The sequence below is a fragment of the Phenylobacterium sp. genome, from assembly GCF_035539035.1.
In the GTDB taxonomy this organism is placed as follows: Bacteria; Pseudomonadota; Alphaproteobacteria; order Caulobacterales; family Caulobacteraceae; genus Phenylobacterium.
In genome coordinates this window covers 1-56,440 of record NZ_DATLJI010000014.1, presented here as the reverse complement: position 1 = coordinate 56,440, position 56,440 = coordinate 1, and the positions used below count along the sequence as shown (strand labels likewise).

Sequence of the window (56,440 nt, the reverse complement as noted above, 5' to 3'; positions counted from 1 at the left end):
GTCCACCGTGCGGACCTCCACATAGACGTCCGAGCCCCACACCGCGTCCAGCAGCTGCTCGCGGGAGAACACCCGGCCCGGGTGCTGCATGAAGTGGTCGAGCAGCCGGAACTCGGTGGGGCCCAGGTGGACCTCCTTGCCGCTGCGCTTCACCCGGTGGGCCACCCGGTCCATGACGATGTCGCCGCAGCGCACCCGGTCCTCGGCCAGGCCCGGCCGCAGCCGGCGCAGCACCGCGCGGATCCGCGCCGCCAGCTCGGTCATCGAGAACGGCTTGACCACATAGTCGTCGGCCCCGGTGTCGAGGCCGCGGATGCGGTCGGTCTCCTCGCCTCTCGCGGTCAGCATGATGATCGGCACGTTGCGCGCCTCGGGCCGCTGGCGGATACGCCGGCAGACCTCGATCCCGGAGACCTTCGGCAGCATCCAGTCGAGCACGATCAGGTCCGGCAGCCGCTCGTCGACGAGCAGCAGGGCCTCCTCGCCGTCGCCGGCGACGGCCACGTCGTAGCCCTCCTTCTCGAGGTTGTACTGCAGGAGGGTGGAGAGGCTGTCCTCGTCCTCCACCACCAGGATATGCGGCTGCAACGGCGTCTCTCCGTCAGGCTTGCGAGTCTAGGCTTTCAGGGCGTCGGTCTTGGGCCTCGCCTGGCCCATCTCCTCGCCGGTGATCTCGTAGGAGACCATCTCGGCGATGTTGGTGGCGTGGTCGCCGATCCGCTCGAGGTTCTTGGCCACGAACAGCATGTGGGCGCAGGCGGTGATCGTGCGGGGGTCGCCCATCATGTAGGTGAGCAGCTCCCGGAACAGGCTGTTGTAGTGCTCGTCCACCTCGTCGTCCTGCGACCAGACGGCGAGCGCGCGCTCCAGGTCCGAGCGGGTGTAGGCGTCCAGCACCGCCTTCAGCCGGGTGAGCACCAGCTTGCCCAGCCGCTCCAGCGACCGGGTCAGCGGCGTCATCGGCTCGGACTCGACGATCACCAGCGTCCGCTTGGCGATGTTCTTGGCCAGGTCGCCGGTGCGCTCCAGCTCGCCCGCGATCTTCATCGCCGCCACCGTGCGGCGCAGGTCGTTGGCCATGGGTTGGCGCAGGGCGATCAGCCGGATCGCCTTGCGCTCGATGTCCTGCTGCAGCTGGTCGAGCTGCTCGTCGCGCTCCACCAGCGACGAGGCCAGCCCCTGGTCGCGCTTGACCACCGCCTGGATAGAATCGGCCACCTGCGCCTCGGCCAGCCCGCCCATCCGGGCGCACTCGGCGGTCAGGGTGTTCAGCTCGTCCTCGAAGGACTTGACGATGTGCTCGTGCATGGGCGTGTCCTCAGCCGAACCGGCCGGTGATGTAGTCCTGGGTGCGGCTGTCCCGCGGGTTGGTGAAGATCTCGTCCGTCGGCCCGGTCTCCACCAGCTTGCCCAGGTGGAAGAAGGCGGTCTTCTGCGACACCCGCGCGGCCTGGGCCATGGAGTGGGTGACGATGACGATGCAGTACTCCTGCTTCAGCTCGTCCATCAGCTCCTCGACCTTGGCCGTGGCGATGGGGTCCAGGGCCGAGCAGGGCTCGTCCATCAGGATCACCTCGGGGTTCACGGCGATGGCGCGGGCGATCACCAGCCGCTGCTGCTGGCCGCCGGAGAGGCCGGTGCCGGGCTGGTGCAGCCGGTCGGCCACCTCGTTCCACAGGCCGGCCCGCTTCAGCGAGGTCTCGACGATGCCCTCGATCTCCGACTTCGAGGACGCCAGGCCGTGGATGCGCGGCCCATAGGCGACGTTCTCGAAGATGCTCTTCGGGAAGGGGTTGGGCTTCTGGAACACCATGCCCACCCGGGCGCGCAGCAGGACGGGGTCCAGGCTGCGGTCGTTCACGTCCTCGCCGTCGAGCTCGATCCGGCCGCTGACGCGGGCCCCCGGGATGGTGTCGTTCATCCGGTTGATGCAGCGCAGGAAGGTGGACTTGCCGCAGCCCGAGGGGCCGATGAGCGCGGTCACCGCCCGCTCGGGCACGTCGAGCGAGACGTCGAACAGCGCCTGCTTGTCGCCGTAGAAGACGTTCACGTCGCGGGCGCGCAGCTTCACCGGGCCGCCCGCGGGCGAGGCCTTCGGCGCGTCGAGGGTGATGTGGGGATTGACGTTCATGGCGCTCACCAGCGGCGTTCGAATTTGCGGCGCAGCAGGATGGCCGCGAGGTTCATGACGATCATGAAGACGAGGAGGACGATGATCGCCGCGGCGGTGCGCTCGTGGAACGCCCGCTCCGAGGCGTTCTCCCAGATGAACACCTGCACCGGCAGCACCGTGGCCGATTCCGTGAAGCCGCCGGGCACGCCGGGCACGAAGGAGACCATGCCGATCATCAGCAGCGGCGCGGTCTCGCCGAGCGCATGCGCCAGGCTGAGGATGGCGCCGGTCATCACGCCCGGCATGGCCAGCGGCAGGACGTGGTGGAAGACCGTCTGGGTCTTCGACGCGCCGACGCCCAGCGCGGCCTCGCGGATCGACGGCGGGACGGCCTTCAGCGCCGAGCGGGTGGCGATGATCACCGTCGGCAGGGCCATCAGCGCCAGCACCAGTCCGCCCACCAGGGGCGAGGAGCGCGGCACGGCCAGCCAGTTGATGAACACCGCCAGGCCCAGGAGGCCGTAGACGATGGAGGGCACGGCCGCGAGGTTGTTGATGTTCACCTCGATCAGGTCGGTCCAGCGGTTCTTCGGCGCGAACTCCTCGAGGTAGACCGCCGCCAGCATGCCGATCGGCACCGCCAGGGTCGCGGTGACCAGCAGCATCAGGGCCGAACCCACCACCGCGCCCAGCACGCCCGCCTGCTCCGGCTCCGTGGAGTCCGACTTGGTCAGGAAGCCGATGTTGAAGCCGGACGAGACCATGCCCTGCGCCCGCAGCTTGTCCAGCCAGGCGAGCTGCTGGTCGTCCAGCTTGCGGTCGGCCTCGACCGTGCCCCGCTCGATCTCGCCCTTGTAGTAGAGCGCCGCGTCCGCCCGCACCGGGCCGGTCACCGTGATGGTCTTGCCGATCAGGCCGGGGTCGGCGCGGACCTTGTCCAGCACCTGGAAGCCGAGGTCGTTGGACACCAGCGCCATGACCTTGCCCGAGGTGCGGCCGAACTCGTCGTCCTGCTCGCCCAGCTTCGCCAGCACCGCCTGGGCCACCATCAGGTCGTAGTTGGCCCCGGTGATGTCGCCGGCGTTCACCCGCGCCGGGTCGACGTAGACCGGCACGGACATCCGGTAGTCCACGAAGGTGGAGTAGCCCTGCAGGCCGATCCGGCCGAGCAGTATGGCCAGGAACGAGAGCGCCACCAGGATGGCCGCGCGGCCATACCAGCGGAACCGCATCTCCTGGGCGCGCCGGGTCTTCAGCCGCGCCTCGAGCGCGCTGCGCCGGACGGCGGGGTCGACCCCCGCCTTGGGGAGGGCCGCGTCAGTCATACTGTTCCCGGTATTTCTGCACGATGCGCAGGGCGATGACGTTGAGGACCAGGGTCACGCCGAACAGCGCCAGGCCCAGCCCGAAGGCGGAAAGTGTCTTCGGGCTGTCGAACTCCTGGTCCCCGGTCAGCAAGGTGACGATCTGCACGGTCACCGTGGTCACGGTGTCCAGCGGGTTGAGCGTGGTCTTGGCCTGCAGGCCGGCGGCCATGGTGACGATCATCGTCTCGCCCACGGCGCGGGAGACGGCCAGCAGCAGCGCCCCCATGATCCCCGGCAGGGCGGCCGGCAGGACCACCTTCTTCACCGTCTCGGAGCGGGTCGCGCCCATGGCCAGGCTGCCGTCGCGCAGGCTCTGCGGCACGGCGTTGAGGATGTCGTCCGACAGCGAGGAGACGAACGGGATCAGCATGATCCCCATCACCGCCCCAGCCACCAGCGCCATCTGGTTCTGCACCTGGGCCAGGTAGAGGCCGAGGCCGTTCAGCGGCCCGCCGATCATCTGCTCGCCGATCCCGTTGAAGAAGCCGCGGAACAGCGGCCCCACGGTGAGCGCGGCGAAGAAGCCGTAGACCACGGTGGGCACGCCCGCGAGGATCTCCAGCAGCGGCTTGACCACCGCCCGCGTCCAGCCGCCGGCGTACTCCGAGAGGTAGATGGCCGAGAACAGGCCCACCGGCGCGGCCACCGCCATGGCGATCAGCATGATCAGGAAGGTGCCGGCGAACAGCGGCACGGCGCCGAACGCCCCCTTGGCCGCCACCTGGTCGGCGCGCATGGCGATCTGCGGGTCCCAGGTGGTTCCGAACAGGAAGTCGAGCGGCGAAATGGACTGGAAGAAGCGGGCGCTCTCGAAGACCAGGGAGGCCACGATGCCGACGGTGGTCAGCACGGCCACCACGGAGCAGGCGACCAGCAGGCCGGCGATCCAGCCCTCAACGCGGTTGCGGGCCCGGAACTCCGGCGTCAGGCGGCGGTAGGCGAACACGAAACCACCGGCCGCCAGCAGGGCGGCGAGCGCCAGCGTTCCCAGCCGCATCGACTGGGCGATGCCCTGCGCCTCCGAGGCCTTGCCGGCGAGCGCCGCCTGGGCGGCCGGGTCGTAGAGGGTCTCGCTGCGCTGCGCCCCGCGGGCGACGGCGCGGGCGTCGTCGAAGAACACGTCCTGCTGGGCCGGCGTCATCTGCGCCACGGCGGCCGGGGTGTCGGCCCGCAGCAGCGCCTGTTCGGCCCGGCCCGCGAAGCCGCCGTGGAGCGCCAGCAGGAGGAGCGCCGGGACGGCGGTCCAGAGCGCCACATAGGCGCCGTGGTAGCCCGGCCGCGAGTGCGGGCGCGACCCGGCCTGCGCCGTCAGCCGACGCCGGCCGAGCACGTAGGTCACCGCCGAGAAGAGGACGAGCGCCGCCAGTGCGGCCCAGGTGATCATGCGGGTCTGGCCTCCCCCAGGGCCACTGTGGCCGGGGAACGCCGCCGCTATGCTACAATCTCATGACACTTTCGCGACAGCGGCCGGGGCGGCCGCCGCCGTCGCCGCCGCCTGCGGAAAATAGGCGGTGAAGGTGGTCCCCTGTCCCTCGGCGCTCTCCACCGCCAGCCCGCCCCGGTGGCGATTGGCGATGTGCTTGACGATGGCCAGGCCCAGGCCGGTGCCGGACCGCTCACCGCTCTTCTGGCCCTCCACCCGGTAGAACCGCTCGGTGAGCCTGGGCAGGTTCGCCCGGGCGATCCCCGGCCCCTGGTCGCTGACCCGCAGCGCCGTGTAGGGCCCCTGCGGGTGGTCGGGGGTGAGCAGCGCCAGCCGCGCCGCGTCCAGTCGCTGGCCGGCGGCCGCCGATTCGGCGGTGAGGCCCGGCTCCACGAGGATCCGCACCGTCGCGCCCTCGCCGGAATACTTCAGCGCGTTGTCCACCAGGTTCTGGACCACCTGCACCAGCTGGTCGCGGTCACCGGTCACCGGCGCGCCCATGGCCGGCAGCCGGGGCTCGAGCGTCACGCCACGCTCGCGGGCGATGGGGGTCAGCGCGTCCACCACGTCCATGACCGCCGCCGCCAGGTCCACGCGGTCGGCCGGCGCGATGTGCTCGTTGAGTTCGATGCGCGACAGCGAGAGCAGGTCGTCGATCAGCCTGCGCATGCGCTCGGCCTGGGCCTGCATGATGCCCAGGAACCGCTCGCGGGCTCCCGGGTCCTCCTTGGCGTGACCGCGAAGGGTCTCGATGAAGCCGGAGAGCGAGGCGAGCGGGGTTCGCAGCTCATGGCTGGCGTTGGCCAGGAAGTCGACGCGGGTGCGCTCCACCCGGTGGAACTCGGTCTCGTCGCGGAACATCAGGATCGCCAGGCGCCGGCCGTCCAGCGCCAGTCCCAGCGGCCGGGCGTAGGCGCGCAGGAAGCGGTCCTGCACCCCGCCCGTCTCGTACACCGCCTCGGCGTCGAGGCCGGCGAAGAGCGCCTCGTCCACCGCTTCCAGCACGAGCGGATCGCGGATCGCGCTCACCAGCAGGCCCTCGCCGCGGTCGATCCGCAGCAGGTCGCGGGCCGCGGAGTTGGCGAAGATGTAGCGGCGGCTGGTCAGGTCGTCGCGCTCGGCCGCGGAGACCACCAGGATCGGGTCCGGCAGGGCGTTGATCAGGGCCGGATAGGGCGGCGCTTCCGGGGCGCGTTCCACGGAACTGCGCATCAGCGCGTCGAACCGCGCCTGGGCGCTGCGGTCGGCCGCCAGCAGGGCCAGGCCGGTCACCCCGCCCACGAAGAGGCTTGCGGAGAGCGCTTCCACGAGGTCGAGCCGCCGCGACAGCGCCAGCACGACGACCAGCGCCAGGCCCGCCGCGCCCGCCGCGAGCGCCGGCCAGCGCCACCCCTGGGGCGCGCGCATCGCGATCGGCGTCAGCGAAGACGGGAACGGCAAGGCGAATCCTCCGCGGGGGATTCTCCAGCATCGTCAGGCGTGTGTCACCGGCATGACAGGCTCGGCCGCCTTCAGCGGGAACAAACCTTTGCCATTCCCGTTCCCTTGCTCCCGGAAAGAGGCGCCGGCCCCCAGCCATGAACGATATCGGAGATGCGCAGCGCGCGGGCGAGGCCCTCGACGCCACCCACGCGACGGAGGATCCCTTCGCCGCCGCGATCCGCGGCACGCGTATGCCGATCCTGATCACCGACGCCCGCCAGGCGGACAATCCGATCATCTTCGCCAACGACGCCTTTCTCGCGCTGACCGGCTATCCGCGCGGGGAGGTGATCGGCCGCAACTGCCGATTCCTGCAGGGCCCCGAGACTGACCCGGCCACTGTCGCCGAGATGCGCGAGGCGGTCCGGTCGGGGCGCGACGTCAGCGTGGAGGTCGTGAACTACCGCAAGAACGGCTCGCGCTTCTGGAACAACGTCTTCCTGAGCCCCGTGCGCAACGACCGCGGCGAGATCATCTACTTCTTCGGCTCGGCCATCGACATCAGCGAACGCAAGGCCGAGCGCGAGAACCTGAAGAGCGACATCCATGTCCGCGCCGGCGAGCTGGAGCTCGCCCTGGAGCAGAAGACCAGCCTGCTCCACGAGGTGGACCACCGGGTGAAGAACAACCTGCAGCTCATCTCGTCCCTGCTCCTGCTGCAGACCCGCCGCACGCGCGACGAGGGCACGCGGCAGGCGCTGCGCAGCATGCTCGAGCGGGTGGGCGCCATCGCCACCGTGCATCGCCGCCTGTTCCAGGGCGGCGATGTCCAGCGGTTCGACGTCTCGGACTTCCTGCGCGACCTCGCCAACGACCTGGCCGCCTCCGCCCGCCGTGACGATCTGGAGTTGCGCCTGGACCTCGAGCCGGTGGCGATTCCGGCCAGCCAGGCGGCGCCGCTGGCGCTGGTCGCCAACGAGCTGCTCTCCAACGCCCTCCGCCACGCCTACCCGGAGGGTCAGGCCGGGCAGATCACCATCCGCTGCCAGCGGCGGGACGGGGAATTCGACCTCGAGGTGGTCGACTCCGGCGTCGGTCTTCCGCCGTCGGGGGACCGCGGCGGCTTTGGCCTGACCATCGTCCAGCTCCTGTCCCAGCAGCTCAAGGCGCGCCTTTCGCTCGAGGACGCGCAACCCGGGGTGCGGGCGGTCGTTACGCTCCCGACAACCGCCTGAGCCCCATGACCCACGAAGGCCCCCTCAACATCCTGATCGTCGAAGACGAGGTCCTGCTGGCGGTCGAGCTGCAGTTCATCGTCCGCGAGGTCGGCTGCCGCGACGTGGGGCTCGCCATGAGCTCCAACGAGGCGGTGGAGCTGGCGGAGCGCCTGACGCCCGATCTCGCGCTGGTGGACGTGCACCTGCAGGACGGGCCCACCGGCGTGGAGGCCGCCCGCCACATCGCCAAGGACTGCGGCGGCGTGGTGCTGTTCATGACCGCCAACGTGCGCCGCCTGCCCGACGACTTCGCGGGCGCCTGCGGCGTGATCGGCAAGCCCTATTCCGAGCACGGGGTCAGGACCGCGCTCGGCTTTCTGGAAGTCTGCCTGCGCACCGGCCGCGCGCCCGGCCCGCCGCCGCTCGGCCTGCACCTCTCCCCCGAATACCGCGACCTGTGGGGCGCGGACGTCGCGCCGGCGGCCTGACGGTCTTGGACGGGATCGCGGACATCGTCGGCACGGGCGCCGCCCTCTGCTCCATGCTCAGCTTCACGCCGCAGATCGTGAAGATCTGGCGCGAGCGGGACGCCTCGTCGATCTCGCTGCGCATGTTCATGCTGACGGTGACCGGCTTCGTGCTCTGGACGATCTATGGCGTGCTGATCGACAGCTGGCCGGTGATCGGCGCCAACGCCGTCTGCCTGGTGCTCTCGGCCACCATCCTGACGCTGAAGTGGCGGTTCAGCCGCAAGGCGTGAGCCCCGCCCCGCCCCCCGCCCCGCCCCTAGCCATCGGGCCCGCTGCGGCTTATGCCTCCTGGCGTTCCGGCCCGCCCCGCGGGCGAGCGCAGAAGGTCCGGCATGAGCGACAGGTTGGCGGCGGCCGAGGCGGCCCTGAAGGCGGGGCGCGGCTCCGAGGCGATCGACCATCTCGTCGCCGCCATCGACGAGGATCCGGCCCGCAGCGTCCAGGTCTATCGCGTGCTCGCCCTGCAGCTCTATCGCGCCGGCCGCTTCGCCGAGGGCGAGGCCTGGTCGGCGAAGGCGGCCCAACGCTTCCCCCGGGATTTCGATGTCTGGAACGTGCGCGGCGTCATCCTGCGCCAGCTCAAGCGCTACCCCGACGCGGTGGCCGCGCTGGAGCAGGCGATCAAGCTCAATCCGAAGAACGTCGCCCCCTACAGCAACCTCGGCAATGTGCTGATGGACATGGGCGAGTACGCCCGCGCCGAGCAGGTGTTCACCCGCCTGGTCCGCCAGTCGCCCCGGGACGCCGAGATGCAGCGCCAGCTGGGCCGGGCGCTGCTGCGCCAGGGCCGCCGCGACCAGGCCATCGTCCGCTTCCGCCAGGCGGTCACCCTCGACAAGACGGCGATCGAGGCCTGGATGGACTGGATCGGCACCCTCAACGAGGAGCACCGCGCCCGCGAGGCCGAGGAGGTCATGGACCGGGCCATCGCCGCCAACCCCGACAACGTGCGGCTGCTGGAGGCCCGCGCTGTGGTGATCCGGCGGGGCGGCGAGCTCCGTCGCGCCGAGGCCTATCTGCTCGACCTCCTGCCCCGCTTCGAGAACGCGGCCTGGCTGCACTATCAGCTGGGCGGCGTGGTCAGTGACTTCGACCGGCCGCGCGCCAACGTTCACCTGCGCCGGGCCGTGGAGCTGGATCCGGGCAAGCTCGACTACCGCATGGCCCTGATCGAGAGCCTGGAGCGCACGCGCGTCGGCGACGAGGGCGCCAACATCGAGGAGTCCTACCAGCTCGTCCGCGACGCCCTGAAGCAGAGCGCCGAGTTCGGCCCCTCCGCGACCAAGATCGCCAACGAGGTGCTGATCCGCGTCTGCGCCTTCGACGACATGGAGCGGCTGGGCGACTTCAGGACGCTCGGCCGGAGCTGGGCCGAGAGCGGCCGCCACACCGCGCTCCTCAAGCAGCTCGCCCGGGTGAAGACCCACGAGGACCGGCTGGAGCTCGTCGAGCAGCACCGGATCTGGGGCCGCAACGTCGAGGCCCTGACCAAGAGCCAGCCGATCAAGCGGCCGCCGCCGCGCCCGAAAGACGGCAAGATCCGGCTGGGCTTCATGTCCTCGGACCTGCGCCAGCACCCCGTCGGCTACTTCGCCCTGCCGCTGTTCGACCACGTCGATCGGGAGCGGTTCGAGGTCTACTGCTACTCCTACTACCAGGGTAAGGAAGACCCGCTGCAGCGCTACATCGCCCAGCAGGTGACCGCCTACCGCTGGTGGCCGGACATCTCGTTCCGCGACGCCGCCCAGGCCATCGCCGAGGACCAGCTCGACATGCTGATCGAGCTCGGCGGCTCGACCTATATGAACAAGCTCGAGGTGATGGCCTACAAGCCGGCCGTGCGCCAGGCGAGCTGGCTGGGCTACCCGCACTCGGCGGGCCTCTCCACCATCGACTACCTGGTCTGCGATCCCTACTGCCGCCCGGAGATGCCGGACCTCCTCGTCGAGGAGCCGCTGATGATGCCGCACACCTGGCTGGCGCTCGGCCGGGCGGTGTTCTCCGACGTCCATCCGGTGGCCGAGACCATCCCGCAGGACCGCAACGGCTTCGTCACCTTCGGCACGGCCAACAACCCGCACAAGTACAGCCGCGAGGTGCTGCGCGCCTGGGCCCGGGTGACCGCCGCCGTCCCCGACGCCCGCTTCGCCTTCGTCCGCCCCGAGGGCGGCTCGGCGAGCTTCCGCCGCAACATCTTGGCCGAGTTCGCCGCCGAGGGCGTGCCGGAGGAGCGCGTGCTCTTCCACACCACCCGCGGCAAGCACATGCCGTTCTACAACGAGATCGACATCACCCTGGACCCGTTCCCGCTCACCGGCGGCACCACGACCACGGAATCGCTGTGGATGGGGGTCCCGCTGGTCAGTCTGGTGGGCGAGGCCTTCTTCGAGCGGCTGAGCTACTCGATCCTCTCCAACGTCGGCCTCGCCGACCTCTGCGCCCGCTCGCCGGAGGAGTTCCATGCCACCGCGCTGAAGCTCGCCGGCGACCCCGAGCGCCGGCGAGCGCTGAAGCAGGGCCTGCGCGAGACCATCCGCCAGAGCCCCCTCGGCCGCACCGAGGACTGGGCCCGCGACTTCTACGACATGGTGGCCAAGGCGGTGGCGGCCTAGAGCCGGAAGTATTCCTGCAGCAGGTCGTCGGGCCTCGGGCTGAACGCCAGGCCGTCGGCCGCCCGGAAGGCCATCTGCCCGGCCGGGACCCGCTTGTTGATCACGCTGGTGCCCTGGCTGATCACGCAGTCGCTCTCGACCACCGAGCGACCGATGACCGCCGTATTGGGATAGAGCACCACCCGGTCGCCGATCACCGGGATCTGGTCCTTGTGCCGCCCCACCGTCGAGTTCTGGTAGAGCACCAGGTAGTTGCCGTAGGTCGCCTTGGCGAGCACGATGCCCACGCTGTGGCCGATGTAGAACACCTCCGGCATGGCGATCTCGTAGAACAGGTCGATGCCGTTGAAGGCCTTGTTCATCAGGAACAGCCGCGTCGCCGCGGCGGTGTCCCCCGACCGCTTCCAGATCGTATTGCTGAGCAAATACAAATAGATACAGTGCTGCGAGGACTGCAGCACATTGAACTGCCCGGCCCGCCACGGGGCGCAGGCGTCGATGCACCGCCCAAGCCGCTCCAGCGCCTCATCCATGTGGACGTCGATCGCCCCCCGGAACGCATCCTCCCGCCCGTCGGGGACCACGGCCATGCTCTGGCGCACCGTGTACTCGATCAGGCTCTCGCGGCTGTGGTCGACCAGCTTCACGCCTTCAGCCCCTCCAGATAGCCCCGCACCACATCCTTCACCGGCCGCGGCTCCACGCCAAGCGCCCTCAGCCTGTCGGCCCGCGCGTTAGGCGGCGGCGGCGGATCCGCATCCCCGGTGAACGCCACCTCCCACCCCGCCTGGCCGAAGACCTCCGCGATCTCGCCGTTCGAGACCAGCTCGCCGCTCGCCACGTTGACGATCCCCGCCGGCTCTCCGCCGCCCATGGCCGCCAGCGCCGCCACGACGTCGTCGAGGTGGATGTAGTCCCGCCGCACGTGCGGGCTGGACTGCAGCTGCAGCGCCCGTTCCGACGCCGCCCGTATGAGCCATTCCGACAGGAACCCCGGAGCCCCCGGCTCCCAGTCGTAGACGTTGGCCAGCCGCGCCACCGCGCCACGGCCGCCGGTGCGGCACAGGGTGATGTTCTCCCCCAGCGCCTTGGAGAGGTCGTAGACGCGGCGCGGGTCGCTCGGGTCGAACACCAGCGGCTCGTCCTCGCCCACCTCCGCCTTCGCCTGGCCGTCGTAGAGCCTGGTCGAGGAGAGGTAGACCAGGCGCTCGAAGCGGCCGGCGCGGGCGATCTCGCTCACCAGGCTGGCGTGCGCTTCCACGGTGTCGAAGGGCCGCGCGTCGTAGTCGGCGGTCAGGCCGGCGCAGTAGAAGACCACGCCCAGGTCGCGCTCGAAGAGGCGCGGATCGCCCTTCGCCGGCGCGGAGACGTCCCACCCTTCGGCCTCCAGCCACGCCTGCAGCCGCCGGCCCACGAAGCCGCCGGCGCCGACGATGGTGGCGAGCCGGCCCAAGCCTCAGAGGCCCCCGACGGGATGGTGCAGCTTGGGGTCCTTGTGGCGCAGGTACTTCGGCGAGACGTCGCGGACGATCCGGTAGCCCGGATTGTCGAAGATCGACGCGTCCTTCACCGCCACCATGTTGAAGCCGTGCGGCGGCCCCTCGAGGTGGACCGCGTCCGCGGGGATCAGTTCCACCGGCTTGCCCGCCAGGTCGTAGTTCGAGTTGAAGTCGCGCAGCGCGAAGAGCGTGTAGCCGTGGCCGGTGAGCAGGCGCGCGATGTCGGTGTCCAGCAGGCCGTTCGTCCAGTCCACGTAGTGGCGGTGCACCTCGAAGAGGATGTTCGGCGCCTCGCCCGCGGGCTTGGCCAGGAACGGCTCGGCGCCCCGCAACGCGCCCAGCTCCGCGCCTTCGATGTCGAGCACGATCAGGTCCAGGCGGTCGACGCCCGCCGCCTTCAGGTAGTCGGCGATCGTGACGGTCCGGAAGCTGTCGTCGGCCCCCTCCTCGGCAGCTTCCGCGCTCGCGAAGCTGTCGTAGCCCACGAGCTTCAGGTTCGTGGAGCTGTCGTGCCACAGACCCTCCGGGCGGGGCGTGATGTTGGTGAGGCCGTTCAGCTCGGCGTTGCGGGCCAGCATGGCGCGCTGCTGGCTGTTCGGCTCGAAGGCGTGCACCACGCCGCCGCGCGGGGCGATCTCCCGGGCGATCAGCACCGCGTGGTCGCCGAAGTATGCGCCGCCGATCACCACCTGGCTGGCGCGCCTGGCCATGTCGACAAGGATCCGGCTCGTCATCGGCTCCCAGGCGTGGTCCGGCTTCTCCGGTGTCGACATGACGAAGTCGCGGGCGATCTTCGAGCGGTACAGGAACTCGAAGGTGACGCCGTTCGAGAGCGTCTTGCGCACCACCTGGTCGTCGTCGAACAGGGCGTCCACCAGCGGACCGGTGAGCTCCTCGCGCACGTCGACGCCGGGCGCCTCGATCTGCCCCTCGAAGGCGATCAGCTGGCGGATGAAGGCGTCGCGCCAGTCGTCCTGCTCCGCGATCCGGGAGAGCGCCTCGAGCGCCTTGTCCTGAGCCATAGAAACTTACCTGTCCTTGATTGGGGCGCTTCCTAGCAGATCGCGCCCCCGAGCTTTAGCCCTGGTAGTCGGGATAGTCGGCGTCGCGGGCGGAGATCACCTCCGGCGGCCGCGGCCAGCCGATGCCGAACGCCGGGTCGTCCCAGCGCACGCCGGCCTCGTGGCCGGGCTCGAACATCGGACTGATCTGGTAGAGCACGTCAGTGTCCGGCTCGAGCGTCAGGAAGCCGTGGGCCACGCCCTCCGGGATCAGCAGGGCCCGTCCGTTCTCCGCCGAGAGCTCCGCGGCCGTCCAGCGCCGGTGGGTCGGGCTGTCGGGCCGTAGGTCCACAGCCACGTCGAACATCCGGCCGCGAACGCAGCGCACCAGCTTGGTCTCGCCGTGCGGCGCGGGCTGGTAGTGCATGCCGCGCAGGGTGGCGGCGCGGGTGTTGTGCGACAGGCTGGTCTGAGCCGGCGTGAAGGGGTGGCCCGCCTCGGCGAACTCATCGGGGCAGTGCAGGCGCTGGAAGCTGCCGCGCTCGTCCCAGCGGGGCTCGCCCTCCACCAGGACCACGCCGGGGATCTCGGTCTCGGTGAAGCGCATCAGGGCAGGATCCGCGTCTCCGGCGAGGCGGTGACGAAGCGGCCGCCCCACTCCCGGATGTAGCCGAGCTGGCCCATGATCTCGTCCTTCAGGTTCCAGGGCAGGATCAGGACGTAGTCGGGCCGGACCTCGCGCACCGCGTCCGGCGCCAGCACCGGAATGTGGCTGCCGGGCATGAAGCGGTCCTGCTTGGCCGGATTGGCGTCGAAGGCCGCCACGATGTCGTCGGCGGTGGCCCCGCAGTAGTTCAGGAAGGTGTTGCCCTTGGCCGCGGCGCCGTAGGCGGCAATGCGCTTGCTCTCCGCCTTGGCCCTGGCGAGGAAGGCCCGGAAGCTGTCGCGGACCGCCTCCACCCGCGGGGTGAAGCCGCCGTAGGTCTCGATGCGGTCGAGGCCCGCCGACGCCTCCCGGGCGCGCAAGCCCTTCAGCGCCTCGGTCTCCTCGTGGCCCGACGCCAGGTGGCAGACGAACAGGCGGAGCGACCCGCCATGCGTCGGCAGGAGCTCCACGTCGAAGGGGCGCAGGCCGTTGGCCCGCAGCACCTGCTCCACCGCCAGCAGCGAGAGGTAGGAAAAGTGCTCGTGGTAGATGGTGTCGAACTGCACCTGCTCGATCAGGTTCAGGAGGTGCGGGAACTCGAAGGTGAGGACGCCCTCGTCCTTCAGCATGTGCCGGAAGCCGGCGGCGAACTCGCCGATCCGCGGCACGTGCGCGAGCACGTTGTTGGCCGCCATGAGGTCGGCGCGGCCATAGCGGGCCGCCAGCTCCGGCGCCGTCTGGGCGTTGAAGAACACCACCTCGGTGCGGACGCCGCGGGCGCGGGCGGCCTCGGCGGTGTTGGCGGTGGGCTCCACCCCCAGCACCGGGATGTCCATGGCCACGAAGTGCTGCAGCAGGTAGCCGTCGTTGCTGGCCACCTCGACCACGAGGGACTCAGGCCCCAGGTCGAAGCGCTCGGCCATGGCCTCGGCGTATCGCTTCGCGTGCGCCACCCAGCTCGCAGAGAAGGACGAGAAGTAGGCGTACTCGGCGTCGAAGATGGCCTCGGCCGGCACGGCGTCGTCCACCTGCACCAGGAAACAGCGGCCGCAGACCCGGGCGTGCAGCGGCCAGGCCTGCTCGGTCCCGGCGGCGAGCTGCTCGCGCGTCAGGTTGGAGTTGGCGAGCGGCTGGCGGCCGAGGTCGAGGAAGGTGTGGGTGAGCGGGGCGCCGCAGAAGCGGCAGGGCGGCGGCGAGGTCATGGGCGCGCTACGTACCCTTCGATCTGCTCGACGCAAAGCGACCGCGCGTCCTCGCCGTCCGCCTGACGGCGGTACCAGTCCATGGTGAGCGCCACCGCGTCAGGCGCGTCGAGCCGGCTCTCGAAGCCCAGCGCCTGACGCGCGAGGGTGGCGTCGATGGCCAGCGACCTGGCCTCCAGCGAGTTGGGATCCGGCTCGTGCCGCCAGGGCTGGGCGCCCAGCGCCTCGCAGCCGAGGGTGGCGAGCTCGCCCACCGTGACCTCTGGCCCGCCGGCGCGGGGGCCAAAATTGAGCTGCCGGGGCGCATCGGGCCGGGTCGCCAGCGCCTGGGCGTGGACGAGGTAGCCCGCCACGCAGTCCAGCACGTGCTGCCAGGGCCGGGTCGCCTCGGGGTGGCGCAGGACCACCTGCTCCTGGCCGCGGGCGGCGCGCACGATGTCGGCCACCAGGCGGTCGCGGGAGAAGTCGCCGCCGCCGATGACGTTGCCGCCGCGGGCGGTGGCCACCGGCACGCCGGCCTTGTCGAAGTAGCTGCGGGCGAAGCTCGCCGTGACGATCTCGGCGGCGGCCTTGGAAGCCGAATAGGGATCCTTGCCGCCCAGGGCGTCGCCCTCGGCGAAGGCGCGGCCGGTCTCGGCGTTGGCGTAGACCTTGTCGGAGGTGACCACGAGCACCGCCTGCAGCGCCGGCTGGGCGCGGAGCGCCTGCAGCAGGTGGGCGGTGCCCATGATGTTGGTGGCGAAGGTGCCGACCGGATCCTCGATCGCCGTGCGCACGATCGGCTGGGCCGCGAGGTGCAGCACCAGGTCGAAGCGGGTCTCGCCCAGCACGGCCTCCACCGCCGCGGGGTCACGCAGGTCGGCGATGCGGGAGTCCACGACGTCGCTCACGCCGGCCAGGTCGAACAGGCTGGGCTCCTGGTCCGGGTCCAGCGCCAGGCCGGTGACCTTGGCGCCCATCCGCGAGAGCCAGATGGCGGCCCAGGCGCCCTTAAAGCCGGTGTGGCCGGTCAGCAGGACGCGCTTGCCGGCCCAGAAGCCCGGATCTACCTGCGCCACGGCGCCTCGCCGGAGGCCCAGAGCCCTTCCAGGATGTTCTTGTCGCGAAGGGTGTCCATGGGGGCCCAGAACCCGGTGTGGCTGAAGGCCATCAGTTCCCCGTCGTGGGCCAGGCCCATCAGCGGCTCCTGCTCCCAGATGGTCTGGTCGCCGGCGATGCGGTCGATGACGTCCGGCTGCAGGACGAAGAAGCCGCCGTTGATCAGGCCGTTGTCCCCGGGCGGCTTCTCGATGAAGCGCTGCACCTGGCCGTCCTGGATCTCCAGCGCGCCGTAACGGCCGGGCGGGATCACCGCGGTGACCGTGGCGTCCTTGCCGTGGCTCCGGTGGAAGTCGGCCAGCGCGCGCAGGTCCAGGTCGGCCACCCCGTCGCCGTAGGTGAGGAAGAAGGGTTCGTCCTTCGGAAGGTACGGCGCCACGCGCTTCAGCCGGCCGCCGGTCATGGTCTCCTCGCCGGTGTCGACCAGGGTGACGCGCCAGGGCTCGTGGTTGGTGGCGTGGTATTCGATCGAGCCCTTCGCCAGGTCGACGGTTAGGTCGGCATTATGGAGCACGTAGTTGGCGAAGTACTCCTTCACCACGTAGCCCTTGTAGCCTAGGCAGACCACGAAGTCGTTGAAGCCGTAGTGCGAGTACAGCTTCATGATGTGCCAGAGGATCGGCCGGCCGCCGATCTCGATCATGGGCTTGGGCTTGAGGTGGCTTTCTTCGGAAATGCGCGTGCCGAGGCCGCCCGCCAGGATCACCGTCTTCATCTTGACCTAAGCCCTTGCAGGGCAGCGCCCCCGCGGAATCGAAGCCCCTCTTAGCGCGTCGGGCGCGGGGCGCGAAGGCCCCTGCGACGCCGGGACTTGCCTGAGGGGCCCCCACGCGCAATTGACGTCGCCATGGACCAGGAACCCCAGGTCGGCTTCATCATCGTCGGCGCGCAGAAGGGCGGCACGACGGCGCTGTTCGACTACCTGGCCGACGAGCCGGGCGTGGCCCTGTCGCGGGTCAAGGAAGTCCACTTCTTCGACGACGAGAGCCAGGACTGGAGCCGTCCCGACTACGCTGCCTACCACGGCCATTTCGATGCGCCCGACGGGCGGCCGTGCGGGGAGGCGACGCCGATCTACATGTACTGGCCGGGGAGCCTGGAGCGCATCGCCGCCTACAACCGCGCGGTCAGGGTGATCGTCCTGCTGCGCGACCCCGTGCAGCGGGCCTGGTCTCACTGGCGGATGGAGTATGCGCGCGGCGCGGAGACGGAGCCCTTCGCCTGGTGCGTCCGCGAGGGCCGCCGGCGGCTGTTCGACGCCGAGCCGTGGGGTCATCACCGGGAATTCTCCTACGTGGAGCGGGGGTTCTACGGCGAGCAGATGGAGCGGCTGTTCGGGCTCTTCCCGCGCGAGCAGGTTCTGGTGCTGAAGGCGGAGGACCTGCGGGCCGACCCGGGAGCCATACTGTCCCAGGTGCGGGCGTTCATCGGTGCGCCGGAGGGGCCGCCGCCGAGGCCGCGCGATGTCCACGTCGGGCGCGAGATGGCCTATCCCTCCACCCTCACCGCGGAGGACGTCGCCTTTCTGCGCCGGCTCTACGCGCGCGACATGGCCCGCCTGCGGGAGCTGACCGGCGTGGATTACGCCTAGCCACATTTTCGACGGGCCCGAGCGGAAGGATCGTCTGATGCGCCTTGCCCCCCTGCTCCTCTTCACCGCCCTCGCGGCCTGTTCCCGTCCGGCCGAAAGCCAGGGCGCCGCCGCGCCGGCCGCGGCGCAGCCTGCGCCCGCGCAGCCCCCCCTCGCCGCCGCAGCCGGGCCACGGCTGGTCTTCCCCCTCGCCTGTCCGGAGGGGATGGCCTGCCAGGTGCAGAACCATGTGGACCATGACCCCACGGCGGGCCTGAAGGACTACCGCTGCGGACGGCGGACCTACGACGGACACGACGGCGTGGACATCCGCATTCCCGACATGGCGGCCCAGGCCCGTGGGGTGGACGTGCTCGCCGCGGCGGCCGGGCGCGTGGCGCGGCTGAGGGACGGCACGCCCGACATCTCCATCCGCACCGCCGGGGCGCCGCCGGTGGCGGGCCGCGAGTGCGGCAACGGGGTGGCCATCGACCACGGCGACGGCTGGGAGACCCAGTACTGCCACCTGGCCAACGGCAGCATCCGCGTGAAGGCGGGCGACGTCGTGGCGGCGGGCCAGCCCATCGCCCGCGTGGGCCTCTCGGGCGCGACGGAGTTCGCCCACCTGCACCTGGGCGTGCGCCACGCGGGCCGGATGCTGGACCCGTTCGCGCCCGAGCCCACGTCGGGCGCCGCCTGCCAGCCGCAGTCGACCATGTGGACGCCCGAGGCCGCCCAGCGCCTGGCCTACCGCGCCGGGACCGTCCTCAACGCCGGCTTCGCCCCCGGGCCCGTGACCATGGAGGCGGTGGAGGCGGGGGGCGTGGCGCCGCCGACGGCGGACGCGCCCTGGCTCGTGCCCTATGTGCGGGCCATCAGCCTGGAGGGCGGCGATCAGATCGAGCTGACACTGCAGGCGCCGGACGGCCAGGTGCTCGCCAAGGACACCCAGGGACCGCTGGACCGCGACAAGGCGCAGTACCTGATGTTCATCGGCAAGAAGCGGCCGGCGCAGGGCTGGCCTGCCGGCGCCTATGCCGCCCGGGTGCGGATCCTGCGCGGGGGGCAGGTTGTCGCCGAGCAGACCTATTCGGTGCGGCTCTAGGCCTAGCGCTCCGGCTTGACGAACAGGCCCTGACCGGTGGGCAGCAGCAGGATCTCCAGGCCGCGCTTGGCGAACCAGGCGCGCTCGGCCTCGTACTGGGTGCGTGCCGCGGCCCAGCCATAGTCGTCGAAGACGATCACGCCGCCGGGGACGATGCGGTCGTAGAGCCGGTCGAGGGCGGCGATCTCCGCCTGGCTGTTGTTGAGGTCCATGTGCAGGAAGGCGATCCGCTCGGGGCAGACCTCGTCCAGGATCTCCGGCACGCGCCCCTTGGTCAGCACGATGTTGGGAAAGGGGCGGAAGCGCTCGGCCACCTCGTCGTAGGAGAAGGTGTCCTTGTAGGCGCGCTCGTTGCGCTCGCCCCACCCCTCGTCCAGCTGGTCGTCCGGCACACCCTCGAACGTGTCGTAGAGGAACCATTTCCGCGGCCATTCGGCGAAGCCGAGGTATTCGGCGACGAACAGCGTCGTGTGGCCACGGAACACACCGAGTTCCATGAGATCGCCGTCCAGCCGCTCCGCCCGCTTGACCGCCCAGAGCACGGTGGCGAGATTCCAGTGCAGTCCGGCGATGGGGATCAGCTTGGCGTGCTTGTCCGCCAGGGCCATGAAGCGGTCGTCGTCGAGGAAGGGCGTGGTCTTCAGCCAGGTGGCGATGCCGTCGCCGAGGAACACGTCGCGGGTGCTGCGCTCGAGCTGCTGGAGGGTCGCGAAGGCCGCCGCGGTGCGCGGCGTCGGCTGGCTCGCCAGGACGATGCGGTTGAGGATGGCCCGCCGCTGGTCGCCTCGGGCTTCCGGCAGGATCTTCCGGTAGAGCAGCAGCGCAGCGTGGAAGTGCTGGGTCAACATCAGGCCGTCGGCGAGCGCGAGGCCCTGCCCCACGGACACGTTCGTCAGTGTGATGTCGACCACGCGGCGCCTCCTACGATGGGCTCGTGTAGGGGCTGGCGGGCACGGCGGCAACCGGTTCGGCCCGGCTCGCTACGGCCAAGTTGACTGACACGTGATCAGGGATTTGCTTTCGTGCGGTAGCGCTTTGCGGTATAGTTCTCCGTCAGCCTAGCTCTCCATGGCTGTGTCGCTTTGGCCGGGCGGTGGATCGAAAGGTCCGCCGTCCGGCCGTTGCGTTTCTGGGGTGGCTCCGCGCCTCAAGCCCTGGTCTGGGCCGCCGGCGGCTTCAGCGTCAGCACGCCGTAGCGCGCCAGCCAGAGCAGACCGCGACCGATCAGCGAACGGCGGCCGGGATGCACCACCGCCTGCAGGAGCTCCGCGACGGTCGCCTTCGGCCGGTCGGCGAGCCAGGCGACGATGATTTCCGCCTCCTGGAGATTGGGCCGGTTGAAGCGGCTGTACGCGGCCAGCGGGCCCTCCAGCAGGGCGCGGGCCGTCGGCCAGTCCATGCCGGGCGCCAGCGCCACCTCGTAGGCCCGGGAGAGGTGGTTCGTGGGGTAGGACTTGAAGAGGGTGAAAGGATCCGGCCGGAAGGGGTTGTCCCGGACCTCCGGCTGCGGCGCGGCGGCGGCGCGACGTGCGTTCAGCTCCGCCCAGAGCGCCTGGTACTGCGGTATGATGGCCGACCAGTCGAAGACCTCGCGGGCCCGCAGCCGCGCCTGTTCCCCGAGCCGGCGGCGATAGTCGGCGTTCTGCACGAGGATCGAGATGGAGGCGGCCGCCTCTTCGTAGTCCATGGCCGTGAACTGCGCCGCGGCGCCGACGTAATTGTCGTAGCTGAGCCAGCTGTTCGAATACCAGTAGGCCAGGTCTCCGCCATCGCCGGCCGGCGGGGCGGTGGTGGCGATGCGGAAGCCGTCCTGGCCGTGACGGACGGTGTCCTTGTAGCCGTTCCAGTCGGTGACGACGCAGGGCAGGCCCGCGGCCATGGCCTCGATCGGCGTGAGGCCGAAGGTCTCCTGGATGTTGTCCGAGAAGCTGATGAAGAAGTCGGCCACCGACCAGATGGAGAAGCGCACGTCAGGCGGACGGCCATCGACGTTTCGATAGTGGACGGTGGGACAGAGGGCGCGTGTCTGCTCGTGGTAGTGGGCCTCGGCTTCAGGCGTCTCGCCCCAGCCGGAGTTGACCCAGTAGATCGGCTTGCCGGTGGCCTTCGCGGCCTTCTCCAGGGCGAGCGCCATCAGCGCGGGGTTCATCTTCCCGCGGACGTTGAAGCGGCCGACGTAGAGGGCCACCACGGCGTCTTCGGGGATGTCGAGCCGCTCGCGCCAGGCCTTGCGGTGTTCGGGTGCGATCCGGAAGTCGTCCGCGTTGACGCCCAGCGGGATGGTCACCCGCTGCGGCTCGCCTCGCTTGCGCGGGCCGCGCTCGGCGGCGAGGTACTCGCGCACCTGCTCGAGCTGCGTCTCGACGCTGTCGCGCACCGCCGCCGAGGTGCAGATCAGGGCGTCGTAGTCCTCGGTCGGCGCGATCAGCAGGTCCGGCAGGATCCGCATGACGTTGGCGGTGGCGGTGGTGTGGGTGATCCCGCAGAGCGAATAGCTGTGGGCGCCGAACGGCCGGCGGTGCCAGGCCTCCACGCCGAGGTCGGGCCCGGGGATGTTGAGCACCCCGGCGGCCCGCAGGCCCGGGCGGTCATGGGCTGCAATCCAGTTGACCGGCTTCTCCGGCCGGTGGATGCGCTCGACCAGGGCGTCGAGCTCGGCCTGTGGGCGGTAGGCCACGTTCCAGAGGTGGAAGCGGTCGACGTCGGCGTGGCGCAGGAAGCCGCGCAGGAAGCTCTCGCCGGCCGAGTGGCGGCCGAGGAGGGTCGCGCCCGTCGTATCGAAGCCGTTGGGGTGGAGGTAGATCGCCGCGTTGGACATGCGCCCGCGTTCTAAGCGGCGCGACAGGGCCAGCGCAAAAGAAAAGGGCCGCCCCGAAGGGCGGCCCTCAAGCTTTGGCCTAAGCCGTGGCTTAGATGATGTTCGAGCCGTCGTCGGCCAGGTCGGTCAGCGAGCGACCCACCAGAACCACCGCGTCGTCGGCCACGTTGGCCGTGCCGCCGTTGTCGGCGAACACCACCACATCACCACCGATCTGGATGGCCATGTAGTCGACCACGCCACCGGCCATCTGCGCGTTGGCGATGGACAGAGCCGCGTCGTACGTCGAAGCCGAGGCTTCGAGGTAGTTGGTGTTCGTGCCGGCGGTGGCGAAGTCGAGGACGTCGACCGACTGCCAGTCACGGATCTGGTCGAGCGACCCGGCGGTCGTGCCGGAGTCGAGCGGGTTGAAGGCGAAGGTGTCGTTGCCGTCGCCACCGAACAGGAAGTCGGTGTCCGCACCGCCGACGATGCTGTCGTTGCCAGCGCCGCCGTTGATGGTGTCGTCACCAGCCAGACCCGTCACGGTGTCGGCGCCGCCACCGGCTTCGGCGTTGTCGTCATCGGCGCCGAGGTCGATGGTGTCGTTGCCTTCACCACCTTGCACGGTGTCGAAGCCCGCGCCCGCCGTGACGCTGTCGTTGCCGTCGCCGCCGAAGATGGCGTCGTCGCCCGCGCCGGAGCTGAAGCTGTCGTTGCCAGCTTCACCGGTCAGGTTGTCGTTGCCGCCCGCGGTGGTCACGCGGTCGCCGCCGGCGCCGCCGTTGAGCGTCACGTTGCCGGTCGTCGCCGAGGTCAGGGTGTCCGAACCGTCGCCGAGCACGATGGTCTGGTTGCCCGTACCGCCGAGGTCGATGGTGTCGTTGCCCGCACCGCCGTCGATGTTGTTGACGCCGCCGGTGTCGCTGATGCTGTCGTCGCCATCTTCGCCGCGGATCGTGTCGTTGCCCGTGGTCGAGGTGATGGAGTCGTTGCCCAGGTTGCCGATCAGGAAGTCGGCGCCAGCGCCGGTCGAGGTGATCGAGTCGTCACCTTGGCCGCCGTAGAGGGAGTCAACGCCAGCGCTGGAAGAGGTCAGCGTGTCGTTGCCGGCGTTGCCTTGACCGTACTGGACGGTGCCCGCGCCGCCACCCGCGAAGGTGATCAGGTCGTTGCCGTCGCCGCCGGTCGCGGTGCTGGAGCCCGTGCCGCCCTGCACCGTGATGGTGTCGTTGCCGGCCGCGCCGTCGATCGAGTTCGAACCCGAGGCGTTCGACAGCGAGTCGTTGCCGGCTTCGCCCAGGATGGTGTCGTTGCCGCCACCGCCCGAGATCGTGTCGTCGGCGAGGTTGCCGTTCAGGAAGTCACGGCCAGCGCCGCCCACGATGCTGTCGGTGCCTTGACCGCCGTACATCGAGTTCGAGCCGGTGCCGCCCGTCGCGGTGATGGTGTCGTTGCCGAGGTTGCCCTGGGCGAAGTTCGTGGCCGAAGCGTCGGCGCCGACGTCGATGGTGTCGTTGCCTTGGCCGCCGTAGACCGTGTCGGAGCCAGCGTTGCCCGTCAGGGTGTCGTTGCCTTGGTTGCCTTGAACCAGGTCCGCACCGCCGCCGCCGACGAGGCTGTCGTTGCCGTCGCCGCCGTACAGGCCGTCCGTGGTGTTAGCCACGGCTTCGGTGATGCTGTCGTTGCCGGTGGTGCCGATGCCGAGCGTCGAGGCGTCCGGGAACACGGTGCCGGTTTCGCCCATGATGCCGGTGCCGAAGGTCACCGCGCGGCCCGTCAGGCCCGAAACAATCGTCACGGTCGCCGTCTGAGTCGGCGTCGCCGCGTTGAAGATCACGGCCGTGGTCCGCGCCGTTTCACCCGACGTCGTGAACACCAGGGTGTCCGTCGTGGTGAAGGTCGCGGCCTGATCCGCCGTGATCGTCTCAAAGAAATAAGTCGCCATAGATCTCTCCAGTCTGTGTCACACGGACCCCCGGCACGCCTGACCCCCATCCCCGATGGAGCAGTCCCAGCGGTCCATTACCCCAAGCGCCACAGCATGGCTGCGGCGAAGGTTAAACGAGCCCGAGGGAAGACGTATCGGAAGCGCGCCAAATGCGCAACACGAAAAAGGCCGGCCGGACCGAGGTGAACGGAGTGTCGCGCAGGCGCCACTACTCCTCGCGGAAGGCGTCCTGGAAAGTGTCCGTGATCGGCGAAATCAGGAAGCCCATAACCGTTCGTTCACCGGTCACGATGGACGCCTGCGCGGGCATGCCGGGCTGCAGTTCGGCGCCTTTCAGCTGGGCCAGGTCCTTCGGCTCGATTCGCAGGTCCACCCGGTAGAAGGACACGCCCGTCCGCTCGTTGTTGATGCGGTCGGCGGAAACCACCGCGACCTTGGCGGGCAGCGGATCGTGCCAGCGCTGGTTGAGGCCGGAGAGCCGCACGCGGGCGTCCATGCCGACGCGCACGTTGTCCACGTCCTCCGGCCGGATCATGGCGCTGACCATCATCGGGGCGTTGGCCGGAACCACGTCCATCAGCACCTCGCCGGGCGCGGTGACGCCGCCGACGGTGAACTGGGTCAGGTTGAATACGTAGCCGTCGACGGGCGAGCGCACCACGGTCGCTTCGAGGGCCTGCTTGGCGGCGGTCAGGCGCGGCAGCACGTCGGCGACCCGCGTCTGGGTCTCGCGCATGCCCTCGGCGGCCTGGCTGGCGCGCTCGTTGCGCAGGCTGACGAGCTGGATGCGGGTCTCGCCCATGGCCTGCCGCATGCGGGCGATGTCGGCGCCGAGCTGGCCACGCCGCCCGTTCAGCTCCGCGAGGCTCCGCTCGTAGCGCAGGATCAGGGTCTTCGGCGCGTAGCCCTTCTCGTTCAGGGTCCGGTAGCCGCGCAGCTCTTCCTCGGTGAGGCGCTTCTGCTCCTCGATGGAGGCGACCTGGGCCTGCAGCCCCTGGATCTGGCTCTCGAGCTGCTCGAGGCGCTGCTGCAGGATCGCCGACTGGCTCTGGAACGCCTGGAGGCGGGTGGTGAAGAGGAACTCCTGGTCCCGGATCAGGCTGGCCACCCGCGGGTCCGCGGTCCGCGCGGTGAGCTCGGCGGGAAACTGCATGGCCGAGCGGTTCGTCGCCTCGGCCGTGAAGCGGGCGTTCTGGGCCAGCAGGCTGTCGTACTGGTTCTGGTAGACGTCGTAGGCGGCGCGCGCCTCCACATCGTTGAAGGTGATCAGCGGCTGACCGCCGCGGACCCGCTGCCCCTCCTTCACGAGGATCTGGCGGACCACGCCGCCTTCCTTGTGACGCAGGGTCTTGCGGTTGGACTCCACGCGCACCTCGCCCGCGGCGGTGACCGCGATCGGCAGCTCGGTGACCGAGGCCCAGGCCCCCAGACCGACGACCAGCACCCCGATCACGCCGGCGCCCACGAGCATCGGCCGGCGCAGGCGCCGCTTCATCTCCGGGTCCATGGGACGCTTGTGGTCGTCTCCGCCGAAGGTCGGCTGGACGTAGGTCGAGCGAACGGGTCCGATATCGAGCTTCATCGACCGGCCTCCACGGCGCGCACCTCGCCGGCGGGCTTCATCAGCCGCGTCATCACCTGGTCGCGCGGCCCGAACAGCTCGACGCGGCCGTCACGCAGCACCAGCATCTTGTCGGCGGCCCGGAAGATGCCCGGCTTGTGGGAGATGATCACCACCGTCGCCTTGTTGGCCTTCATGACGTCGATGGCGCGCATCAGGGCGTCCTCCCCCTCGGCGTCGAGGCTCGCGTTCGGCTCGTCGAGCACGATGAAGGCCGGGTCGCCCAGCATGGCCCGGGCGAGGCCGACGCGCTGACGCTGGCCGGCGGACAGGATCACCCCGCCTTCGCCCACCTCGGTGTCGTAGCCCTTGCCCATGCGCAGGATCAGCTCGTGGACGCCGGCGAGCTGGGCCGCGCGGACCACCTCCTCGTCGGTGACGTCGTCGCGGAAGCGGGCGATGTTGTCCCGGATGGTCCCGGCGAACAGCTCCGTGTCCTGCGGCAGGTAGCCCACGTGGCGGCCGAAATCGGCGCGCTCCCAGGTGAAGACATCGGCGCCGTCGAGGCGCACGGCGCCGTTGATTGGCTTCCAGATGCCGACCAGCAGGCGGGCGAGCGTCGACTTGCCGGCGCCGGAGGGGCCGATGACGCCTAGCACCTCGCCGGGCTCCAGCCCGAAGTTGATGTTGCCCAGGACCAGCTTGTTGGCCCCCATCGGCGCGAAGTTGACTGCCTCCACCGACAGCTTGCCGGTCGGCCGGGGCAGCGAGGTCGCCGCGGCCGGCGGCTCGGCGCGCGACAACAGCTGGTTCAGCCGCTCGTGGGCCCGGACCATGTTGTTCAGCGGCTCCCAGGCGCCGACGATCTTCTCGATCGGCTGCAGGGCGCGGCTCGCCAGGATCATGTTGGCGAACAGCATGCCCGAATGGATCTCGCCCTTCAGGATCAGGTAGGCCCCGATGGCGATGATCAGCACCTGGATGCCCATGCGCACCGACTTGATGATGTCGGTGTACATGTTGGACTGCTCGGCGGCGACGGCGCCGCGCTCGATGGTCACCGCCCGGTGACCCGCCCAGGCGCGGCCGAGCGTCGGCAGCATGCCCATGGCGCGCACCACCTCGCCGTTGCGCAGCGCAGCCTCGGTGAAGGCGTAGCTCTTCAGCGCCGCATCGGTGGCCTCGCGCATCGGCGGGCGGGTGGCCCGCTCCTGCATCAGGGCCAGGATGAGCAGCAGGACCGCGCCGGCCGTCGTCACGACGCCGACCAGCGGATCGATGATGAACAGCACGCCCAGGAACACCGGGATCCAGGGCACGTCGAAGAACGCCGCCGCCCCGATGCCGGTGAGGGTCTGGCGGAAGGTGTCGAGATCGCGGAGCGCCTGCGAGCGGGCGCTGGGCTCGCCGCGGACGGCGGCTTCGAACAGGCCCCAGAACAGGCGGCCCGACACGCGCTGGTCGAGCACCATGCCGTAGTTGATCAGGATGCGGGCGCGGAAGTCGTCGATCGCGCTGGAGACGGCGAAGACGAAGAGGGTGACGAGCGTCAGCCCCCACAGCGTCGCCTGGCTCTGGCTGGCCAGCACCCGGCCGTAGATCTGGAAGGTGTATAGCGGCAGCGCCAGGTAGAGGACGTTGGAGAAGAAGGAGAAGGTCGCCGCCACGAGGAACGGGTTCTTGCCTTCCTTCAGGGCGTGACTCAGCACGTTGTCGGGGAGGTCCCTCAGGAACGTGAAGATCTTCATGCCGCGCCGCGCCGTCCGTTCGTGCCGCCCAAGATATCCCAAAGGTGGCTTAATTGGGGTGAACGCGGAATGCCCGCCGGCGAGCGGGGTCCGCTTCTCGCCCGGAACGCCCGGAGCGGGCGGAGAGATGCTTGCCGCCCCCGCATATGTCAATGGCGCGGCCCGGCGCCGTGCTAGAAGGGCCCGGCACGGTCAGGGAGAGGGCATGTCGCGCGTCGCCATCGTCGGGAGCTGCATCACGCGCGACCTGTGGCCGGTGCGCGGCGAGGCCCTGGAGGGCGTTCTCTACGTCTCCCGGACCAGCCTGCCCAGCCTGTTCTCCGCCCCGGTCGCAGGCTTCCGCCCGGCGCCGACGCCGCCTGGCGGGCTGCGGCAGCACCAGCACCGGGCGCTGGTGGCGGACCTGACGAAGACCGCCCTGGCCAGGCTCGTCGCCTTCCGGCCGACCCACCTGATCTTCGACTTCATCGACGAGCGGTTCGACCTGCTGTCCGTAGGCGGGGCGCTCGCCACGCGCAGCTGGGAGCTGGAGGCCAGCGGCTATCTGGCGCAGCGGGCGTTTCGCGGCGCGCGGCGGATTCCCCGCACCTCGGCGGGCTGCGAGCAGCTTTGGCTGGACGGCGCGGCGGAGTTCGCCGCCCTGGTGCGCGCCACCCCGCTGCGCGAGGCGCGGCTGATCCTGCACAGCGCCCGGTGGGCGGAAGAGCGGCAGGCGGCCGACGGAAGCAGACGGCCGCTCGCCGACGTGGAGGTGCTGCCGGGGGAGCCTGCGGACATCGGCGTCCACAACGCCCTCCTCGCCCGCTACGAGGCGGCGTTCATGGGGCTGATGCCGCCCATGAGCGTGGTCGAGGCGCCGAAGGCCCGGGTGGCCGACGAGACGCACCAGTGGGGCCTGAGCCCGTTCCACTATGGTCGCGACTACTATGCCTCGATCTGGCAGGGGCTGAAGGCCCTGGGCGTCAGCGCGGCCCCCGGCCTGCCCAGTGTTCCAGCGGCGTGAGGCCGGCGCGAACCAGCTCGGGGGTGGCGGCCAGGTAGGCGGCCGTCGGAAAGCCCGGCCGGGGCTCGCCCACGGCCCAGGCGCCGCCCTGCAGATAGTCGACCAGCGGATTGACGCCCGGCGCCAGGGCTTCGCCGCGCACGGCGACGTAATGGGCGCTGTCGAACCAAGGACCGGGGCTGCGCCCCTCCGCGCCGCCGCCCATGACGAAGTGGGTCAGGGGCTCGGCGCCCGTCGCGGCGATATCGGCGTACCGCTCCAGGTACCAGGCCGGGTCGAACAGCGGGTGCGGCGAGAGCCCGTCGCGCCAGCCGCCGGCGAGGTAGTGGACCAGCGGGGCCACGGCGAGGTTGCGCGGCGCCTGGCGGCGATACCAGGCCGGATCGAACAACGGGTGCGGCGAGAGCCCTTCGCTCCAGCCGGCGCGCAGATAGTGGGTCACCGGATCTTCGCCGGGGGCGAGATCGGGCCCCTGGGCCACGTAGTGGACGACGTCGAACAGCGGGTGGGGGCTACGGCCCTGCGCCGCGCCTTCGCGGATGAAGTGCTCCAGCGGCGAGACCCCCGTGGCCGCCAGCGCCGCGGCGTTCTCCCGGGCGTACCAGGCCGCGTCGAACAGCGGGTGGGGGGCACGGCCCTCGGCGGCGCCCGCGACGAGGTAGTGGACCAGCGGCGCCATCTTCGAGGCGCTCACGTCGGCGTAGGTCGCCAGGTACCAGGCCTGGTCGATGGCCGCCGGCGGAACGACGGTCGCGTCGCCCCGGCGGCGGGCGTAGGCGGCCATGTGCCGGAAGTCGAAGGCGGCGCGGCCGGTCCCGCGCCAGAGTCCCGAGCGGGCGATCACCGCAGCCTGGCCGAACGAGCCCAGACGCACCAGGACGCGGTCGAGGGTCTTGGACAGGCGGTTGTGCCGGCGGCGGCTCGGGCGGCTGCGCTCCGCCAGTCGCAGGGCGGCCTGACGGCGCAGGCGGCGCTCGAGGTCGGCCCGGCCGGCGAGGGCCTCGGTGAGCGCGAGCGTAAGCTCGCTGCGGGTCAGCGCCTCGCGCACCTGGGCCTGGTGGGCCGCCGCGCGGGCGGACTTCAGCTCGGCGAGCCGTCCGGCGACGGTCTCGACCTTTGCCATGACGGCGGCGTAGGCGTCCTCGTTGGCGGCGGCTGGTTCGGCCAAGTCTGCGGCCGCAGTCTGGGCGGCCCCTCCCCGTTCGATCGTCGTGGTTGTCTCGGGCTCCGCCCCCGCCCTGTCAAGGCGAGCGGCTAGAGCCCTTCGGTCGCGAGCCATTCCTGGAAGCTCCCCTGGCCAGAGGCGAAGGGGTTGGGGAACGCCGCCTGCAGATCCTCGCGCTGGCGGTAGAGGACGCGCTGCGGCTTGGCGATCTTGGCGCCGTCCTCGAAGGCCTCGTAAGCCCAGTAGCGCTCGGGGATCGCCGGCTCCGTCGCCGCCGTGACCAGTCGCTTGTACCAGCTCCAGATTTCGTAGACCGGGAAGTTCCGGCCGGCGTACTTCTTGGTCATGGTGTCGCCGAGCGGGCCCAGCTTGGTGAAGTGCCAGAAGCGCAGCGGCGCGCCGTTCACCAGGACCCGCCCGTCCTTCTCCACCGAGACTTTCCGGGTGCTGAGGTTCCAGCTGGCCACGTTGTAGCCCGGGTCGCGGATCACCTTCACCCTGTCGAACAGGGCCGGCACATGGTCGCACCAGCGCTGGTCGACGAAGAGGCCGTTGGGCATGTCGTCGTAGCAGTAGCGGAGCAGCCGGTCGTTCCACCACTTCGCGAACCGCGCACCCTCGCCCGTGGTGCGGATCGCCACGAAGCCCAGGTTGAAGATGCCCGTGCGCGAGGCCGACAGGTCGTTGTCCTGGATCGCTGTCGGATCGTCGTTGGGGTCGATCAGGTGCGGGGTGAGCAGGATGTCGTGGTCCTGCAGCCAGGCCAGCAGCGGGTCGAGCGGCGCGAGCAGGGCCGTGTCCGGATCGAGATAGATGGCTACGTCCACGCCGGAGGCGCAGGCCTGGTGGATGAAGGGCCCCTTCACCGCCGTACAGACCTCGACCACGTCGTGCTTGAAGAGCCAGCTCTCGAAGTTCGGGATGCCCAGGTCGCGGGCCCAGACGACGCGGTCGAACGGCTCGGCGGCCGGGTCGAAGGCGAAACCCTCCGGCGGCTCGTCCGTGATCAGGGCGACCAGCTCCCAGTCGGGATGGAAGCGGCGGAGCGTCTGGAACAGCACCCGCGCGCGGTTCAGGTAGGAGAAGGTGAAGCTGGAATAGCAGAGGACCTTCACGGCGCGGTCTCCGGCGCGATCAGGTCCACGGTCAGGGCGCTGAACGCCAGGTCGTGCAGCATCGGCTTGCGCCGGGCGCGGGCGAGCTCGGCGATGCGGCCGCTGTCGAGCGCCTCCGCAAGCGCGGCCTCGTCCGGCAGCACCCAGCCGTGGCCGCCGTCGCGCACCAGGGCCTGGACGTTGCCGCTGTCGGGCCCGGTGATCACCGCACAGCCGGCGGCGATCGCCTCGTAGGCCGTGAAGGAGAAGGTCTCGCGGCAGAGCGGCCAGATCAGCACCGCGTCGACCTCAAGGGCCTCGAGCGTCTCCTGCATGAGCCGCGGCTGCGCCTCGGTGACGCGCACCTCGTGGAAGGCGGCCGGCACGCCGCTCTGCGTCCCCACGCCCAGGTGCAGGAACTCGTAGCGTTCGTCCCCGACGTGCTTCAGCACCAGCTCACGGAAGATCCCCCAGCCCTTGAACGCCGCCGGGATGCCCGCGAAGGCCAGGCGGAAAGGCCGGCGCGCGCGCGACACCGGAGCAGGACCACGCTCCACCAGCCGGGCGTGCGGCAGCACGACCTCGCCCTTGGCCGGGAAGCTCCAGCGGGCCTTCCAGAGGTCGAGGGTCGGCTGCGACGGGCTGACGACGGTCAGGTCGAGGCGCTCGAACAGCCGCTGGTGTTCCGTCAGGTGGCGCATGCGGTGGGGGAAGTAGGCGCAGATCGAGCAGGCGGCGCTGTCCGGCGGCGGGGCGGCGCAGTCCTCCACGTCGTTGCGCAGCAGGTGATAGCCCGAGCAGAGGCTGGCGAAATCGTGCAGCCAGAACCAGCCGGCCTGGAGCCCCGCAGCGGCCAGGATGTCGGCCGTTTCGTCCGCGGCGTGACCGAGCAGGCTGTGGATCGCGAAGCTGCGCTGGCCGGCGGGGCCGGCGCCTGCGGCCTGCTTCAGCACCCGGGCGATCACCTTCGGGGAGTAGACTCCCACGTTCTCCCCGTTCCAGACCACCCCCAGCTTGCCCGGCTCGCCAGTCGTCCTCACCACCGGCCAGGGCTTGGCCGGGTAGAGGTGCAGGTGGTCGCGGCCCAGGGCGACGATCCGGGCGTCCTCGCGCTGCAGGCAGAGCTGCACGCCGCCCGTGTTGGCCCTGTAGTCGTCGTGGCTGAAGGTCACGTGCAGGTCGGCGAGGCCGGTGCGGGACCGGCCCAGCGCCTTCGCCAGCGCCGCGACGGTCCCGAGCTTCAGCTCGGCCGACGCTTTCGCCACCTCGGCGACCCGGTCTTCCAGCGGCCGCAGGCGGGCGATCACCTCATAGCGGAAACCCAGCTCATTGCGCGCCATTCGCCCCTCGGCGCGTCCGGTGCGCACATAGTGGACGAAGGGGTTCATCCCGGCGTGGGCGATGTCAGGATAGGTCTCGAGGTAGTCCTTCACCGAGAACTTCGGGTGCGGATCGCGGCCCTCGCGCCAGCCGGTGATCAGGAAATGGTCCAGCGGGTCCATGCCGGCCGCGGCGATGTCCTGGTGGGCCGCCAGGTAGAACTCGGCGTCGAACTCCCCGGCGAGCAGCTCCCGCTCCACTCGGCGGGCCTGCGCCTCTTCCTCCTCGGCGTTGGCGGCCTCCGGCTGCGCCTCCGCGAACTGCGCGGCGGGACCGCAGACCGGCGCCCGGTCGGACGGGAAGACCTCACGCCCTTCGTAGCGGCCGTGGCGCAGGTAGTGGAACAGCGGCTCGACGCGCGCGCGACGGACGTCGGCGTGAGCGTCCAGATAGGCTCTGGAGGAGAACCACGGGGCCGGATCGCGGCCCTCACGCCAGCCCGCCGACAGGTAGTGCCGCACCGGGTCCAGCTCGGGCTTGTCCAGGTCCGGATAAGCGGTCCGGTAGAAGGCCGCGTCGACCGCTGTGGAGACGACCCGGTAGACCTCGTCATCTAAGGCCGTGACGGCCATGCGGCGTAAATTCCCTTCGCGGCGGCCCGGGCTTGTGTGCAACAGAAGACCCTGACAAGCAACCGCCGCCCCGGCCCTTGCGACCGATTGCGACGGCCCGTACAGCCAAGGCTTTCCCGCCGCCAGCGGACCCAGGATGACGACCCAGGAACCGGCCCCAAGCGCAGCGCCCCAGATCGTCCGACGGACGAGCGAACGGACCGCCTACCTGGTGCTCGGGATGCATCGGTCCGGCACCTCGGCCGTGACTCAGCTGCTGGCGCTCGCGGGCGCACACCTGCCCGAGCACGTGATGCCGGGCGACGAGCACAATGCGAAGGGCTACTTCGAGCCCTGGAAGATCGCGCTGTTCAACGACGAGCGGCTGCGGGCGGCCGGCTCCGCCTGGAACGACGTCTTCGCCTTCCCGCACCGCCCGCTGGCGCGCAAGGACGAGCGGGTCTGGCTGAGCCGCGCGCTGGACCTGTTCCAGGAGGAATATGGCGACGCCCGCCACCCGCTCCTGAAGGACCCGCGGGTCACGGTGCTCATGCCCTTCTGGCGCACGGTGCTGGAGGACCTGGGGATCGGCGTGCGCGCGGTGATCCCGGTGCGCCATCCTCTCGCCGTGGCGGGCTCGTTGTCGCGCCGCGACGGCTTCGCCACCGAGACGTCGATACTCCTCTGGAGCGCCTACATGCTGGCCGCGGAGGCCTACACCCGCGACCTGCCGCGGGCTTTCGTGAGCTACGATGGCCTGCTCGGCGACTGGCGGAGCGAGGTCAGGCGGATCGAGGCCGCGCACGGCGCGCCGCTGCCGAACCTGACCGACAAGGCCGGCAGGGCGATCGACCGGTTCCTGACCCCGGAGCTGCGCCACAACGCCGGCGCCGGCGAGCTGGCGGCGCTGGGCTGGGCGGGCGCGCTGACGGCGGCCGTGCACGACTGGTTCGAGGCTGCGGCGACCGGCGCGGCGCCCGATCGCGCGCCGCTGGAGCGGGCTGCGGCCGAGCTGTCGCGTCGTCGCGAGGAGATAGGCGTCCTGGTCTCGCCGACCGCCCGGGACCTGGACGCCACACGCGCCGAACTCCGCGAGCTGCGCGACCGGGCCACGGCCCGGGAGGCCGAGTTGCGCGAGACGCTGAAGAGCGATCGCGAAACGCTCGAGGCCGGCTGGCGCGCCGACGTCGAGCGGCTCCAGGCGGAACTCGAGACCATGCGGCGGCGCTGGGCCGAACTCTCCCGCCGCCTCGACAGCATGCTGGCCGAGAGCTGAGCGGCGGGCTGCGGCGGCGGATGTCTACGCCTGATGCCATGGCCCTGCGGCAGGCCGCCTGGCGCGAGCGCCAGCGCCTCGCGGACGACCGCTGGCGCCGCTTCCAGGCCGCCAGCCGCAAGAAGCATGCTGGGCGTGCAGCCCGCCTTCTCCCCACGGCCGCCACGCGCCTTCTGGCGCGCGGCAAGACGCCTGGCCGGGCCCTGCTGCTGGCGGCCTCCGGTGCGTGGGAAGCCGATATCGGCGCCGGGCTCGGCAGCCGACCGGGCGAAAGCTCGAAGCTCCTCGACTATGTGCGCGCCGGCCCCGACCCGGCCGCCCAGCCCCGCGCCCTGTTCGACCAGGCCTGGTACCTGGAGCACGCTCCGGCGCTGGCCGGCAGCCGCTGGGCGCCGCTTGCCCACTACCTGGTCCTGGGCGACCTCGAGGGGCGCAGCCCGCATCCGCTGATCGACCCGCGGCGTCTGCGCGCGCCGGGCGACCGGCTGACGGCCCTCCAGCATTTCCTCTTCCGGGCCGCGGCCGAGGGGATCGATCCCCACCCCCTGTTCGATCTGCGCTTCTATGTGGGTCAGTCGGAGGACGTGGCGGAGACCGGCGAGAACCCGCTGGTCCACTACCTGCGGCGGGGCTGGCGCGAGGGCCGCGACCCTCACCCTCTGTTCTCCAACGCCTGGTACCTGGCCCGGACTGCTGGAGCCGCCGAGGCGGGGATCGCGCCGCTGCTGCACTACGTCACCACCGGCATGGCGGCCGGGGCCGATCCGCACCCGCTGTTCGACACCGCCTGGTGGGGCCGCGAGCCGCGCCGCACGGCGCCGTCCAGCGATCCGGTGAGCGACTTTCTGCGGACCGCCGGGCCGACCCGGCGCAGCCCTTCGCCCCGGTTCGACCCGGACCACTATCTCGCCCAGGCGGGCCATGCCGCCGCGGCGGCGGCCAACCCCCTCCTGCATTACCTGACCGTGGGAACCTTCCTCGGCTTCTCCCCGGCTCCCGGCTTCGACGAAGCGGCCTGGTTCGAGGCCCATCCGCAGGCCGCCAGCGAGGCCCGGAGCGCGCTCGAGCTCGCGGTGGGGGCGGAGCCGGCGTCGGCGCGCGCGGCGCCGCCGCCCCGCGACGACTGGGCGGCCTACCGCGCCGAGATCGGCCCCGCGCCCCCCGCCCGCACGCCGGGCCTGGAGCCGCAGGCCTTCGTCGTGCGACGCGGGCCGCCGGGGGACCTGCCGGCGGCCGACCGGCTGCTCGCCCGCCACCGACTGGCCGGCTTCTGCCACGAGGTCAGCGGGCCGGACGAGGCCCGGGCGCTCTGGGCGGCGGGAGCGGCGCACCTTCCGTTCCTTCTGAGCTGGACCGGCGCAGGGGGGAAGGCCGCGCGTGACGCGCTCGGGCCCGCGCTCACGGCCGAAAAGGCGCTGCGGATCGATGGTCGGCCGGTGCTGCTGGCCCCGGCCGGAGCGAGCGATGAACTCGGGGCCTTCCACGTCCTCCAGCCCGGGGCCCTGCCCTGCATCCGCGCCGACGCCGCCGGCCCCGGCGTGCTGCAGGCCCGGCTGGAGCGGACGATGGCGGAGGCTCCGCTGCTGCTGGTCGACGACTGGGACGCGCTGGCCCCCGGGGCCTTCGGCCACGCCTGGCTGGAAGCCTGCGCCAACGCCTACGACGCCGAGCTGCTGGAGCGGTGATGGCGGGTCGGACGGTCACCCTGGTGGGCTATCCCTTCGCGCCGACCGGCATGGGCGAGCACCTGCGCGTGACCCTGCACGCCCTGCGCGCCGCGGGCGTCGAGGTCCGGCTGCTGGACGTGGCCGACACCCGCAGCCACCCCGATCCCGCCTTTGAGCCGCTGCGATCGCTGGTCACCGACCGGCTCGGCGGGCTGAACGTCTTCTGCGTCAACGCCGACGAGGTGGACCGGGTGATCGACGCCCTGGGCCGGGCGGCGTTCACGTCGGCCACGAACGTGATCTATCCGGCCTGGGAGCTCGCCCGCTACCCCGCCCCCTACGCCCGCGCCGTGGCCCAGTTCGACGAGGTCTGGGCGCCGTCGGTGTTCATCCGCGACGCCATCGCCGGAGCCATCGGACGGCCGGCCCACGACATCCCGCTGGCCGTGGCGCCGCGGGTCTCGCGCTTCCTCTCGCGACGCTATTTCGACATCCCCGAGGCGCCGTTCACGGTGCTGTTCTTCTTCGACTTCGCCTCCTACGCCGAGCGCAAGAACCCGGGCGCGGTGCTGAGCGCCTTCGAGCAGCTCGTCGCGCGCCGGCCCGAGGCCGACCTGCACTGCGTTATGAAGGTGCGCGGCGTGCCCGCCGACCGACGGGCGCGCGACGCCTTCCAGGCCCGCCTCGCCGCGCTCGGCGAGCGCGTGCAGACCCTCGAGGGCGACTTCACCGACAACGAGATCAAGAACCTGATCCGGGTCTGCGACGTCTTCGTCTCCCTGCACCGGTCGGAAGGCTTCGGGCGCGGTTCGGCGGAGGCCATGGCCATGGGCCGGCCGGCGATCGCCACGGGCTATTCCGGCAACGTCGACTTCATGCCGCCGGGGACGGCGCTGCTGGTGGACTACGACCTCGTGCCCGTTGCGCCCGGGGCCTATCCCCACGGCGAGGGCCAGGTGTGGGCCGAGGCGTCGGCCGAGCACGCGTCGCGTCTCATCGAGGGCCTGTTCGACGACCCGCGCGCCGCCGCCGCCCTGGGCGAGCGCGGCCGGCGGCACGTGCGCGAGACCCTGTCGTACGAGGCGGTGGGTGCGCGGTTCCTGGCGCGCCTGAACGCGCTCCAGCGGGCCTAGACCCTGCGCCGTTTCCAGACCGCCGGGTCGAGGGACAGGTAGAGCAGGCCGGTCAGCGCGGCGAGGTCGAGGAAGTAGAGATAGCGGTAGTCGCAGGCCAGGGAGATCACCAGGAAGCTGGCGGTGAAGCCCAGCGCCGCGATCTGCAGCCCGATCACCGCGATGTCCTCCGGCCGCCGGCGCAGGAGGAGGGCGGCGGCCACCAGCAGCGACAGGACCGCATAGGCCGCGTGCGACATGACCGGCGTGTCGAGGAACCAGGTGACGTAGTTGAACAGCTCCTGGTCGTCTCGGTCGCGGCGCGCCTCCATGCCGAGCCTGGCCAGCTGGTCGGGTGGGCCATCGACGCCCACGTGCACGGGCAGGCAGCGGTCGATCACCGGGGCGGCGAACACCCAGCGGAAGTCGGCGAAGCGGGTCTTCAGATAGATCCCCGGGTGCTCGACGATCAGGTCCAGCCACTCGGCCCTGATCGCCTCGTCCGGCAGGCTCCAGAAGGTGGCGCCCACCTTGGGGTCGCGGTCCAGGAAGTCGATCCGCTGGGGCGAGTACTGCGCGCCGGCGCGCCGGCGCAGCTCGTCGTCGGCGTTCGGATCGGCGCGGTCGATATGCTCCAGCGGCAGGGTCGGATCCAGGGCGAGCGCGCCGGCGATGTCGTACTGCTGCACGAGCCGCACGCCGCGCGACACCGCCACGTCGTCGGTCTCCCGCGCGGGGATCGCGACGGCCGAGAGGCTCTGGGTGACGAGGGCCACCGCCACGAGCCAGCCGAGGCTCCAGCCGGCCATGACCTTCCAGCCGCGCGCCCGCAGGGCCCAGGCGATGACGGCGGCGGCCGGGATCCAGGCGACGAGCCCGTTCTGGCGCACCAGGGCGGCCATGGCGAACAGCAGGCCCGCCGCGGCGAGTGAACCGAGCGGCCGGCGCCCCGCCGCCCAGCCCTGCGACGCGGCGATCAGGCAGATGAAGCCCAGCGTCGCGCTGTTGGCGAAGAACACGTCCTTCCAGACGATCCCCTGGTAGATCAGGATGTTGGGCGTGAGCACGACCGCGGCGGCGACGACGACCGAGAGCCAGGACGCCCGGCCGGCCATCCGCAGCATCCAGACCCAGCCGCCGAACAGCATCAGCCCGCTGGCGGTCACATAGAGCGCGGCGCCCGACAGCACGGCGTCGAACGCGCCGAGCAGCCAGGCATAGAAGGGGGGGCCCCAGGTGATACGCTCGTGGAATCGGCCCTCGTAGAGGGAGAGCACCGGATCCACGGACATGTGGCCGGGAAGGTTGGCCGCCAGCATCAGCAGGTAACCGGCGACGATCACCCAGCGGGTGGCGTCCATGGCGGCAACCGGCGCCGCGAACCGGCTCACGCCGCCGCTCCCGGGCGGGCGACCACGAGGAAGAGCCCCGCCATCATCAAGAGGTAGCCGGCGGCCATCGACCAGGAGAATGCCTCCTTGAAGACCAGCCAGCCCATGGTCGGGACCAGGCAGGCGCCCACCAGCGAGAAGGCGTAGGCGGTGGACAGCGGCACCCGGGTCAGCACGTAGAACCAGAGCAGCGCGGTGAGCGCGTACCAGACGAAGGCGCCCATCAGCGGCCAGTTCTGGAGGACGCGGAGCAGGAAGGGGCCGGTGAGCCGACCGTCGTAGATCGCCCCCCATTTGAACATGATCTGGCCGAGCGGCATGACGACGGCGAAGGCGCTGCAGAGCGCGATGTCCTTCGGCGTCACTGGCGTGCGTCCTCTTCCTCTTCCATCCGCGCGATCGTCCGCAGGTAGGGGTGAATGGGCCGGGTCGGCACGTTCAGCACGTCGAAGTTCATCGCCTGCAGGAGGAACTGGGCGCCCAGGATGATCGGCAGGGCGGCGGCCATGACCACGCCGGCGGAGGCCGCCTGGCCGGGGACGCGCGTCGCCAGGTAGTGGGCGGCGTAGCCGACGCCGAACAGCACGCTGAACAGCCCGAACACCAGTTCCAGGCTGGCGGCGTGGAAGTCCCGCACGAAGTACTGGCCGAGCACCCGCTGGAGGAAGTTCTTCAGGTGCTTCAGCGCGAACGGCCCGACGATGGCGCTGATCCGCAGGTTGGAGACCTCGTCGGCGTAGCGGGCCGGCATCGGCACGTCGCGGACGACCGCGCGCAGGGTCCCCAGGTGGTAGAGCAGATCGGTCTCGAAGAAGAACCGCTTCGACACCCGCTTCTCCATGGCCATCTTCGCCACGTTGGCCTCGATGGCGGTGTAGCCGTTCGTCGGGTCGAAGATGTTCCAGTAGCCCGTGGAGAGCTTGGCCGCGAAGCTCAGCACCGCGTTGCCGAAGACCCGGACGGAAGGCATCGAGCGCAGGTGGCTGATCGAGGTGAACCGGTTGCCCTTGGCGTAGTCGGCCTCGCCCAGGAGGATCGGCGCCACCAGATGGGCGACGTAGCCCAGGTCCATCTGGTCGTCGCCGTCCACCTTGACCAGCACCTGGCCGCCGCGGCGCGCAGCCTCGCGGTAGCCGGCCATGGTGGCGCCGCCGACGCCCTGATTCTGCGGCAGGCGCACGACCACCACGCGCGGGTCGGTGTTCTCCGCCTCGATGAAATCGCCCGAGCCCTCCGGGCAGGCGTCATCGACGCAGACGATGCCCTCGACCCAGGCCGGCGTCTTGGCGATCACCTTGAGGATGTGCGCCCTGACCTTGTAGCAGGGCACCACGAGCCAGACGCCCGCTCCCTCCAGCTTCGGCGGCAGCACGCGCATCAGCTTGCGCCGGTCGTCCGGAGACAGCGGCGCCTGGCGCGCGATGTTGTCGAAGGACGTCATTTCTCTCAGAACAGGTCCGGCCCCTTGGACGTGCGGGCTAACACGGAAGCGGCGGGGCTTGCAAAGCTGGCCACGCGTGGGTCCGCGCGGCAAGGCGCCGTGTTGCGTGGCGCAGACCCAACTGATACCTCCGCGCCCTCTCGTCGGGAGTGTTGATGGAAACCGCCACCCACATGCTGCGGACCGGACGGCGCGGGACGCTGTTCGAGTTCCAGATGGCCCTGCGGGACCTGAAGACCTCGGGCGAGCGGCTGGGCCTAGCCTGGTCGCTGGCCTGGCACGACGTGGTCTCCCGCTACCGCGGCTCGATCCTGGGTCCGTTCTGGATCACGCTGTCCATGGGCCTGATGGTGCTCGGGATCGGGTTCCTGTACTCGCGCCTGCTCAACATCTCCCTGGAAGAGCTGATGCCCTATGTGGCGCTCGGGATCGTCTTCTTCGGGGTGATCGCCGGGGTGGTGAACGAGGGCTGCGACACCTTCGTGCAGGCGTCGGGGATGCTCTCGCAGACCAGCCTGCCGATGTTCACCTTCGTCTGGCGCACGGTCCTGCGGAACCTGATCAACCTCGCCCACCATCTGGTGATCGTCGTCGCGGTGCTGATCTGGTTCGGCTACTGGCGCGAGGCCAACCCGCTGCTGGCGCTGGGCGGCGTCCTCTTCCTGATCGTCAACGTCTCCTGGATGAGCATGCTGGCCGGGATCGTCTCGGCCCGGTTCCGCGACATCCCGCAGATCGTCATCTCCGTGATGCAGTTCGCCTTCTTCATGACGCCGGTGTTCTGGCGGCCCGACCGGTTCGGCGACCAGCACGTCTTCCTGACCGTCAATCCGTTCTACCACATGCTCGAAGCCATCCGCGCGCCGCTCCTGGGCACGCCGGTGAGCGGGCTGAGCTACATGGTGCTGAGCGCAATGGCGGTTCTCGGCTGGGCGGTGACGTTCAGCGTGTTCGCGGTCACCCGCCGCCGGATCGTGCACTACCTATGAGCAAGGCTCCGCCCGTCTCCATCTCCTGCCGGGACCTGACCCTCCGCTTCCCGGTCTATGGGGTGGACGCCAAGTCGCTGAAGAAGCACCTGGCCAACATCACCGTCGGCGGCAAGCTCGGCCAGCACCACGGCTCCACCGAGGTCACAGCGCTCTCGCACCTGAACCTCGAGCTGCGCGCCGGCGACCGGCTGGGCCTGATCGGCCACAACGGTTCGGGCAAGACGACCCTGCTTCGGGCCCTCTCCGGCGCCTACGAGCCCGACGAGGGCCAGATCGAGGTGGAGGGCCGCATCGCCCCCCTGCTGGACCTCGGGCTCGGCATCGATCCCTCGGCCACCGGCTACGACAACATCCGCCTGCGCGGGCGAATCGCCGGCCTCTCCTCGAAGGACATCGAGGAGAAGATGGGCGAGATCGCCGAGTTCACGGGCCTCGGCCCCTTCCTGGCCATGCCGGTGAAGACCTATTCGGCCGGGATGCAGGCGCGCCTGGCCTTCGCCGCCGCCACGGCCGTCGAGGCCGACGTGCTGCTCATGGACGAATGGATCGCCGTCGGCGACGCCGACTTCCAGAAGCTCGCCCACAAGCGGCTCCTGAAGCTGGTCGAACGCGCGGGCATCCTGGTCCTGGCCAGCCACGACCTCGACCTCCTGCGGCTCTACTGCAACAAGGTGATGCGGCTGGAGGGCGGCGTCGCCTCGGCGGTCACCGACATCCGCAAGCTGGACGAGCTGCTCGCGGCCTGACGGAAGGCGCCGACTTGGACGTCATCTTCACCATCGTTTCGCGCAACTACGCCGCGCTGGCCGCCAGCCTGATGCAGAGCGTGGCGGCGCACGAGCCTGCCGCCCGGCGCGTGGTAGTGGCCACCGACGGGCCGCTCCCGACCCTTGAGCCGATCGCCGAGGTGATCGACGCCAATGACGTCGGCGCCCCGTTCCAGGACATGATCGTCTATTACGAGGCCCTCGAGCTGAACACGGCGGTGAAGCCCTACGTGTTCCGCCACCTGATGGCTCGGCCGGATGTCGGCAGCGTCACCTATCTCGATCCCGACATCCGCCTGTTCCGCCCCCTGACGGGTGTCCGCCAGGGTCTGGAGCAGGCGGAACTCGTACTCACGCCACACCTGACCCGGCCACTGCTGGGCGACGCCAGCCCCAACGACCGGAACATCCTGCAGTCGGGCAGCTACAACCTGGGCTTCGCCGCCATGCGCGACACCGCCAAGGTCGACGGCCTGCTCGAATGGTGGGCGCACCGCTGCCGGTTCGACTGCCGGGTGGACCTGGCCAACGGCCTGTTCACCGACCAGCGCTGGATGGACCTCTCCCCGGGATTCGTCGACAGCCTGCACCTGATCCGCCACCCGGGGTACAACCTCGCCTACTGGAACCTCGAGGGCCGCGCGCTCGAGCGCGCCGCCGACGGCTGGCGGGTGGACGGCGAGCCGCTGCACTTCTTCCACTTCTCGGGCTTCGACCCGAACCGCCCGAAGACCCTTTCCAAGCACCAGGACCGTCTGACGGTGGAGCCGGGCTCGGGCCTGGCCGAGCTGCTGGCGGATTACGGCAAGACCCTGCTCGGCAACGGCCACGCGACGTCCAGCCCGATCCCCTACGCCCACAACAAGCTGGCGGACGGGCGGGTGATGACACGGCCCATGCGCCGCCGCGCGCTGCGCGCCGCGCGGGCGGGCGAGACCTTCCCGGACGGCCTCGGCCCGGCGACCTCCGCCTGGTTCGACGAGGTCGATCCCGAGACGGTGGTCCCGGGGCTTCCCGACGTCACCCGGCTGCTGGAGCAGGCCTGGCGCGACAGCCCTGCGGCGGACCCGTTCGACCGCACCACCGCCGAGGGCCGGCTGGGCTTCATCCGCTGGGCGGGCGACAACGCCGCCGCGCTCGGCCTCGACGCCCGCGCCATCCAGGCCGCCGAGCGGCTGGCGGCGGCGGGCGGCGGCGGGCGCGCGCCCGATCCGACGGTGTGGCGCGAGGCGCCCTGGCGCGGACCGGCGGCCGAGGCGCTCGGCTGGCTGCGCGAGCCGCGCCAGCCGCCGCGGGCGGCGATGGCCCTCCTGGCCGCGCGCCGCGACCTGCGCCAGCGGTTCGGCCGGGATCCGCAGACCCTGCTCGCCTGGTGCGTCGGCCCGGAGGCCGCAGCCCGGCGCTTCGATCTCGATCTCCTGCCGCCGTCGTTGGTGGAGGAGCTTTCTCGGGACGGGCCGCTTCTCGTGCGCGCCGCGCGGTTCGCCGACCCGCTGGAGTCGGCCACCGAGCTGCGCCGGCGCCTGGCCGTGGGCTTCGGCGTCGCCGCGCGGGCGCGCTGGCCCGAGGCCCTGACCGGACCGCTCCGCGCGCCCCACCTGGTCCCGGCCGAGGGCCTGCCGGCGCCGTTCGTGCGGCTGTTCGCCGAGATCTGGGAGAGCCGCGGCGACCTGCAGCGACTCTATCCGCTGCGGTCGGCGCTCGGCCGGCTGCGCTTCCTGCGCTGGCTGCTGGCGGGCGGCCTGGCCGAGTACGGCGTGGAGCCTGCCGCCCTGCCCGCGTCCGTGCGCGGCCACCCGATGATGCGCCTGGCCGAAGCCAGCCTTCGCGGCCGCCGCAAGCCGGCCGCCGCGCCCGCGCCCGCCACGACCGCCCGGGCCGAGCGGCTGTTCGTCGTCGATCGGCTCGAGCGTGCGCCGGACCTGCCGACCGACGCCTCCGTCTACGAGGCGGCGCGCGGGCGGTTCCGCGGCGCGGTTCCGCAGCAGGTCGAGCAGGTGCTGTTCCTCACCGATCCCGACTGTATCCCCGCCGACGCCATCGCCCTGCACGCCCACGGCGTCCGCTGGACCGGCGCCGCGGCCGTCTGGGGCGCCGCTACCGTGGCCGCCCTGAGCGCCGAGGTCCCGGGCCTCGCCTTCGTTGATGTCGTGTGGAGCCAGGGCCCCGCCCGGGACGACCTCCCGCGCCCGGTGAAGACCGTCGGCTCCGACGCGCCGCTGCAGGCCGCGCTCGCCGCATGAGCGGTCTGGCGGCGGCCCAGGCCCTCTGGCGCCGCGCGCTTCCGGAGCCTGTCCGGCGGTTGGCCGCCCCGACCGTCACACGGGCGCTGCGGGCCTATGTCCACGCCGCCGGCCGCCCGGCCGCCGCGCCCGACACCGCGGGGTTGCCGATCAAGGTCGTGGGCCTGTTCGAGCGCTCGCACGGGATCGCCGCCTCGGCCCGTCTGGCGGTCCGCGCGTTCGAGGCCCTCGGCGCGCCGGTCGAAGCCGTCAGCCTCACCGGAAGCGGGGGCGACTGGCGCCGGCGACTCGCGGACGCCACGCCAGCCGCCGCGTGGATCTTCCACCTGAACGCGCCCGAGATGGTGGGCGCCCTGGCCTGCCTCGGGCCCCGCCAGGTGGTGGGGCCGAGGTTCGGCTACTGGGCCTGGGAGCTGCCCCGCGCGCCACGAAGCTGGCTGAAGGACGCGCGGCTGGTGGACGAGGTCTGGGCGCCCAGCCGCTACACGGCAGAGGCCCTCGCAGGCGCGGCGGCGCCGGTCCGGGTGGTGCCGCACCCGCTCTTCCTCGAGGACTACCAGGGCATCGCGCCGCTCCCTCGCCGCGCGGCCTTCCAGGCGGTGGCGATGTTCGATTTCAACTCCTCGGCGGCGCGCAAGAACCCGCGCGGCGCGATCGAGGCCTTCCGACGGGCGTTCGGCGAAGAGCCAGGCCTCGAGCTGACCTTGAAGACCCAGAACGGCGCCCGCTTTCCCGACCTGCTGGCGGCGCTCAGGCGCGACGCGCCGGGCAATGTGAGGATCGTGGACGAGACCTGGCCCTACGGCGAGGTCAAGCGGCTGATCGCAGGCGCCGATGCGCTGATCTCCCTGCACCGCGCCGAGGGCTTCGGCCTGCCAATGGCGGAGGCCATGGCGCTGGGCGTGCCGGTGGTCGCCACGGCCTTCTCGGGAAACCTCGACTTCATGCCTGAGGGCGCCGCCCTGCTGGCGCCGGCGACCTCCACCGCCGTGGACGACCCGCAGGGCATCTACCGCGGACAGACCTGGGCCGAGCCCGACCTGGACGCCGCCGCCAGCGCCCTGGTGACCCTGCGCCGGGACCCCGCCCTGCGGGCCCGCCTGGGTGAGGCCGGGCGGCGCGTCGTGGCCGAGAAGCTCTCGCCCCAGGCCTGGTTCCAGAGCCTGCCGGCGGCGGTGCGCACCGCCGCTCTGGCCGCGCGCTAGGGATCAGGCCCGCCGTTCGCGAACGCGTCGGAAGCTTGGCCGTGGTCTTCCGCACCGAGATCACTTGAACCGGGGATCCGGCAGATCGCCCGCAATGGCTTAGCTTTCCGCCGACCGATTGCTTTCACGGCCCCCTCTTGTGACTTCCCGTTGCTGTGATCATGATGGCCACGGCCGAAAAACTACAGTGACGCTTGTTGTGAAATCTCGTCGCACGGAACTCGCCTGCGCTACTCTGTCGCAGGCGCGATTTGGTCGCGCCGGTGGATCGCCCGCGCCGCATCGGCCTATCAACCGATGGGGGACGGTTCGTAGTACGGAGGCGAGCTGGTGCTTGTTCTCGTCGTAGAAGACGAACCCATGATCGCGGCGTCCATCCAGTGGGAGCTGGAAGACGCCGGCTACGAGGTTTTGGGCCCGGCCACGGGGGTGTCCGAGGCCGAGGCGTTGGCGCGCAAGACGCGGCCCGACCTGGCGTTCATCGACATCAATCTCGCCGGACACGACGAGGGCGTGGCCCTGGCGCGGGACCTGAAGGCCCGCCTCGGCGTCCCCTCGATCTTCGTCACAGGCCAGCTGGCGCAGGCGCGGCAGGCCCGTGACGCGGCCCTGGGCGTCCTGCCCAAGCCGTTCAACTTCCGCTCCCTCGTGCAGTCGGTGCCGGTCGCCGAGGCGCTCGGACAGGGTCGCCAGCCTACGCGCCTGCCGCACGGGCTGGAGCTCTTCACGCCCTGGCCGGTCGCGCAGGCCAGCTAGCCTCAGGCCCGCTAGTCGTCGTCCGACTTGAAGCTGCGGGGCTCGCCGGCCACCATTACCCGGGCCCGGCCGCCGCTCTTGCGCAGGATCTCGGCCGCGGATTCCGCCAGGTGCTGGGCCTCGGCCTCGCTGTCGGCCAGCGCCAGGAGTTCGCGCCCCGCGCTCACGCCCCACCGGTCCCCCGTCTTCGCGACCACCAGCACACTCGGCGTCATCGGCCGGCCTCGGCCTGGGCCAGAGCGGAGCGGGCCGCCTTGAAGTTCCAAGAGGCCACCAGGGGCACATAGAGGCGCGACCCGCTGGGCAGGGTGTACACCTCCACCCGGGTGCCGTTCGCGGTCTGCCTGACCTGGACGGCGCGCTGTCTCGGCGGCACGGCTCTCTCCCTCAGGCGCCCTCGTCGCGCGCCGGACGCCTGACAACCCGGCGCAAACGACGCGGGTTCCCGGCCGCGGGGCTCTTGGAGCGAGGCGGGGAAAGCCTTAGCTTCGGCTCGAACCCGCGCCCGCGCGGACAAACCCGGAGAGCCAGCGCATGAAGATGATCATCGCGATCATCAAGCCGAGCCGCCTGGATGCGGTGCTCGAAGCGGTCACCGAGGCCGGGGCCTCCGGCCTGACCGTCACCGAGGTCCGCGGCTACGGCCGCCAGCGGGGCAAGACCGAGGTCTATCGGGGCGCCGAGTACGAGGTGAAGCTGCTGCCCAAGGTGAAGCTGGAGATCGCCGTCCCCACAGACATCGCCGAACAGGTGGTGGAGGCAGTCGCCCGGACCGCCAACTCCGGCAAGATCGGCGACGGCAAGGTCTTCGTCCTCGACCTGGAGCAGGCGCTGCGCATCCGCACCGGCGACCGCGACGCCGCAGCCATCGCCGGCTAGGCGGGGCCTAGGCCTTGGCGCGGGCCCGACGCTTCGGCTTCGCGGGCTCCGCCTTCGGCAGGGCGACCTCGCCGAAGAGATCCTTCGGCACCGCGTCCGGCTCGCTCTCCGCCCGGCGGCTGAGCAGGAAGATCGCGGACTCAGAGCGCCAGTTCTCCAGCGGCCGCTTGGGATCGATGGGCCGGGCGGCCTTGCCGTTGGCGAGCGCCGCGCAGGCGTCGATCCGCAGGTCCAGGTCCTCGCAGAGGTCGGTGAAGTCCCGCAGCGTGCACAGGTGGATGTTGGCCGTCGCCCACCAGGGGTCCGGCAGCGCCCGGGTCTCCGGCATCCGGCCGCGGGTCATCAGGCTCACCCGCATCCGCCAGTGGCCGAAGTTCGGGACCGAGACGATCGCCTGGTCGGCGATGCGCAGGAGTTCGGAGAGCACATGCCGCGGCTCGCGCATCTGCTGCAGGGTCTTCGACAGTATGGCGTAGTCGAACGCCCGCGTCGGGAAGTGGTCGAGGTCCCGGTCGCCGTCGCCCTGCACCACGGCCAGGCCGCGCGCCAGGCAGGCCGAGACACCCGCCGGGCTGATCTCCAGGCCCTGGCCGTCGACGGCCTTCTCCCGCTGCAGCAGCTCCAGCAGCTCGCCCTCGCCGCAGCCGACGTCGAGCACCCGCGCGCCGGGCCGCACGAGCCGCAGGATCTCGCGGAAGTCCTCGCGGATGACGCTCACGCGAGCCCTCGCGCCTGGGCGCTGGCCTCCAGGAAGCCGCGCAGGGTGGCGTCGAGCTGCGGCTCGTCGAGGAAGAAGGCGTCGTGGCCCTTGTCGGTCTCGATCTCCACGAAGCTCGCCCGGCAGCCGGCGGCGTTCAGCGCGCGCACGATGTCGCGGCTCTCGGCCGTGGAATAGAGCCAGTCCGACGAGAAGGAGAGCACCATGAAACGCACCTGGCGGGCTTTCCGGAAGGCCTGGGCCAGCACGCCCTCGTGCCCCGCCGCCAGGTCGAAGTAGTCCAGGGCGCGGGTGATGTAGAGGTAGGAGTTGGCGTCGAAGCGGTCGACGAAGCTGGCCCCCTGGTGGCGCAGATAGCTCTCCACCTGAAAGTCGGCGTCGAACCCCCACGACAGGCCATCCTTGCGCAGCTCGCGGCCGAACTTTCGCTGCAGGGCGGCTTCGGACAGGTAGGTGATGTGCGCCGCCATGCGCGCCACCGCCAGCCCCTTCGACGGGCTGACGCCCTCGCTCTGGTAGGCGCCGCCGCGCCAGTCCGGGTCGGCCATGATCGCCTGGCGGCCCACCTCATGGAAGGCGATGTTCTGGGCCGAATGGCGCGCGGCCGCGGCGATGCAGACGGCGCTGAACAGCTTCTCCGGATAGTCCGCCGCCCACTGCAGGACCTGCATGCCGCCCATCGAGCCGCCGACCACCGCGAACAGAGTGTCGATCCCCATGGCCTCGACCAGCATGGCCTGGGCGCGGACCATGTCGGCGATGGTGATCATCGGGAAGGCCAGGCCGTAGGGCTCGCCGGTCTTGGGATTGGCCGAGCCGGGACCGGTGGAGCCCATGCAGCCGCCGACCACATTGGTGCAGATGATGAAGTAGCGGTCGGGATCGAGCGGCAGGCCGGGCCCGATCACCCGGCTCCACCAGCCCGGCTTGCCGGTGATCGGGTGGGTGGAGGCGGCGTACTGGTCGCCGGTCAGCGCATGGCAGACCAGGACGGCGTTGGTGCGGCTCTCGTTCAGGCGGCCGTAGGTCTGGTAGCCGATCTCCAGCCCGGGCAGGACCGCGCCCGAATCCAGCCGCAGCGGCGCGCCCGCCGGGAAGCGCCAGACGCCGCCGTCGGTCTCGATCGCAGGGCTGAGCGCGGCCTGGTCGTCCATCGCGCCTTGAAGACCGCCAAGCCCCACCGGTGTCAATGGCTTCGCAGCCCCGCCGGACCCCGCTATGAGGACCCTCGAGGGGTGTGTGAATCTCCATGGACCGTCTGATCCTCTTCCGCCACGGCAAGGCCGAGCCGGACTCCGCGAGCGGCGACGACTTCGACCGCCGGCTGGAGCCGCGCGGCGCACGCGAGTCGGCCGCCATGGGCGAGAGCCTGGCCGACCTGGGCATGCGGCCCGACCTGGCGCTGGTCTCCGCGGCGATCCGCACCCGGGAAACCTGGGCGGCGGCCGAGACCGTCTTCCCGGGCGCCGAGGTGCGCTTCGAGAAGGACCTTTACCTCGCCGACGCGGGCTCCATTCGCCAGGCGGCGGAGCGGGCCGGCCGCGGCCGCGGCACGGTGATGGTGGTGGGCCACAACCCGGGCCTGCAGGAACTGGCCGTGGACCTGCTCACCGAGGGCAAGGCGCCGCCGGCCCTGATCGCGCGCGCCGCCCGCAACTTCCCGCCGGGCGCGGCGGCGGTGTTCCTGATCGACGGCAAGGGGCGGCCCGCCTTCGACGGCCTGTTCTATCCGGAGCGCGGCGAGTGAGGATCTACAAGATCCTTCCCCGCGGCGAGTGGGCGGCGGCCCGGGCGGCCGGCCGCTTCGAGGGTTCGGCCGTGGACCTGGCCGACGGCTTCATCCACTTCTCCACGGCCGCGCAGGCGCAGGAGACGGCCCGGCGGCACTTCGCCGGTCAGCGTGACCTGGTGGTGCTCGAGGTGGAGGCGGACGACCTGGGGGAGGCGCTGCGCTGGGAGCCGTCCCGCGGCGGCGATGTCTTCCCCCACCTTTACGGGCCGCTGGACGCCGCCCGCGTGCTGAGCGTGGCAGAGGCGCCGCTCGGCGCCGACGGGGTCCCGGTCCTGCCGGTCCTCGCATGAGCGCCCTGCACGGCCTCGCCACGCGCGCCCTGCGAGGCCTGGACCCGGAGGACGCCCACGGCTTGGCGATCCGGGCGCTGAAGGCAGGGCTGGGGCCGCGCGGCGGACGCGACGACCCGATCCTGGCCACGACGCTGGCGGGCATGGCCCTGCCCAACCCGGTGGGCCTGGCGCCCGGATTCGACAAGAACGCCGAGGTGTTCGGGCCCATGCTGCGGGCCGGCTTCGGCTTCGTGGAGTGCGGCACGGTCACCCCGCTCCCGCAGGCCGGTAACCCGCGTCCGCGGCTCTTCCGGCTGACCGAGGACCGGGCCGTGATCAACCGCATGGGCTTCAACAACGACGGCCTGGAGGCCTTCGCCGCGCGGCTGGCCCGCCGCGGCCCTGGCGTGGTCGGCGCCAACATCGGCGCCAACAAGGACTCCGAGGACCGGGTCGCCGACTACGTGACCGGCCTGACGAGGCTGTGGGGGCTGGCCAGCTACTTCACCATCAACATCTCCTCGCCCAACACGCCAGGCCTGCGCGCCCTGCAGACCAAGGCCGCGCTGGAGGAGCTGCTGGGCCGGCTCGCCGATGCCCGCGACGCCCTGCCGGCGGCCGGCCGCGTCCCGATGTTCCTGAAGGTCGCGCCGGACCTGGCGGACGGCGAGGCGGAGGCCATCGTCGAGACGGTGCTCGCCAACCGGCTGGAAGGGATCATCGTCTCCAACACCACCATCGCGCGGCCGCCGCTCGCCTCTTCGCTGCGGGACGAGGCCGGCGGCCTCTCCGGCGCGCCCCTCGCCGGCCCCTCCACGGAGATGCTGCGCCGTTTCGCCGCCCTGGCCGCCGGTCGGCTCACCCTCATCGGCGTCGGCGGGATCGGCTCGGGGGCGGAGGCCTACGCCAAGATTCGCGCCGGCGCGCAGGCCGTGCAGCTCTATTCGGCCCTGGTCTTCGAGGGGCCGGGGCTCGTCGACCGCATCAAGCGCGAACTTGCGGCCCGGCTGCGCGCGGACGGTTTCCGCACCGTCGCGGAGGCGGTGGGCGCTGGCTGATGAATCCGCCGGAAGACGCGCCCGCACGGCCGGACGCGTTGCCCAAGCTTGCCCACTGATTTAACGGGATAGCCTATGGCGGACGCGCCCTCGCCGCAGGAACTTCCCAGACCGGACAGGCGCCGCTTCTTCTGGCCGGGCGGCCTGTCGGCGCGCCTGCTCACGCTCACCATCCTGTTCGTCGCGGCTGGCGGCATGCTCGCCCTGCCGCCGGCCCTGGCGGCCTACCAGGAGAGCTGGCTGCTTGACCGGGTGCGGGCCGCGGAGACCATCTCGCGCATCTCCGATATCGCCCCGGAGCGCATGAACCTGGAGCAGCGCGAGCAGCTCCTGCAGGGGGCAGGTGTGGAGTGGGTGGCCATCTCCACGCCGGACGTGGGCCTGCGGCTCGTGCTCCAGGGCAGCAAGCGGCCGCAGCGGCCCTACCTCGTGGACCTGCGCCAACAGGGTCCGGGGTCCTGGCTGGTGGGGCCGTTCAACACCCTGTTCGGCGGCGAGGGCCGCTCGGTGCGGGTGCGCGCCAAGCCGCGCTTCATCGAAGCCGACTTCGTGGAGGTGGTCGCCCCCGACGCCGAGCTGAAGCAGGAGCTGTGGGACTACCTCTGGCGGCTGATCATCATCGTGGCCTTTGTCTCCACCCTGGCCGGCGTCCTGGTCTACCTGTCCCTGAACCTCTTCCTCGTGCGGCCCATGCAGCGGATCACCTACGCCATGGAGCGGTTCCGCGCCGACCCGGAGGACCCGGAGGCGCGAGTCGAGCTCTCCGGCCGCCGGGACGAGATCGGCCGCGCCGAGGCCGAGCTCGGCCGGATGCAGGCCGACCTGCGCGCCGCGCTCAACTCCCGCGCCCGGCTGGCGGCGCTGGGCGAGGCGGTGGCCAAGATCAACCACGACCTGCGGAACATGCTGACCAGCGCCCAGATCGCTTCGGAACGGCTGGCGGCGCTGAAGGACCCCAAGGTGCGCGAGGCCCTGCCGCGCCTGGAGCGCGCCCTGGACCGGGCCGTGAAGCTCGCTTCCGACGTGCTGACCTACGGCAAGACCCAGGAGGCCGCGCCCGAGGCCCGGCCGGTGAGGCTGGCGGCCGCCCTGGAGGCGGCGGCTGAGGAGGCCCGGCTGTCGGACGAGGGCGTGCGGCTGGCCTGCGAGGTGGGCCGCACGGAACAGGTCATCGCCGACCCCGACCAGCTGCACCGGATCCTGGTCAACCTGCTGCGCAACGCCCGCGAGGCGATCGAGCACCAGTCGGGCCGCACCGCGCCCGGCCGCATCCGCGTGACGCTGGAGCAGGGCGACAACGTCAGCCTGGTGCGCGTGGCCGACAACGGGCCGGGCGTGCCGCCGCGGGCGCGGGAGCGCCTGTTCCAGCCCTTCGCGGGCTCCAGTCGGCCGGACGGCGCGGGCCTGGGCCTGGCCATCGCCCGGGAGCTCGCCCAGGGCCACGGCGGCGACCTGGGGCTGGTGGAGAGCACCGACGCAGGCGCCGTCTTCGAGCTGCGCCTGCCGGGGGCCCCGCCCAAGGCGCCGACGCGCAGCCGTTCTGCGAAGAGCTCCGCCTAGAAGCCGAGGGCCACGCCGTCGCGCCGGGGATCGGCGCCGCCGCGCAGGCCCTCCGGGACCCGCTCGATCCCGTGCAGGCCCGAGCCCTCGGCGCCCACGCCCGAGCGCAGCTGCACGCCGCGGGCGGCCAGGCCCTCCACGACCGGCGCGGGGAACTTGTCCGCCTCGGCGGCATAGTAGGACCCGCTGGCGATCAGGTTCGGCAGGTCGATCGCGGCCTGCATGGGCAGCTTCCAGTCCAGCACGCCGGTCAGCGCCTTGAGGTTATAGGCGAGGATCGCCGGTCCGCCCGGCGAGCCCACGGCGGCCACGAAGCGTCCCTGCCGGTCGAGCACGATGGCCGGGGCCATGGAGGAGCGCGGCCGCTTGCCGCCCGCCACGGCATTCGCCGCCGGCGCGCCGTCGGAGAAGGTGGGCTGGAAGGAGAAGTCGGTGAGCTGGTTGTTGAGGAAAAAGCCCGCCACCATCCGGCCCGAGCCGAAGATGCTCTCCACGGTCGTGGTCATCGAGACCACGTTGCCGGCGGCGTCGACGATGGTGAAATGGGTGGTGCCGGCCGGCTCCACCGTGCGGTCCGGGGCGCGAACGCCGGCCCCGCGGGGACTGCCGGGCGGCGGCGGCGGGCCGGCCTTCGCCGGGTCGATCAGCTTCGCGCGCTGGTCCAGGTAGGCCGGCTCCAGCAGGCCCTCGACGGGGACCTCCACGAAGGCCGGGTCGCCGATGTAGCGGTCGCGGTCGGCGTACATCAGCCGGCTCGCCTGGCTGAACAGGTACCAGGCCTGCGGGTCGGCGGGGCCGCGGGACGCGATATCGGTGCGCTCCAGGAGCCCCAGCCCCTGCAGCACGGCGGGGCCGCCCGACGGCGCGCTCGGCGTGCAGACCACGTAGACGCGGTAGGGCCGGCAGAGCGCCGGACCCTTCTTCGGCCGGTAGGCCTTGAGGTCGGCGAGCGTCATCGATCCGGGCAGCGGGTCCTGCCGCAGGCGCGCGACGATGGCCTCGGCGATGGAGCCCTCGAGGATCGCCTTCGGGCCCTCGGCGGCGATCCTGCGGACCGTCTCGGCGTAGGCCGGGTTGCGGAAGGTGTCGCCCGGCCGGATGCGGGTCCCGTCCGGCTTGGTGAAGTAGGCGGTCGCGTCCGGCGTCTGGCCCTGGGCCGAGCGGCCGTTGGCGGCCTCGCCCATCCGGCGCGGCACGACGAAACCCTGGTCGGCCAGGCGCTCGGCCTCCCCGAACAGCTGGCGCCACGGCAGCTTGCCGTGGTCGGCCTGGGCCATGGCGAGCATGGCGACCGCGCCGGGCACGCCGGTCGAGCGGCCCGAGAGGATCGCCTGGGTGCGGTTCAGCGGCTTGCCGTCCGGCCCCATGAACATGTCGGGCGTGGCCGCCGCCGGCGCGGTCTCGCGGCCGTCGTAGGCGGTCACCGACCGGGTCGTGGCGTCGTAGTAGGTCAGGAAGGCGCCGCCCCCGAGGCCCGAGCTCTGCGGCTCCACCAGCCCCAGCACCGCCTGCACCGCCACGGCCGCGTCGACCGCCGAGCCGCCGGCCCGAAGGACCTTCAACCCCGCCTCCACGGCCATGGGATTGGCGGCGGCGACCATGGCCCGCGCGGCCACGCCCTGGGTGGTCGGCGCATCGGCCACGGCGGCCGGCGGCGGCGGGGCGGAGGTGGTCGTGCACGCCGCCAGCAGGGCGGCTGCGGAGAGGCTGGCGAGACGCTTCAGGATCGGCACTGGTCTGACGGCTCCGGCGGTGAGGCCCCACCCTTAGGGCGTCTGCGCGTGGACAACAAACCTCCCGGCGTGCGAGGTCGGGACCCGATGGACGAAACGCGGCCCAGCGCAGCGCCCGGCGCCCGCAACCTGATCACCGACGTGCCGGGCCTGAAGGTCGGGCAGGCGGAGGATGCGCGCGCCCGCACCGGCGTCACCGTCATCCTGCCGGACGACCGCGCGGTCTGCGCCGTGGACGTGCGCGGCGGCGCGCCCGGCACGCGGGAGACGGATGCGCTCGCGCCGGAGAACCTCGTGGACGCGGTGGACGCCGTGGTCCTCTCCGGGGGCTCCGTCTACGGCCTGGCCGCCGCCGACGGCGTTGTCGGCTGGCTGGGCGCGCGGGGCCGGGGCTACGGGCTGGCGGTCGGCTCCGACGTGCCGCCCTCGCCGGTCGTGCCCGCCGCCATCCTGTTCGACATGGCCAACGGCGGCGACAAGGCCTGGGGGGAGGCCCCGCCGCACCGCGAGCTCGGCCGCGCCGCCGTTGCCGCCGCGGCCGAGGACGTCCGGCTGGGGACCGCCGGCGCAGGCTACGGGGCCATGGCCGGCGCCCTGAAGGGCGGCGTGGGCTCGGCCTCGATCGTCACCGCCGACGGCTACACGGTGGGCGCCCTGGTGGCGGTGAACTGCTGGGGCTCGGCGGTCGCGCCGGGCGGGCGGACCTTCTGGGCGGCGCCCTACGAGATCGGCGGCGAGTTCGGCGGCCTCGGCGCCGCGGGGCTGTGGGGTCCCCCGGACGACTGGGGCCTCGCCAAGGCGCCCGGAGCCCTGCGCAACACCACCATCGCCTGCGTGGCCACGGACGCGGCCCTGACTCCGGCCCAGGCCAAGCGGCTGGCGGTGATGGCCCAGGACGGCCTGTCCCGCGCCATCCGCCCGGTCCACGCCCCGTTCGACGGCGACGTGGTCTTCGCGATGACCACCGGCGCCCAGCCGCTCGCCGAGCCCGCCAACTACCTGCTGGCGCGGCTGGGGGCCCTGGCCGCCGACTGCCTCGCCCGGGCGGTGGCCCGTGGCCTCTACGAGGCCACGCCCTGGCCGGGAACCGACGTCCGCTGCTGGCGCGACCTTCCGGGCTGAGCCCGGCGCTGGTAAGCCTCGCCGGGAAAGTCCGGGAGACGCGAAAATGCATTCGGCTGTGAAACTGAGCCTGGTCGCCGGCGCGGCCGTCCTGGCGGGCAGCGCCACCGCCCAGCCGGCGCAGAAGGTGACCGGCCCGATCGCCACCTACTGGATGAGCGCCCAGACCCACACCGGCTTCGGGATGCCGGGCGCAGGCGCCGGGGCCGGGCCCTCGCCTGCGCAGATCATGCAGATGATGCGCGGCGGCGGCGCCCAGCACACCCTGACCCTGCAGCTCGGCTCGTCCGACAAGCCGCCCGCCGCCCCCGCCGCCGAGCACCTGCCCCCGCCGGGCCTGAAGGCCGGCCCCAGCCTGCCGCTGGTGACGCCCACAGCCCAGCCGGCGCAGCGCACGGAGGAGCAGCCCTCCATGCCGCGGGAGTTCGAGCGGCCGCGCGGCAAGATGCTGATCTTCTGGGGCTGCGGGGAGCGGGCGAAGGCCGGCCAGCCGGTGGTGATCGACTTCTCCCAGATGCAGCCCGGCAAGATGCCGCCGGGGCTGGAGGCGCTCGGCCGCGGCCTCAACATCAGCCCGATGCAGCCGCCGGCCCCGGGCCGCAACGCCACCTACGGCGAGTGGCCGAACGCCCGGGCCCGCACCAGCGTCCCCGGCGACGGCTCCCTGGTCGGCGAGCACACCGTGCGCGGCAACTACAGCCCGGAGATCCGCTTCGCGCTCAGCCAGCAGCAGGACTTCCTCGCGCCGCTCAGCCTGACCACCAACGCGAAGACGCCCAGCGGCTCCGTCCAGCTCGGCTGGAACGCCGTGCCGAACGCCCAGGCCTATCTCGCGACCGTCATGGGCGGGCGCGACGAGACCATGGTGCTGTGGACCTCCTCGGAGGTGCAGGCGTCGGCCTTCGCCCTGCCCGACTTCATCTCGCCGGGCGACCTCACCCGCCTCGTGGCCTCCAGGGCCCTGATGAGCCCGCAGACGACCAGCTGCACCGTACCGCGCGAGGTGGCCGAGGCCGCGCCCCAGGCCATGCTCCAGCTCGCCGCCTACGGCCCCGAGGTCAACTTCATCCATCCGCCCCGGCCCAGCGACCCGAAGGTCGCCTGGAACCGCCAGTGGCAGGTGAAGGTCCGCTACCGCTCGGCCACGGGCGGTCTGCTCGGCCAGCCCATGCCCGGCATGGCCGACGCCGACGACGACGAGGCGCGGCCAGCCCGCCCCGGCGAACAGCCGCCCGCCAACAAGAAGAAGGACACCCGCCGGCAGATCTTGAAGGGCCTCGGCGGCGCCCTGGGCGTGCCCGTCCCGCCGATTCCCTGAGGCGCACCACGCCGATCACCCCGCCCCGGAGGGACGATGAGCGAGACCAACCCTGACGCACCGGCGCCGCCCCGCAAGCCTCTCAAGGGGCCGCCCTACCGGGACTTCGTGCGTTACGTCACCCTGGTCACCCGCGCCCGTCGGTACATGGAGGTGGGCGTCCGGAACGGATTCACCCTCGGCAAGGTGGACTGCGCGAGCGTCGGCGTGGATCCGAAGTTCGTCTTCGACCGCGATGTGATGGGCAACAAGCCGTCGCTGCACCTCTACCAGATGACCAGTGACGACTATTTCCGCGACCACGACCCGCGGGCTGTGCTGGGCGGGCCCGTGGACGTCGCCTTCCTGGACGGGATGCACCTCTTCGAGTTCCTGCTGCGCGACTTCATGAACACCGAACGGGTCTGCCACCCGGGCTCGGTCATCCTGCTGGACGACTGCCTGCCGGTGAACATCGAGATGACGGAGCGCGAGCACCGGCCCGAGCTGCGCGCCGACCGCCAGATCGCCGGCTGGTGGACGGGGGACGTCTGGAAGGTGGTGAGCATATTGCGCGCCTACCGGCCGGAGCTCAGGATAGCGGCCTTCGACGTCATCCCGACCGGCAGCATCGCCGTCTCGGGCCTGGACCCGCACTCGACGGTGCTGGCCGACGCCTACGACGAGATCCTCGCCCGCTACGGACCTGAGGACCTGACGCCCGAACGCTTCGACGCGTACTGGGAGGAAAACCGCCCGGCTCCGACCGGCGCCTTCGTCGGGATGTTTGATCTTCCGATCTAGACCGGCGACGCGCATCAGAATGAAGGGTTGAACGCCGCCGCCTCCGACGCTAGATAGCCTCCCCTCGCCGCAAGGCGGTGCGCGCCCGTAGCTCAGCTGGATAGAGCATCAGACTACGAATCTGAGGGTCGGACGTTCGAATCGTTCCGGGCGCGCCACTTCTTCCCCCATCGCTGAAAACGCTGCGGTTTCACCGTGCGGGAAACCGTCTTCGGACGATTGCTACACAACCCTGCTACACGAACCCGCCCACGATGCGGGCCTAAGTGTCTCTCAACGCTCGGGGAAACTCGCGGGCGG

52 protein-coding genes and 1 tRNA gene (1 of these 53 cut by a window edge) are annotated in these 56,440 nt (G+C 71.4%); 24 read left to right on the top strand and 29 right to left on the bottom strand.

Going from position 1 to position 56,440, the window contains the following annotated elements:
• The 6 genes in view from phoB to VM685_RS09805 are tightly spaced (at most 60 nt apart) and all read right to left on the bottom strand, a layout consistent with a single transcriptional unit that may run on beyond the window.
• A protein-coding gene (gene phoB / locus VM685_RS09830; RefSeq protein ID WP_325459971.1) for a phosphate regulon transcriptional regulator PhoB crosses the window boundary here: on the bottom strand, nt 1-588 show its 5' portion. The gene continues 102 nt to the left of window position 1, outside the view; the window shows 588 of its 690 coding nt (coding positions 1-588); the start codon lies at nt 586-588; the stop codon falls past the left edge of the window.
• 27 nt (nt 589-615) lie between these two features.
• Nucleotides 616-1,308, bottom strand: coding sequence for a phosphate signaling complex protein PhoU (phoU, locus tag VM685_RS09825; protein WP_325459970.1), 693 nt, complete (start codon nt 1,306-1,308; stop codon nt 616-618).
• Between the two features lie 10 nt (nt 1,309-1,318).
• The gene (gene pstB / locus VM685_RS09820) at nt 1,319-2,131 is read right to left on the bottom strand and encodes a phosphate ABC transporter ATP-binding protein PstB (protein WP_325459969.1); all 813 of its coding nucleotides are present in this window, start codon (nt 2,129-2,131) and stop codon (nt 1,319-1,321) included.
• Nucleotides 2,132-2,136: 5 nt separating this feature from the next.
• Nucleotides 2,137-3,438 (bottom strand): phosphate ABC transporter permease PstA, encoded by a 1,302-nt coding sequence (pstA, locus tag VM685_RS09815; protein WP_325459968.1) that lies wholly within the window; start codon nt 3,436-3,438, stop codon nt 2,137-2,139.
• The gene (pstC, locus tag VM685_RS09810; protein WP_325459967.1) at nt 3,431-4,864 is read right to left on the bottom strand and encodes a phosphate ABC transporter permease subunit PstC; all 1,434 of its coding nucleotides are present in this window, start codon (nt 4,862-4,864) and stop codon (nt 3,431-3,433) included. The genes pstA and pstC overlap by 8 nt, the downstream gene beginning before the upstream one ends.
• 60 nt (nt 4,865-4,924) lie before the next feature.
• Entirely contained in the window at nt 4,925-6,343 is a 1,419-nt protein-coding gene (locus tag VM685_RS09805; protein WP_325459966.1) for a sensor histidine kinase, read from the bottom strand.
• Nucleotides 6,344-6,480: 137 nt separating this feature from the next.
• On the opposite strand from VM685_RS09805, the gene VM685_RS09800 reads away from it, so the two are divergent.
• The 4 genes from VM685_RS09800 to VM685_RS09785 all read left to right on the top strand — a co-directional run bounded on the left by VM685_RS09800 (nt 6,481) and on the right by VM685_RS09785 (nt 10,684).
• A complete protein-coding gene (locus VM685_RS09800) occupies nt 6,481-7,560 on the top strand; it encodes a PAS domain-containing protein (protein WP_325459965.1) in 1,080 nt (359 codons plus the stop codon).
• Nucleotides 7,561-7,565: 5 nt separating this feature from the next.
• Nucleotides 7,566-8,030, top strand: coding sequence for a response regulator (locus VM685_RS09795; RefSeq protein ID WP_325459964.1), 465 nt, complete (start codon nt 7,566-7,568; stop codon nt 8,028-8,030).
• Nucleotides 8,031-8,035: 5 nt separating this feature from the next.
• Entirely contained in the window at nt 8,036-8,302 is a 267-nt protein-coding gene (locus VM685_RS09790) for a SemiSWEET transporter (protein WP_325459963.1), read from the top strand.
• Nucleotides 8,303-8,404: 102 nt separating this feature from the next.
• A complete protein-coding gene (locus tag VM685_RS09785) occupies nt 8,405-10,684 on the top strand; it encodes a tetratricopeptide repeat protein (protein ID WP_325459962.1) in 2,280 nt (759 codons plus the stop codon).
• Here the strand turns inward: VM685_RS09785 and VM685_RS09780 are convergent.
• Genes VM685_RS09780 through rfbF form a run of 7 tightly spaced genes read right to left on the bottom strand, consistent with a single transcriptional unit; the run spans nt 10,681 to nt 16,845 of the window.
• Nucleotides 10,681-11,331 (bottom strand): hypothetical protein, encoded by a 651-nt coding sequence (locus tag VM685_RS09780; RefSeq protein WP_325459961.1) that lies wholly within the window; start codon nt 11,329-11,331, stop codon nt 10,681-10,683. The two genes, VM685_RS09785 and VM685_RS09780, sit on opposite strands and share 4 nt — an antisense overlap.
• Nucleotides 11,328-12,137 (bottom strand): SDR family oxidoreductase, encoded by an 810-nt coding sequence (locus VM685_RS09775; RefSeq protein WP_325459960.1) that lies wholly within the window; start codon nt 12,135-12,137, stop codon nt 11,328-11,330. Before VM685_RS09775 ends, VM685_RS09780 begins: the two co-directional genes overlap by 4 nt.
• Before the next feature lie 3 nt (nt 12,138-12,140).
• Nucleotides 12,141-13,205: an FkbM family methyltransferase gene (locus tag VM685_RS09770; RefSeq protein ID WP_325459959.1), complete on the bottom strand. Its 1,065-nt coding sequence runs from the start codon at nt 13,203-13,205 to the stop codon at nt 12,141-12,143.
• Between the two features lie 55 nt (nt 13,206-13,260).
• The gene (locus tag VM685_RS09765; protein ID WP_325459958.1) at nt 13,261-13,791 is read right to left on the bottom strand and encodes a dTDP-4-dehydrorhamnose 3,5-epimerase family protein; all 531 of its coding nucleotides are present in this window, start codon (nt 13,789-13,791) and stop codon (nt 13,261-13,263) included.
• Nucleotides 13,791-15,032 carry a class I SAM-dependent methyltransferase gene (locus VM685_RS09760; protein WP_325459957.1) on the bottom strand — a complete coding sequence of 414 codons (1,242 nt, stop codon included), beginning with the start codon at nt 15,030-15,032 and terminating at the stop codon, nt 13,791-13,793. Before VM685_RS09760 ends, VM685_RS09765 begins: the two co-directional genes overlap by 1 nt.
• Nucleotides 15,029-16,090, bottom strand: a complete 1,062-nt coding sequence (rfbG, locus tag VM685_RS09755) for a CDP-glucose 4,6-dehydratase (protein WP_325459956.1) — start codon at nt 16,088-16,090, stop codon at nt 15,029-15,031. The genes VM685_RS09760 and rfbG overlap by 4 nt, the downstream gene beginning before the upstream one ends.
• Entirely contained in the window at nt 16,078-16,845 is a 768-nt protein-coding gene (gene rfbF, locus VM685_RS09750; protein WP_325459955.1) for a glucose-1-phosphate cytidylyltransferase, read from the bottom strand. Before rfbF ends, rfbG begins: the two co-directional genes overlap by 13 nt.
• A gap of 132 nt (nt 16,846-16,977) precedes the next feature.
• Between rfbF and VM685_RS09745 the strand changes: the two genes are divergently transcribed.
• Both VM685_RS09745 and VM685_RS09740 read left to right on the top strand, forming a co-directional pair.
• Nucleotides 16,978-17,721, top strand: a complete 744-nt coding sequence (locus VM685_RS09745; RefSeq protein ID WP_325459954.1) for a sulfotransferase domain-containing protein — start codon at nt 16,978-16,980, stop codon at nt 17,719-17,721.
• Nucleotides 17,722-17,758: 37 nt separating this feature from the next.
• The gene (locus VM685_RS09740) at nt 17,759-18,805 is read left to right on the top strand and encodes a M23 family metallopeptidase (protein ID WP_325459953.1); all 1,047 of its coding nucleotides are present in this window, start codon (nt 17,759-17,761) and stop codon (nt 18,803-18,805) included.
• Between the two features lie 2 nt (nt 18,806-18,807).
• Here the strand turns inward: VM685_RS09740 and VM685_RS09735 are convergent, their stop codons facing one another.
• From VM685_RS09735 to VM685_RS09715, 5 genes are all read right to left on the bottom strand, one after another.
• Nucleotides 18,808-19,716 carry a TylF/MycF/NovP-related O-methyltransferase gene (locus VM685_RS09735; protein WP_325459952.1) on the bottom strand — a complete coding sequence of 303 codons (909 nt, stop codon included), beginning with the start codon at nt 19,714-19,716 and terminating at the stop codon, nt 18,808-18,810.
• Nucleotides 19,717-19,952: 236 nt separating this feature from the next.
• Nucleotides 19,953-21,623, bottom strand: coding sequence for a glycosyltransferase family 4 protein (locus VM685_RS09730; protein WP_325459951.1), 1,671 nt, complete (start codon nt 21,621-21,623; stop codon nt 19,953-19,955).
• A gap of 91 nt (nt 21,624-21,714) precedes the next feature.
• The gene (locus VM685_RS09725) at nt 21,715-23,550 is read right to left on the bottom strand and encodes a calcium-binding protein (RefSeq protein WP_325459950.1); all 1,836 of its coding nucleotides are present in this window, start codon (nt 23,548-23,550) and stop codon (nt 21,715-21,717) included.
• Between the two features lie 211 nt (nt 23,551-23,761).
• Entirely contained in the window at nt 23,762-25,135 is a 1,374-nt protein-coding gene (locus tag VM685_RS09720) for an HlyD family type I secretion periplasmic adaptor subunit (RefSeq protein WP_325459949.1), read from the bottom strand.
• On the bottom strand, nt 25,132-26,862 hold the full coding sequence (locus VM685_RS09715; RefSeq protein WP_325459948.1) for a type I secretion system permease/ATPase: 1,731 nt from the start codon (nt 26,860-26,862) through the stop codon (nt 25,132-25,134). The genes VM685_RS09720 and VM685_RS09715 overlap by 4 nt, the downstream gene beginning before the upstream one ends.
• A 205-nt stretch (nt 26,863-27,067) precedes the next feature.
• Between VM685_RS09715 and VM685_RS09710 the strand changes: the two genes are divergently transcribed.
• Nucleotides 27,068-27,865 (top strand): DUF6270 domain-containing protein, encoded by a 798-nt coding sequence (locus tag VM685_RS09710; protein ID WP_325459947.1) that lies wholly within the window; start codon nt 27,068-27,070, stop codon nt 27,863-27,865.
• Here VM685_RS09710 and VM685_RS09705 read toward each other — a convergent pair.
• The 3 genes from VM685_RS09705 to VM685_RS09695 all read right to left on the bottom strand — a co-directional run bounded on the left by VM685_RS09705 (nt 27,825) and on the right by VM685_RS09695 (nt 32,076).
• A complete protein-coding gene (locus tag VM685_RS09705; protein WP_325459946.1) occupies nt 27,825-29,033 on the bottom strand; it encodes a hypothetical protein in 1,209 nt (402 codons plus the stop codon). The genes VM685_RS09710 and VM685_RS09705 overlap by 41 nt on opposite strands.
• A gap of 86 nt (nt 29,034-29,119) precedes the next feature.
• Nucleotides 29,120-30,145 carry a hypothetical protein gene (locus VM685_RS09700; protein WP_325459945.1) on the bottom strand — a complete coding sequence of 342 codons (1,026 nt, stop codon included), beginning with the start codon at nt 30,143-30,145 and terminating at the stop codon, nt 29,120-29,122.
• Complete coding sequence (locus VM685_RS09695) at nt 30,142-32,076, bottom strand: glycosyltransferase (RefSeq protein ID WP_325459944.1); 1,935 nt, start codon at nt 32,074-32,076, stop codon at nt 30,142-30,144. The genes VM685_RS09700 and VM685_RS09695 overlap by 4 nt, the downstream gene beginning before the upstream one ends.
• A 244-nt stretch (nt 32,077-32,320) precedes the next feature.
• Between VM685_RS09695 and VM685_RS09690 the strand changes: the two genes are divergently transcribed.
• From VM685_RS09690 to VM685_RS09680, 3 genes are read left to right on the top strand one after another with little or no spacing between them, the layout of a single operon-like run.
• Entirely contained in the window at nt 32,321-33,331 is a 1,011-nt protein-coding gene (locus VM685_RS09690) for a hypothetical protein (protein ID WP_325459943.1), read from the top strand.
• Between the two features lie 20 nt (nt 33,332-33,351).
• The gene (locus VM685_RS09685; protein ID WP_325459942.1) at nt 33,352-35,016 is read left to right on the top strand and encodes a hypothetical protein; all 1,665 of its coding nucleotides are present in this window, start codon (nt 33,352-33,354) and stop codon (nt 35,014-35,016) included.
• Nucleotides 35,016-36,131, top strand: coding sequence for a glycosyltransferase family 4 protein (locus VM685_RS09680; protein WP_325459941.1), 1,116 nt, complete (start codon nt 35,016-35,018; stop codon nt 36,129-36,131). Before VM685_RS09685 ends, VM685_RS09680 begins: the two co-directional genes overlap by 1 nt.
• Here VM685_RS09680 and VM685_RS09675 read toward each other — a convergent pair.
• The 3 genes from VM685_RS09675 to VM685_RS09665 are packed head-to-tail and all read right to left on the bottom strand — an operon-like array spanning nt 36,128 to nt 38,942.
• Entirely contained in the window at nt 36,128-37,501 is a 1,374-nt protein-coding gene (locus VM685_RS09675) for a hypothetical protein (RefSeq protein ID WP_325459940.1), read from the bottom strand. The two genes, VM685_RS09680 and VM685_RS09675, sit on opposite strands and share 4 nt — an antisense overlap.
• On the bottom strand, nt 37,498-37,866 hold the full coding sequence (locus VM685_RS09670) for a hypothetical protein (RefSeq protein WP_325459939.1): 369 nt from the start codon (nt 37,864-37,866) through the stop codon (nt 37,498-37,500). Before VM685_RS09670 ends, VM685_RS09675 begins: the two co-directional genes overlap by 4 nt.
• Nucleotides 37,863-38,942, bottom strand: coding sequence for a glycosyltransferase family 2 protein (locus VM685_RS09665; RefSeq protein WP_325459938.1), 1,080 nt, complete (start codon nt 38,940-38,942; stop codon nt 37,863-37,865). The genes VM685_RS09670 and VM685_RS09665 overlap by 4 nt, the downstream gene beginning before the upstream one ends.
• Before the next feature lie 155 nt (nt 38,943-39,097).
• Between VM685_RS09665 and VM685_RS09660 the strand changes: the two genes are divergently transcribed.
• The 5 genes from VM685_RS09660 to VM685_RS09640 all read left to right on the top strand — a co-directional run bounded on the left by VM685_RS09660 (nt 39,098) and on the right by VM685_RS09640 (nt 44,905).
• Entirely contained in the window at nt 39,098-39,931 is an 834-nt protein-coding gene (locus VM685_RS09660; protein ID WP_325459937.1) for an ABC transporter permease, read from the top strand.
• Nucleotides 39,928-40,680: an ABC transporter ATP-binding protein gene (locus tag VM685_RS09655; RefSeq protein ID WP_325459936.1), complete on the top strand. Its 753-nt coding sequence runs from the start codon at nt 39,928-39,930 to the stop codon at nt 40,678-40,680. The genes VM685_RS09660 and VM685_RS09655 overlap by 4 nt, the downstream gene beginning before the upstream one ends.
• Nucleotides 40,681-40,694: 14 nt before the next feature.
• Nucleotides 40,695-42,944: a hypothetical protein gene (locus tag VM685_RS09650; protein WP_325459935.1), complete on the top strand. Its 2,250-nt coding sequence runs from the start codon at nt 40,695-40,697 to the stop codon at nt 42,942-42,944.
• A 59-nt stretch (nt 42,945-43,003) separates the two neighbouring features.
• A complete protein-coding gene (locus VM685_RS09645) occupies nt 43,004-44,149 on the top strand; it encodes a glycosyltransferase family 4 protein (RefSeq protein WP_325459934.1) in 1,146 nt (381 codons plus the stop codon).
• A gap of 330 nt (nt 44,150-44,479) precedes the next feature.
• Complete coding sequence (locus VM685_RS09640) at nt 44,480-44,905, top strand: response regulator (protein WP_325459933.1); 426 nt, start codon at nt 44,480-44,482, stop codon at nt 44,903-44,905.
• A gap of 11 nt (nt 44,906-44,916) precedes the next feature.
• Here VM685_RS09640 and VM685_RS09635 read toward each other — a convergent pair whose 3' ends face one another.
• Both VM685_RS09635 and VM685_RS09630 read right to left on the bottom strand, forming a co-directional pair.
• Nucleotides 44,917-45,120 carry a hypothetical protein gene (locus VM685_RS09635; protein WP_325459932.1) on the bottom strand — a complete coding sequence of 68 codons (204 nt, stop codon included), beginning with the start codon at nt 45,118-45,120 and terminating at the stop codon, nt 44,917-44,919.
• Nucleotides 45,117-45,281: a hypothetical protein gene (locus VM685_RS09630; RefSeq protein WP_325459931.1), complete on the bottom strand. Its 165-nt coding sequence runs from the start codon at nt 45,279-45,281 to the stop codon at nt 45,117-45,119. The genes VM685_RS09635 and VM685_RS09630 overlap by 4 nt, the downstream gene beginning before the upstream one ends.
• Nucleotides 45,282-45,439: 158 nt before the next feature.
• Between VM685_RS09630 and VM685_RS09625 the strand changes: the two genes are divergently transcribed.
• Complete coding sequence (locus VM685_RS09625) at nt 45,440-45,784, top strand: P-II family nitrogen regulator (RefSeq protein ID WP_325459930.1); 345 nt, start codon at nt 45,440-45,442, stop codon at nt 45,782-45,784.
• 7 nt (nt 45,785-45,791) lie between these two features.
• On the opposite strand, the gene metW is transcribed toward VM685_RS09625, so the two are convergent.
• Complete coding sequence (metW, locus tag VM685_RS09620; protein WP_325459929.1) at nt 45,792-46,502, bottom strand: methionine biosynthesis protein MetW; 711 nt, start codon at nt 46,500-46,502, stop codon at nt 45,792-45,794.
• Entirely contained in the window at nt 46,499-47,656 is a 1,158-nt protein-coding gene (gene metX / locus VM685_RS09615; protein ID WP_325459928.1) for a homoserine O-acetyltransferase MetX, read from the bottom strand. Before metX ends, metW begins: the two co-directional genes overlap by 4 nt.
• A 95-nt stretch (nt 47,657-47,751) precedes the next feature.
• Here metX and VM685_RS09610 point away from each other — a divergent pair, with 95 nt between their 5' ends.
• The 4 genes from VM685_RS09610 to VM685_RS09595 all read left to right on the top strand — a co-directional run bounded on the left by VM685_RS09610 (nt 47,752) and on the right by VM685_RS09595 (nt 51,184).
• A complete protein-coding gene (locus tag VM685_RS09610) occupies nt 47,752-48,249 on the top strand; it encodes a histidine phosphatase family protein (protein WP_325459927.1) in 498 nt (165 codons plus the stop codon).
• On the top strand, nt 48,246-48,584 hold the full coding sequence (locus tag VM685_RS09605) for a DUF952 domain-containing protein (RefSeq protein ID WP_325459926.1): 339 nt from the start codon (nt 48,246-48,248) through the stop codon (nt 48,582-48,584). The genes VM685_RS09610 and VM685_RS09605 overlap by 4 nt, the downstream gene beginning before the upstream one ends.
• Nucleotides 48,581-49,624 carry a quinone-dependent dihydroorotate dehydrogenase gene (locus VM685_RS09600; RefSeq protein WP_325459925.1) on the top strand — a complete coding sequence of 348 codons (1,044 nt, stop codon included), beginning with the start codon at nt 48,581-48,583 and terminating at the stop codon, nt 49,622-49,624. The genes VM685_RS09605 and VM685_RS09600 overlap by 4 nt, the downstream gene beginning before the upstream one ends.
• A 75-nt stretch (nt 49,625-49,699) precedes the next feature.
• On the top strand, nt 49,700-51,184 hold the full coding sequence (locus VM685_RS09595; RefSeq protein WP_325459924.1) for a HAMP domain-containing sensor histidine kinase: 1,485 nt from the start codon (nt 49,700-49,702) through the stop codon (nt 51,182-51,184).
• Here VM685_RS09595 and VM685_RS09590 read toward each other — a convergent pair.
• Entirely contained in the window at nt 51,181-52,908 is a 1,728-nt protein-coding gene (locus tag VM685_RS09590; RefSeq protein WP_325460369.1) for a gamma-glutamyltransferase family protein, read from the bottom strand. The genes VM685_RS09595 and VM685_RS09590 overlap by 4 nt on opposite strands.
• Nucleotides 52,909-53,004: 96 nt before the next feature.
• Between VM685_RS09590 and VM685_RS09585 the strand changes: the two genes are divergently transcribed.
• From VM685_RS09585 to VM685_RS09570, 4 genes are all read left to right on the top strand, one after another.
• Complete coding sequence (locus VM685_RS09585) at nt 53,005-54,039, top strand: P1 family peptidase (protein ID WP_325459923.1); 1,035 nt, start codon at nt 53,005-53,007, stop codon at nt 54,037-54,039.
• 46 nt (nt 54,040-54,085) lie between these two features.
• Nucleotides 54,086-55,357: a hypothetical protein gene (locus tag VM685_RS09580; protein WP_325459922.1), complete on the top strand. Its 1,272-nt coding sequence runs from the start codon at nt 54,086-54,088 to the stop codon at nt 55,355-55,357.
• A 36-nt stretch (nt 55,358-55,393) separates the two neighbouring features.
• Nucleotides 55,394-56,140, top strand: a complete 747-nt coding sequence (locus tag VM685_RS09575; protein ID WP_325459921.1) for a class I SAM-dependent methyltransferase — start codon at nt 55,394-55,396, stop codon at nt 56,138-56,140.
• A gap of 81 nt (nt 56,141-56,221) precedes the next feature.
• Nucleotides 56,222-56,298, top strand: a tRNA-Arg gene (locus tag VM685_RS09570).
• The last annotated feature ends 142 nt before the right edge of the window (nt 56,299-56,440 follow it).

Bases quoted from the DNA above. Each gene is read 5' to 3' on its own strand.
- phoU (WP_325459970.1), bottom strand. From the start codon at position 1,308: ATGCACGAGCACATCGTCAAGTCCTTCGAGGACGAGCTGAACACCCTG.
- pstB (WP_325459969.1), bottom strand. From the start codon at position 2,131: ATGAACGTCAATCCCCACATCACCCTCGACGCGCCGAAGGCCTCGCCC.
- pstA (WP_325459968.1), bottom strand. From the start codon at position 3,438: ATGACTGACGCGGCCCTCCCCAAGGCGGGGGTCGACCCCGCCGTCCGG.
- pstC (WP_325459967.1), bottom strand. From the start codon at position 4,864: ATGATCACCTGGGCCGCACTGGCGGCGCTCGTCCTCTTCTCGGCGGTG.
- VM685_RS09800 (WP_325459965.1), top strand. From the start codon at position 6,481: ATGAACGATATCGGAGATGCGCAGCGCGCGGGCGAGGCCCTCGACGCC.
- VM685_RS09795 (WP_325459964.1), top strand. From the start codon at position 7,566: ATGACCCACGAAGGCCCCCTCAACATCCTGATCGTCGAAGACGAGGTC.
- VM685_RS09785 (WP_325459962.1), top strand. From the start codon at position 8,405: ATGAGCGACAGGTTGGCGGCGGCCGAGGCGGCCCTGAAGGCGGGGCGC.
- VM685_RS09770 (WP_325459959.1), bottom strand. From the start codon at position 13,205: ATGGCTCAGGACAAGGCGCTCGAGGCGCTCTCCCGGATCGCGGAGCAG.
- VM685_RS09765 (WP_325459958.1), bottom strand. From the start codon at position 13,791: ATGCGCTTCACCGAGACCGAGATCCCCGGCGTGGTCCTGGTGGAGGGC.
- VM685_RS09760 (WP_325459957.1), bottom strand. From the start codon at position 15,032: ATGACCTCGCCGCCGCCCTGCCGCTTCTGCGGCGCCCCGCTCACCCAC.
- rfbF (WP_325459955.1), bottom strand. From the start codon at position 16,845: ATGAAGACGGTGATCCTGGCGGGCGGCCTCGGCACGCGCATTTCCGAA.
- VM685_RS09745 (WP_325459954.1), top strand. From the start codon at position 16,978: ATGGACCAGGAACCCCAGGTCGGCTTCATCATCGTCGGCGCGCAGAAG.
- VM685_RS09740 (WP_325459953.1), top strand. From the start codon at position 17,759: ATGCGCCTTGCCCCCCTGCTCCTCTTCACCGCCCTCGCGGCCTGTTCC.
- VM685_RS09730 (WP_325459951.1), bottom strand. From the start codon at position 21,623: ATGTCCAACGCGGCGATCTACCTCCACCCCAACGGCTTCGATACGACG.
- VM685_RS09725 (WP_325459950.1), bottom strand. From the start codon at position 23,550: ATGGCGACTTATTTCTTTGAGACGATCACGGCGGATCAGGCCGCGACC.
- VM685_RS09720 (WP_325459949.1), bottom strand. From the start codon at position 25,135: ATGAAGCTCGATATCGGACCCGTTCGCTCGACCTACGTCCAGCCGACC.
- VM685_RS09715 (WP_325459948.1), bottom strand. From the start codon at position 26,862: ATGAAGATCTTCACGTTCCTGAGGGACCTCCCCGACAACGTGCTGAGT.
- VM685_RS09710 (WP_325459947.1), top strand. From the start codon at position 27,068: ATGTCGCGCGTCGCCATCGTCGGGAGCTGCATCACGCGCGACCTGTGG.
- VM685_RS09695 (WP_325459944.1), bottom strand. From the start codon at position 32,076: ATGGCCGTCACGGCCTTAGATGACGAGGTCTACCGGGTCGTCTCCACA.
- VM685_RS09685 (WP_325459942.1), top strand. From the start codon at position 33,352: ATGTCTACGCCTGATGCCATGGCCCTGCGGCAGGCCGCCTGGCGCGAG.
- VM685_RS09680 (WP_325459941.1), top strand. From the start codon at position 35,016: ATGGCGGGTCGGACGGTCACCCTGGTGGGCTATCCCTTCGCGCCGACC.
- VM685_RS09665 (WP_325459938.1), bottom strand. From the start codon at position 38,942: ATGACGTCCTTCGACAACATCGCGCGCCAGGCGCCGCTGTCTCCGGAC.
- VM685_RS09660 (WP_325459937.1), top strand. From the start codon at position 39,098: ATGGAAACCGCCACCCACATGCTGCGGACCGGACGGCGCGGGACGCTG.
- VM685_RS09655 (WP_325459936.1), top strand. From the start codon at position 39,928: ATGAGCAAGGCTCCGCCCGTCTCCATCTCCTGCCGGGACCTGACCCTC.
- VM685_RS09635 (WP_325459932.1), bottom strand. From the start codon at position 45,120: ATGACGCCGAGTGTGCTGGTGGTCGCGAAGACGGGGGACCGGTGGGGC.
- VM685_RS09625 (WP_325459930.1), top strand. From the start codon at position 45,440: ATGAAGATGATCATCGCGATCATCAAGCCGAGCCGCCTGGATGCGGTG.
- metX (WP_325459928.1), bottom strand. From the start codon at position 47,656: ATGGACGACCAGGCCGCGCTCAGCCCTGCGATCGAGACCGACGGCGGC.
- VM685_RS09610 (WP_325459927.1), top strand. From the start codon at position 47,752: ATGGACCGTCTGATCCTCTTCCGCCACGGCAAGGCCGAGCCGGACTCC.
- VM685_RS09600 (WP_325459925.1), top strand. From the start codon at position 48,581: ATGAGCGCCCTGCACGGCCTCGCCACGCGCGCCCTGCGAGGCCTGGAC.
- VM685_RS09595 (WP_325459924.1), top strand. From the start codon at position 49,700: ATGGCGGACGCGCCCTCGCCGCAGGAACTTCCCAGACCGGACAGGCGC.
- VM685_RS09585 (WP_325459923.1), top strand. From the start codon at position 53,005: ATGGACGAAACGCGGCCCAGCGCAGCGCCCGGCGCCCGCAACCTGATC.
- VM685_RS09580 (WP_325459922.1), top strand. From the start codon at position 54,086: ATGCATTCGGCTGTGAAACTGAGCCTGGTCGCCGGCGCGGCCGTCCTG.
- VM685_RS09575 (WP_325459921.1), top strand. From the start codon at position 55,394: ATGAGCGAGACCAACCCTGACGCACCGGCGCCGCCCCGCAAGCCTCTC.